This window comes from Mesorhizobium sp. WSM4822 (assembly GCF_055811155.1).
Window position 1 is genome coordinate 434,588 of the sequence record NZ_JBVVQM010000003.1, and the last position, 54,336, is coordinate 488,923.

The 54,336-nt window shown below is 63.7% G+C and carries 62 protein-coding genes (2 of these 62 only partly in view); 20 read left to right on the forward strand and 42 right to left on the reverse strand.

What is annotated here, in order from left to right; genetic code table 11:
- From AC0L3E_RS10115 to hemC, 6 genes are all read right to left on the reverse strand, one after another.
- A protein-coding gene (locus tag AC0L3E_RS10115) for a glutamine amidotransferase (protein WP_128289993.1) crosses the window boundary here: on the reverse strand, window positions 1–624 show its 5' portion. 90 nt of this gene lie to the left of the window's left edge; the window shows 624 of its 714 coding nt (coding positions 1–624); its start codon is at window positions 622–624; the stop codon falls past the left edge of the window.
- A 15-nt stretch (window positions 625–639) separates the two neighbouring features.
- Window positions 640–1,119 carry a tellurite resistance TerB family protein gene (locus AC0L3E_RS10120; protein ID WP_127268697.1) on the reverse strand — a complete coding sequence of 160 codons (480 nt, stop codon included), beginning with the start codon at window positions 1,117–1,119 and terminating at the stop codon, window positions 640–642.
- A 36-nt stretch (window positions 1,120–1,155) separates the two neighbouring features.
- A complete protein-coding gene (locus AC0L3E_RS10125; RefSeq protein ID WP_473604707.1) occupies window positions 1,156–2,760 on the reverse strand; it encodes a heme biosynthesis HemY N-terminal domain-containing protein in 1,605 nt (534 codons plus the stop codon).
- Window positions 2,761–2,770: 10 nt separating this feature from the next.
- The gene (locus AC0L3E_RS10130) at window positions 2,771–4,285 is read right to left on the reverse strand and encodes a COG4223 family protein (protein WP_473604708.1); all 1,515 of its coding nucleotides are present in this window, start codon (window positions 4,283–4,285) and stop codon (window positions 2,771–2,773) included.
- Window positions 4,286–4,395: 110 nt separating this feature from the next.
- Complete coding sequence (locus tag AC0L3E_RS10135; RefSeq protein ID WP_473604709.1) at window positions 4,396–5,112, reverse strand: uroporphyrinogen-III synthase; 717 nt, start codon at window positions 5,110–5,112, stop codon at window positions 4,396–4,398.
- A 1-nt stretch (window position 5,113) separates the two neighbouring features.
- Entirely contained in the window at window positions 5,114–6,040 is a 927-nt protein-coding gene (hemC, locus tag AC0L3E_RS10140) for a hydroxymethylbilane synthase (RefSeq protein WP_473604710.1), read from the reverse strand.
- A 100-nt stretch (window positions 6,041–6,140) separates the two neighbouring features.
- On the opposite strand from hemC, the gene tsaD reads away from it, so the two are divergent.
- The 6 genes from tsaD to AC0L3E_RS10170 are packed head-to-tail and all read left to right on the forward strand — an operon-like array spanning window position 6,141 to window position 10,157.
- Entirely contained in the window at window positions 6,141–7,226 is a 1,086-nt protein-coding gene (tsaD, locus tag AC0L3E_RS10145; RefSeq protein WP_473604760.1) for a tRNA (adenosine(37)-N6)-threonylcarbamoyltransferase complex transferase subunit TsaD, read from the forward strand.
- Complete coding sequence (locus AC0L3E_RS10150) at window positions 7,223–8,245, forward strand: NAD(P)H-dependent glycerol-3-phosphate dehydrogenase (protein WP_473604711.1); 1,023 nt, start codon at window positions 7,223–7,225, stop codon at window positions 8,243–8,245. Before tsaD ends, AC0L3E_RS10150 begins: the two co-directional genes overlap by 4 nt.
- Before the next feature lie 32 nt (window positions 8,246–8,277).
- On the forward strand, window positions 8,278–8,574 hold the full coding sequence (locus AC0L3E_RS10155) for a YciI-like protein (RefSeq protein WP_127269714.1): 297 nt from the start codon (window positions 8,278–8,280) through the stop codon (window positions 8,572–8,574).
- A 37-nt stretch (window positions 8,575–8,611) separates the two neighbouring features.
- Entirely contained in the window at window positions 8,612–9,037 is a 426-nt protein-coding gene (locus AC0L3E_RS10160) for an EVE domain-containing protein (RefSeq protein ID WP_023811233.1), read from the forward strand.
- Entirely contained in the window at window positions 9,034–9,690 is a 657-nt protein-coding gene (locus tag AC0L3E_RS10165) for a class I SAM-dependent methyltransferase (protein ID WP_292566046.1), read from the forward strand. The genes AC0L3E_RS10160 and AC0L3E_RS10165 overlap by 4 nt, the downstream gene beginning before the upstream one ends.
- A 50-nt stretch (window positions 9,691–9,740) precedes the next feature.
- Window positions 9,741–10,157 (forward strand): DUF1761 domain-containing protein, encoded by a 417-nt coding sequence (locus AC0L3E_RS10170; RefSeq protein ID WP_473604712.1) that lies wholly within the window; start codon window positions 9,741–9,743, stop codon window positions 10,155–10,157.
- A 143-nt stretch (window positions 10,158–10,300) separates the two neighbouring features.
- On the opposite strand, the gene gcvA is transcribed toward AC0L3E_RS10170, so the two are convergent.
- A complete protein-coding gene (gcvA, locus tag AC0L3E_RS10175; RefSeq protein WP_473604713.1) occupies window positions 10,301–11,236 on the reverse strand; it encodes a transcriptional regulator GcvA in 936 nt (311 codons plus the stop codon).
- Between the two features lie 130 nt (window positions 11,237–11,366).
- Between gcvA and AC0L3E_RS10180 the strand changes: the two genes are divergently transcribed.
- Window positions 11,367–11,633, forward strand: coding sequence for a hypothetical protein (locus AC0L3E_RS10180; protein ID WP_128288542.1), 267 nt, complete (start codon window positions 11,367–11,369; stop codon window positions 11,631–11,633).
- 78 nt (window positions 11,634–11,711) lie between these two features.
- On the opposite strand, the gene AC0L3E_RS10185 is transcribed toward AC0L3E_RS10180, so the two are convergent.
- Window positions 11,712–12,248 (reverse strand): L,D-transpeptidase family protein, encoded by a 537-nt coding sequence (locus AC0L3E_RS10185; RefSeq protein ID WP_174800339.1) that lies wholly within the window; start codon window positions 12,246–12,248, stop codon window positions 11,712–11,714.
- A gap of 144 nt (window positions 12,249–12,392) precedes the next feature.
- Here AC0L3E_RS10185 and AC0L3E_RS10190 point away from each other — a divergent pair, with 144 nt between their 5' ends.
- From AC0L3E_RS10190 to AC0L3E_RS10205, 4 genes are all read left to right on the forward strand, one after another.
- Window positions 12,393–13,076 (forward strand): response regulator transcription factor, encoded by a 684-nt coding sequence (locus tag AC0L3E_RS10190; RefSeq protein WP_013528898.1) that lies wholly within the window; start codon window positions 12,393–12,395, stop codon window positions 13,074–13,076.
- A gap of 120 nt (window positions 13,077–13,196) precedes the next feature.
- The gene (locus AC0L3E_RS10195) at window positions 13,197–13,652 is read left to right on the forward strand and encodes a cyclic nucleotide-binding domain-containing protein (RefSeq protein ID WP_023811239.1); all 456 of its coding nucleotides are present in this window, start codon (window positions 13,197–13,199) and stop codon (window positions 13,650–13,652) included.
- Window positions 13,653–13,832: 180 nt separating this feature from the next.
- Entirely contained in the window at window positions 13,833–14,870 is a 1,038-nt protein-coding gene (locus AC0L3E_RS10200; protein WP_164898625.1) for a glycosyltransferase family 9 protein, read from the forward strand.
- A 243-nt stretch (window positions 14,871–15,113) separates the two neighbouring features.
- Window positions 15,114–15,788, forward strand: a complete 675-nt coding sequence (locus AC0L3E_RS10205; RefSeq protein WP_473604714.1) for a hypothetical protein — start codon at window positions 15,114–15,116, stop codon at window positions 15,786–15,788.
- 28 nt (window positions 15,789–15,816) lie between these two features.
- Here AC0L3E_RS10205 and AC0L3E_RS10210 read toward each other — a convergent pair whose 3' ends face one another.
- The 3 genes from AC0L3E_RS10210 to AC0L3E_RS10220 all read right to left on the reverse strand — a co-directional run bounded on the left by AC0L3E_RS10210 (window position 15,817) and on the right by AC0L3E_RS10220 (window position 20,297).
- Window positions 15,817–16,623, reverse strand: coding sequence for an exodeoxyribonuclease III (locus AC0L3E_RS10210; protein WP_127267331.1), 807 nt, complete (start codon window positions 16,621–16,623; stop codon window positions 15,817–15,819).
- Between the two features lie 169 nt (window positions 16,624–16,792).
- Window positions 16,793–17,476: an outer-membrane lipoprotein carrier protein LolA gene (locus AC0L3E_RS10215; RefSeq protein ID WP_127382884.1), complete on the reverse strand. Its 684-nt coding sequence runs from the start codon at window positions 17,474–17,476 to the stop codon at window positions 16,793–16,795.
- A 151-nt stretch (window positions 17,477–17,627) separates the two neighbouring features.
- A complete protein-coding gene (locus AC0L3E_RS10220; RefSeq protein WP_473604715.1) occupies window positions 17,628–20,297 on the reverse strand; it encodes a DNA translocase FtsK in 2,670 nt (889 codons plus the stop codon).
- 204 nt (window positions 20,298–20,501) lie between these two features.
- Here AC0L3E_RS10220 and AC0L3E_RS10225 point away from each other — a divergent pair, with 204 nt between their 5' ends.
- A complete protein-coding gene (locus AC0L3E_RS10225; protein ID WP_127319580.1) occupies window positions 20,502–20,873 on the forward strand; it encodes a hypothetical protein in 372 nt (123 codons plus the stop codon).
- Between the two features lie 89 nt (window positions 20,874–20,962).
- On the opposite strand, the gene AC0L3E_RS10230 is transcribed toward AC0L3E_RS10225, so the two are convergent.
- The 4 genes from AC0L3E_RS10230 to tesB all read right to left on the reverse strand — a co-directional run bounded on the left by AC0L3E_RS10230 (window position 20,963) and on the right by tesB (window position 24,379).
- Window positions 20,963–21,238 carry a hypothetical protein gene (locus AC0L3E_RS10230; protein ID WP_127267328.1) on the reverse strand — a complete coding sequence of 92 codons (276 nt, stop codon included), beginning with the start codon at window positions 21,236–21,238 and terminating at the stop codon, window positions 20,963–20,965.
- A gap of 256 nt (window positions 21,239–21,494) precedes the next feature.
- Complete coding sequence (locus AC0L3E_RS10235; protein WP_473604761.1) at window positions 21,495–22,934, reverse strand: ammonium transporter; 1,440 nt, start codon at window positions 22,932–22,934, stop codon at window positions 21,495–21,497.
- Window positions 22,935–22,947: 13 nt separating this feature from the next.
- Window positions 22,948–23,286: a P-II family nitrogen regulator gene (locus AC0L3E_RS10240; protein WP_013892292.1), complete on the reverse strand. Its 339-nt coding sequence runs from the start codon at window positions 23,284–23,286 to the stop codon at window positions 22,948–22,950.
- A gap of 217 nt (window positions 23,287–23,503) precedes the next feature.
- Window positions 23,504–24,379, reverse strand: a complete 876-nt coding sequence (tesB, locus tag AC0L3E_RS10245; RefSeq protein ID WP_127319574.1) for an acyl-CoA thioesterase II — start codon at window positions 24,377–24,379, stop codon at window positions 23,504–23,506.
- A 97-nt stretch (window positions 24,380–24,476) separates the two neighbouring features.
- Between tesB and AC0L3E_RS10250 the strand changes: the two genes are divergently transcribed.
- Window positions 24,477–25,754, forward strand: a complete 1,278-nt coding sequence (locus AC0L3E_RS10250) for a ubiquinone biosynthesis hydroxylase (RefSeq protein WP_473604762.1) — start codon at window positions 24,477–24,479, stop codon at window positions 25,752–25,754.
- Window positions 25,755–25,911: 157 nt separating this feature from the next.
- On the opposite strand, the gene AC0L3E_RS10255 is transcribed toward AC0L3E_RS10250, so the two are convergent.
- From AC0L3E_RS10255 to AC0L3E_RS10265, 3 genes are all read right to left on the reverse strand, one after another.
- Complete coding sequence (locus AC0L3E_RS10255; protein WP_127382880.1) at window positions 25,912–26,439, reverse strand: hypothetical protein; 528 nt, start codon at window positions 26,437–26,439, stop codon at window positions 25,912–25,914.
- A gap of 139 nt (window positions 26,440–26,578) precedes the next feature.
- Window positions 26,579–26,935: a YciI family protein gene (locus AC0L3E_RS10260; RefSeq protein WP_127322673.1), complete on the reverse strand. Its 357-nt coding sequence runs from the start codon at window positions 26,933–26,935 to the stop codon at window positions 26,579–26,581.
- The gene (locus tag AC0L3E_RS10265) at window positions 26,932–27,162 is read right to left on the reverse strand and encodes a hypothetical protein (RefSeq protein WP_473604716.1); all 231 of its coding nucleotides are present in this window, start codon (window positions 27,160–27,162) and stop codon (window positions 26,932–26,934) included. The genes AC0L3E_RS10260 and AC0L3E_RS10265 overlap by 4 nt, the downstream gene beginning before the upstream one ends.
- Window positions 27,163–27,389: 227 nt before the next feature.
- Between AC0L3E_RS10265 and AC0L3E_RS10270 the strand changes: the two genes are divergently transcribed.
- On the forward strand, window positions 27,390–27,815 hold the full coding sequence (locus AC0L3E_RS10270; protein WP_127322672.1) for an OsmC family protein: 426 nt from the start codon (window positions 27,390–27,392) through the stop codon (window positions 27,813–27,815).
- Window positions 27,816–27,866: 51 nt separating this feature from the next.
- Here AC0L3E_RS10270 and AC0L3E_RS10275 read toward each other — a convergent pair whose 3' ends face one another.
- The 6 genes from AC0L3E_RS10275 to AC0L3E_RS10300 all read right to left on the reverse strand — a co-directional run bounded on the left by AC0L3E_RS10275 (window position 27,867) and on the right by AC0L3E_RS10300 (window position 32,862).
- Window positions 27,867–28,496 (reverse strand): YceH family protein, encoded by a 630-nt coding sequence (locus tag AC0L3E_RS10275; protein WP_127270053.1) that lies wholly within the window; start codon window positions 28,494–28,496, stop codon window positions 27,867–27,869.
- A gap of 233 nt (window positions 28,497–28,729) precedes the next feature.
- Entirely contained in the window at window positions 28,730–29,509 is a 780-nt protein-coding gene (locus AC0L3E_RS10280) for a succinate dehydrogenase iron-sulfur subunit (protein ID WP_013528877.1), read from the reverse strand.
- A gap of 9 nt (window positions 29,510–29,518) precedes the next feature.
- Window positions 29,519–31,354: a succinate dehydrogenase flavoprotein subunit gene (gene sdhA / locus AC0L3E_RS10285; protein WP_473604717.1), complete on the reverse strand. Its 1,836-nt coding sequence runs from the start codon at window positions 31,352–31,354 to the stop codon at window positions 29,519–29,521.
- A 1-nt stretch (window position 31,355) separates the two neighbouring features.
- A complete protein-coding gene (gene sdhD / locus AC0L3E_RS10290; RefSeq protein ID WP_473604718.1) occupies window positions 31,356–31,751 on the reverse strand; it encodes a succinate dehydrogenase, hydrophobic membrane anchor protein in 396 nt (131 codons plus the stop codon).
- Between the two features lie 2 nt (window positions 31,752–31,753).
- The gene (gene sdhC / locus AC0L3E_RS10295; RefSeq protein WP_032900823.1) at window positions 31,754–32,173 is read right to left on the reverse strand and encodes a succinate dehydrogenase, cytochrome b556 subunit; all 420 of its coding nucleotides are present in this window, start codon (window positions 32,171–32,173) and stop codon (window positions 31,754–31,756) included.
- A 260-nt stretch (window positions 32,174–32,433) separates the two neighbouring features.
- On the reverse strand, window positions 32,434–32,862 hold the full coding sequence (locus AC0L3E_RS10300; protein ID WP_473604719.1) for a hypothetical protein: 429 nt from the start codon (window positions 32,860–32,862) through the stop codon (window positions 32,434–32,436).
- Between the two features lie 263 nt (window positions 32,863–33,125).
- Here AC0L3E_RS10300 and AC0L3E_RS10305 point away from each other — a divergent pair, with 263 nt between their 5' ends.
- Window positions 33,126–33,488, forward strand: a complete 363-nt coding sequence (locus AC0L3E_RS10305; protein WP_128307057.1) for a hypothetical protein — start codon at window positions 33,126–33,128, stop codon at window positions 33,486–33,488.
- Here the strand turns inward: AC0L3E_RS10305 and AC0L3E_RS10310 are convergent.
- Window positions 33,472–34,680, reverse strand: a complete 1,209-nt coding sequence (locus AC0L3E_RS10310; RefSeq protein WP_128307058.1) for a GGDEF domain-containing protein — start codon at window positions 34,678–34,680, stop codon at window positions 33,472–33,474. The genes AC0L3E_RS10305 and AC0L3E_RS10310 overlap by 17 nt on opposite strands.
- A 75-nt stretch (window positions 34,681–34,755) precedes the next feature.
- Window positions 34,756–35,952 (reverse strand): GGDEF domain-containing protein, encoded by a 1,197-nt coding sequence (locus tag AC0L3E_RS10315; protein ID WP_127267370.1) that lies wholly within the window; start codon window positions 35,950–35,952, stop codon window positions 34,756–34,758.
- Between the two features lie 159 nt (window positions 35,953–36,111).
- Between AC0L3E_RS10315 and AC0L3E_RS10320 the strand changes: the two genes are divergently transcribed.
- Window positions 36,112–36,429, forward strand: coding sequence for a hypothetical protein (locus AC0L3E_RS10320; RefSeq protein WP_127267369.1), 318 nt, complete (start codon window positions 36,112–36,114; stop codon window positions 36,427–36,429).
- 39 nt (window positions 36,430–36,468) lie between these two features.
- Here the strand turns inward: AC0L3E_RS10320 and leuC are convergent, their stop codons facing one another.
- From leuC to rplS, 7 genes are all read right to left on the reverse strand, one after another.
- Window positions 36,469–37,878 carry a 3-isopropylmalate dehydratase large subunit gene (leuC, locus tag AC0L3E_RS10325; protein WP_127267368.1) on the reverse strand — a complete coding sequence of 470 codons (1,410 nt, stop codon included), beginning with the start codon at window positions 37,876–37,878 and terminating at the stop codon, window positions 36,469–36,471.
- A 271-nt stretch (window positions 37,879–38,149) separates the two neighbouring features.
- Complete coding sequence (locus AC0L3E_RS10330; protein ID WP_128307059.1) at window positions 38,150–38,785, reverse strand: class I SAM-dependent DNA methyltransferase; 636 nt, start codon at window positions 38,783–38,785, stop codon at window positions 38,150–38,152.
- Window positions 38,786–38,840: 55 nt separating this feature from the next.
- On the reverse strand, window positions 38,841–39,653 hold the full coding sequence (locus AC0L3E_RS10335) for an amino acid ABC transporter permease (RefSeq protein ID WP_352581916.1): 813 nt from the start codon (window positions 39,651–39,653) through the stop codon (window positions 38,841–38,843).
- Between the two features lie 66 nt (window positions 39,654–39,719).
- Window positions 39,720–40,517, reverse strand: a complete 798-nt coding sequence (locus AC0L3E_RS10340; protein WP_128288553.1) for a transporter substrate-binding domain-containing protein — start codon at window positions 40,515–40,517, stop codon at window positions 39,720–39,722.
- 177 nt (window positions 40,518–40,694) lie between these two features.
- Window positions 40,695–41,204, reverse strand: a complete 510-nt coding sequence (locus tag AC0L3E_RS10345) for a MarR family winged helix-turn-helix transcriptional regulator (protein ID WP_473604720.1) — start codon at window positions 41,202–41,204, stop codon at window positions 40,695–40,697.
- Entirely contained in the window at window positions 41,201–41,614 is a 414-nt protein-coding gene (locus AC0L3E_RS10350; RefSeq protein WP_127267363.1) for an organic hydroperoxide resistance protein, read from the reverse strand. Before AC0L3E_RS10350 ends, AC0L3E_RS10345 begins: the two co-directional genes overlap by 4 nt.
- Window positions 41,615–41,770: 156 nt before the next feature.
- Complete coding sequence (gene rplS, locus AC0L3E_RS10355; RefSeq protein WP_013528861.1) at window positions 41,771–42,322, reverse strand: 50S ribosomal protein L19; 552 nt, start codon at window positions 42,320–42,322, stop codon at window positions 41,771–41,773.
- Window positions 42,323–42,650: 328 nt separating this feature from the next.
- Between rplS and AC0L3E_RS10360 the strand changes: the two genes are divergently transcribed.
- Window positions 42,651–43,403, forward strand: a complete 753-nt coding sequence (locus AC0L3E_RS10360) for a sulfite exporter TauE/SafE family protein (RefSeq protein ID WP_473604721.1) — start codon at window positions 42,651–42,653, stop codon at window positions 43,401–43,403.
- Here AC0L3E_RS10360 and trmD read toward each other — a convergent pair.
- A complete protein-coding gene (trmD, locus tag AC0L3E_RS10365) occupies window positions 43,385–44,086 on the reverse strand; it encodes a tRNA (guanosine(37)-N1)-methyltransferase TrmD (RefSeq protein ID WP_473604722.1) in 702 nt (233 codons plus the stop codon). The genes AC0L3E_RS10360 and trmD overlap by 19 nt on opposite strands.
- Window positions 44,083–44,682 (reverse strand): ribosome maturation factor RimM, encoded by a 600-nt coding sequence (rimM, locus tag AC0L3E_RS10370; RefSeq protein WP_473604723.1) that lies wholly within the window; start codon window positions 44,680–44,682, stop codon window positions 44,083–44,085. Before rimM ends, trmD begins: the two co-directional genes overlap by 4 nt.
- Before the next feature lie 400 nt (window positions 44,683–45,082).
- On the opposite strand from rimM, the gene AC0L3E_RS10375 reads away from it, so the two are divergent.
- Together AC0L3E_RS10375 and AC0L3E_RS10380 are read left to right on the forward strand one after the other, a co-directional pair.
- Entirely contained in the window at window positions 45,083–46,021 is a 939-nt protein-coding gene (locus AC0L3E_RS10375) for a tyrosine recombinase XerC (RefSeq protein WP_473604763.1), read from the forward strand.
- A 379-nt stretch (window positions 46,022–46,400) separates the two neighbouring features.
- The gene (locus AC0L3E_RS10380; RefSeq protein WP_473604724.1) at window positions 46,401–47,471 is read left to right on the forward strand and encodes a TraB/GumN family protein; all 1,071 of its coding nucleotides are present in this window, start codon (window positions 46,401–46,403) and stop codon (window positions 47,469–47,471) included.
- Between the two features lie 10 nt (window positions 47,472–47,481).
- Here the strand turns inward: AC0L3E_RS10380 and AC0L3E_RS10385 are convergent, their stop codons facing one another.
- A complete protein-coding gene (locus AC0L3E_RS10385) occupies window positions 47,482–48,141 on the reverse strand; it encodes a DUF2867 domain-containing protein (RefSeq protein WP_473604725.1) in 660 nt (219 codons plus the stop codon).
- Window positions 48,142–48,154: 13 nt separating this feature from the next.
- On the opposite strand from AC0L3E_RS10385, the gene AC0L3E_RS10390 reads away from it, so the two are divergent.
- Window positions 48,155–48,490, forward strand: coding sequence for a hypothetical protein (locus tag AC0L3E_RS10390; RefSeq protein ID WP_473604726.1), 336 nt, complete (start codon window positions 48,155–48,157; stop codon window positions 48,488–48,490).
- A 98-nt stretch (window positions 48,491–48,588) separates the two neighbouring features.
- On the opposite strand, the gene lpdA is transcribed toward AC0L3E_RS10390, so the two are convergent.
- The 6 genes from lpdA to AC0L3E_RS10420 all read right to left on the reverse strand — a co-directional run.
- The gene (lpdA, locus tag AC0L3E_RS10395; RefSeq protein WP_473604727.1) at window positions 48,589–50,019 is read right to left on the reverse strand and encodes a dihydrolipoyl dehydrogenase; all 1,431 of its coding nucleotides are present in this window, start codon (window positions 50,017–50,019) and stop codon (window positions 48,589–48,591) included.
- A 55-nt stretch (window positions 50,020–50,074) separates the two neighbouring features.
- A complete protein-coding gene (locus AC0L3E_RS10400; protein WP_473604728.1) occupies window positions 50,075–50,830 on the reverse strand; it encodes an SDR family oxidoreductase in 756 nt (251 codons plus the stop codon).
- Window positions 50,827–51,279 carry a hypothetical protein gene (locus tag AC0L3E_RS10405; protein WP_473604764.1) on the reverse strand — a complete coding sequence of 151 codons (453 nt, stop codon included), beginning with the start codon at window positions 51,277–51,279 and terminating at the stop codon, window positions 50,827–50,829. The genes AC0L3E_RS10400 and AC0L3E_RS10405 overlap by 4 nt, the downstream gene beginning before the upstream one ends.
- Before the next feature lie 65 nt (window positions 51,280–51,344).
- A complete protein-coding gene (locus AC0L3E_RS10410; RefSeq protein ID WP_127382344.1) occupies window positions 51,345–51,926 on the reverse strand; it encodes a hypothetical protein in 582 nt (193 codons plus the stop codon).
- A gap of 10 nt (window positions 51,927–51,936) precedes the next feature.
- The gene (gene odhB, locus AC0L3E_RS10415) at window positions 51,937–53,217 is read right to left on the reverse strand and encodes a 2-oxoglutarate dehydrogenase complex dihydrolipoyllysine-residue succinyltransferase (RefSeq protein ID WP_473604729.1); all 1,281 of its coding nucleotides are present in this window, start codon (window positions 53,215–53,217) and stop codon (window positions 51,937–51,939) included.
- A gap of 47 nt (window positions 53,218–53,264) precedes the next feature.
- Window positions 53,265–54,336, reverse strand: partial view of a 2-oxoglutarate dehydrogenase E1 component gene (locus tag AC0L3E_RS10420; protein WP_127267775.1) — the 3' end only. 1,916 nt of this gene lie beyond the right edge of the window; 1,072 of the gene's 2,988 nt are visible here — the last part of the coding sequence; its start codon lies beyond the right edge, outside the window; its stop codon occupies window positions 53,265–53,267.

Sequence of the window (54,336 nt, forward strand, 5' to 3'; positions counted from 1 at the left end):
ATCGCGGCCGGGCTGGGCACCGGGCAATTCGAAGCGATGCGCGCCGCGCACCACCCAGCGCTGCATCATCACCCTGGTCAGTTCGCCATGGAACTGGATGCCCCAGGCATTGTCGCCGTAGCGGAAGGCCTGGTTGGGATAGGTCTCGGCTGTCGCCAGCAGCGTCGCGTCCCTGGGCAGCGAAAAACCCTCGCGGTGGAACTGGTAGACCATCTCCGGCCAGTGCATCAGTTGCTTGCCGGCTTCGGTCGCCTTCAGCGGATACCAGCCGACCTCGACCAGCCCTTCGCCGTGTCCTTCGACCTTGCCGCCGAGACAGTTGACCAGCATCTGTGCGCCGAGACAGATGCCGAGACATGGCCGGTTCTCCCTCAGCGGTATTTCCAGCCAGTTGGTCTCGCGGCGAACGAACTCGTCCTCGTCATTGGCGCTCATCGGGCCGCCGAACACCACCGTGCCGGCGTGGCCGTCCAGTGTTTCGGGCAAGGCGTCGCCAAGCGGCGGCCGGCGGATATCGAGGTCGAACCCTTCTTCCAGCAACATGTGGCCGACACGCCCTGGGCTCGAACTCTCCTGATGCAGCACGATCAGTATCTTTGGCTTCGAACTCGTTTGGCGCGGCATGGGAAGGCGAAGATCCTATTCGTCGCTCGATGTTCCGGTGGCGCCGGGCGCGTGCGCCGCTGCCTTGCGGCGCGCCTCGACGCGATCATGGCGTTCGACGCCGATCAGCTCGGCGACGCGCCAGACGGTGTTGTCCTCGAGCTCGTGCAACTCGCCGTCGGCATAGACGATTTCCCACATCAGGCCGATGAAGGCCTTGCGCGCATCGGCATCGAGATGGCGCTTCAGGACACTGGTGAAGGCATAGAGATCGATCGCCTCATTGTCGGCCCGCTCGCCGGCGGCGGCAAGCGCCTCAAGTTCCGTGCCGCTGATCGAATAGCTCTCCGCCAGCACCGCCTTGAACCGTTCCCACTCGACATCCTGGCGCACGCCATCGGCATTCATCACATGGTAGAGCAGCGCCGAGGCGGCGATGCGCGGATCGTCCGTGCTGGCACGAGTGCCAGCGCCGGCCGGCAAATCCCTGAGAAACGACAGAACGCGTTCAAACATAGATCCATACCCCAACGGCCTGACGGCCTGCCCAACTCAAAACAGCCGAAACCGGCGCGGCGATTTCTCCGCTTCCTCGTCCGGATCGACGCCGGGATCGTCCGGCAACCGCGCAAGCTCCTCGGCCGGATCGACGCCCTCGGCATCGCTCGGCACCGCGGCGAAGGCCGCTGCCGTGATCGGCCTGACATGATCTTCTTCGCGACTTTCAGCTTGCTTGCCCGCCGACGTCTCGCCACCGGCGTCATCGATCACCTCGATCGGCCCTTTTTCGCTCGTCGGCTTCGCCAATGCTTCGATGACCGGCGCCGCACCGGCTGGCATGTCGTCATGGCTGTCGATCAACTGGCCGAGACGCTCCATCGGCGCACGCCACTCGAAGGCGTCGAGCCGGCCGGTGATCGGCGACACCGGCGCCCAGCGTTCCGATACCACGCCGTCTGCGACCCAGGCCGGATCGCGCGGCGCCCGCACCGCCCTGGACAGCAGCTGCCGCACCTTGCCCTGATCGCCGGTCTCGGCCTCCTCGATGTCGGCGAGCAGCAGATAGGCGCCCTCGCGGCGGTCCATCCGGATCGCCGCCTCGGCCTCGCGGCGGGCGGTCGAGAAGTCCTGTGCGTCGAGCGCGGCGCGCGCCACCGTCATCGACGATTCGGCGTGGTTTTTCTTCATTTCCTGCAGCTTCTTCGCCCGGTTGAGGCGGTCGAGCACGGCGTCGCCCGGCCTTGCATGGGTATAGAGCTCGGCGATTTCCGGATGCGGCTCGGCCTTCCAGGCCGCCTCGAGTATCTTCGAGCCCTTGCGCACATCGTTCTGCTTGAACAATGCGGCCGCGGCGGCAACGGCGGCGGGCGCGAAGTCCGGCCGCAGCTTGTTGGCCTCGATCGCCGCAGTCCTGGCGGCGGCGGGATCGCTGTCGGCAAGCGCCTGCGCCTTGGCGGTCAACAGCACGGCGCGGCGGCGGTTGGCGGCATCGCGTTCGATCTGCCGTGTCGATTTCTGCGCGTCGACCAGTTTCAGGGCGCCGTCCCAGTCGCCGCGCGCGGTCAGCTCTTCCAGCGTCGATTCCGCTGCCCAGGCCAGCTGCGGCGCCATCACCACGGCACGGCCGGCATAATGCCTGGCGGCGTTGCGGTCGCCGAGCCGTTCGGCTTCCAGATAAAGCCCGCGCAAGCCCAGCAGCCGCATTTCGGGATCGTCGAGCATGCTCTCGAATTTCTGTCGCGCGCCTTCATGATCGCCTTCGAGCAGCGACGCCTGCGCTTCCAGCAGGTGGATCAGCGGCTCCTGGTCGGAACGGATCAGCTTGGCGGCTTCCTTGGTCTTCTTGCGGGCCAGCGCGCCATCACCGGCGCCGGCGGCAATCATGCCGGTCGACAACGCCTGATAGCCACGATCGCGGCGGCGGACACGGAAATAGCGCGAGATGGTGTAGGGGCTGTTCCACAGCGACTTGAGCAGCCACCACAGGATCATCACCGCGGCGACCACGGCAACGACGGCCACCGCCGCCACCATCAGGCTGACCTGGTATTGATAGCCGTTGAAAGTGACGACCATGTCGCCCGGCCGGTCGGCCAGCCAGGCAAAGCCCAGCCCGAGCGCGAAAACGACGATGAGGAAGGCGAGCAGGCGGATCATTGTGTTGCCCTCATGCCTTCATCGCGCCCGAGATCAGCGCATCGACCTGGGTTTCGACCTCGATGCGTGCCTTCAGCTTGCCGGCAAAGTCCGCGCCAGCGGCCTTGGCGGCCTCGGGCAGCGTTTCATACTCGCTGAGTGCCTTCGCGTAGTCGCCCTGGTTGACCGCCACCTCCATGCGCGCGACGGTTTCCGGTGCGCCGGCGCCTTCGACGGCGCCGATCGGCCTGACCTTGACCAGCGATTCGGCGCTCGACATCAGATTCTGCAGGAAGCCGGCATTCTCATCGACGGGCGTCGCGGCAGTGACCATGGCATTGGCGGCGGCATCAGCCTGCGATGCGATCTCGGCGCGGGTCGGGACGCCCTTTTCAGCATAGGGGCGCAGTGCCGCAAGCTGCGGCGCATCGGGCGAAATTGCCGCGAGGGTTTCGAGTTCGGCCGAAAACGGCCCGCCACGCTCGAGCGCCGCCTTCAAGGCCGACGCCGCGATGGCAAGCGCGACCTTCGGCTGCCCCGCCGCCGCCTCGACCTTGCCGGACAGCTGCGACACAGACTGCTCCAGCGCTGTCAGCCGGCCCTCCTGCGCCGTCGTAGCCTCGCCGGCCGACTTCACCAGCGCGTCGAGGCCAGCCAGTTTCTCGTTGAGCGGACCGAGATCGACCGGCGCCGAGCTGCCGGCCTTGCCGAGGGCGGCGACCGCCGTCTCGATCTGCCCGACCTTGTCGCCCAGTGCGGCGACCCCGGCTGCGTCGCCTGCTCCACCTTTCTCGACAGCCGATTTCAGCGCCGCCACATCGGCCTTGACCTGTTCAAGGCCCGAGGACAGGCCGACCATCTTGGCCGCTCCATCACCGTTGACGCCGGCGTCCTTCAAACCGGCGATTTCGGTCTTCAGCGAGGCGATGTCGCCGTTGACGCTATCGAGCGAGACGCCGGCACCGGAACCCGGCGCGCCAAGCAGGCCGGCAAATTGCAGCCCGCCGGCGCCGACCAGCGCGATGACGCCGCCGATGATGCCGGCGGCGATGCCGTTGAGGCCGCCGCGCTTTTCAGGGGCTGGCGCCATTTTCTCGTCCCGTGTCTCGGTTTTTGCCTTGCTGCCGTCGGTCTGCGTGCGCTTCGCCGATGCGTCCTCGAAACTATAATCGTAAGCTTTGGTCTTGCCGGCCGGCGCATCGGACGATCCGGGCTCGTCGGATGATCCGGGACCGTGGGACGATCCGGGATAGGGGATCTCGGCCTCGCTAGCGGGCTTTGTCGCCGCTGCCGGCGGCTGCTCCGGCTCGGCCTTGGCCTCGGTATGCTCCCAGGGCTCGAGATCGGTCTGGTCGGCGTGAACCGGCTCTTCGGGAACCTCGGGCTGCGAAGCGTTCGCTGCTTCCTCGGCCTTCGCCTCGTCTGTCCGGGCCTCCTGCGTGGCGGCGTCCTCGTCGGCGATGCGTGAGACGGCGCCCGGCTCGAGATCGATGGTCACCGGCTCGCGGCGGCTTTTCGAGTGTCGCATCTTCGGCGTCTTGACCATGCCTGGGCTCCGCACAATTCGCTTCGTCTCAACGCCTGGCGGCGCATGATGGTTCAGAAAGGGTCTAGCACATCACCAAGCGGTGAAAAGGGGCGGTGTGATGACGCGGCTCAGCGCGGCGCCTGCAAAAGCGCCAGCAGCACATCCTCGTCGGGCTGCGCGGCAATGCGGATCCTTTCGCTGGCGACACCGTCGAAGGCTGCCGCGATGCGAGTGGAAAGCGCAAAAACCCATGTTTTTTCGAAGAGACCGCGCAGAGCGGGCCGTCTTGCCAAGGTCTGCATCGCCGCCGCCGCCTTGGCTGAATAGAGCAACACCGCGTCGGCAGGTTGCCCCGACAGGCGTTCGAGGATGACTTCGTCCGAATACCCCATTGTCAGCGTGTCATAAGTCTCGACGGCGTGGACCCGAACGCCCGCCGTCCCGAGCCTCTGTTCGAACGCCGGAAAACGCACGCGTCCGCAGAGGTAGACAATCGTCTTTCCAGAAAAATCGACGGCGAGACTGTCGGCCAGCGCCTCCGCATCGCCCGGGCCTTCACTGACCGACAAAAACCCCGCTCGACGCGCCGCTTGCGCCGTCCTTTTGCCGACCGCATGACAAGGCAAGGCGGCGAGCGTCGCGATGATTTCTTCCGGCGCATGACGCATGGCATTGGCGCTGGTGACGGCCACCGCGACGGCATTGTCCGGGATCAGTCCGGCGGCGACGGGCAACGCCTTTGTTTCGGTCAGGGGCAAAAGAATCGGCTGAAAACCTGCCTCCTCAAGCCGATGCGCTGTGCGCGAAGCACCCGGTTCCGGCCTCGTCACCAGGACGCGAAGCATTTCAGAGCCAGCCGTCGAAGAACTTTTCGCCGGCCTTGGCGCGCACGCTCCGGGCCGCTTCACCGCCGATGCGGGCGGCGTCTTGCGCCGGCCCCTGCAGCTCGACCGTGTGCGACTGCATGCCGTCGGGCGAGATGATCAGCCCGGCAAAAGACAGTTTTCCGGCCTCGATCGCCGCATAGCCGGCGATCGGTGTGCGGCAGGAGCCATCGAGCGCCGCCAGGAAGGCACGCTCGCAGGCCAGCGCCTGGCCGGTCGGCACATCATGGACGGCTGCCAGCATTTTTTCGACATCGCGGTCGCCGATACGAGTTTCGATGCCGATCGCACCTTGCCCCGGCGCCGGCGGGAAGACATCGAGCGGTATCAGATCGGTGACGACATGCTCGAGCCCAAGCCGCTTCAGCCCGGCATAGGCCAGGATCGTGCCGGCGGCGACGCCTTCTTCGAGCTTGCGCAGCCGCGTCTGCACATTGCCGCGGAACATCACCACGTCGAGATCCGGCCGCATCCGGCGGATCAGCGCTTGCCGCCGCAGCGACGACGACCCCACTTTCGCCCCGCGCGGCAGTTCGGCGATCGTCTTCGCCGCCTTGCCGACAAAGGCGTCGCGTGCATCCTCGCGCGGCAGGAAGGCCGAGAGTTCGAGACCGTCGGGCAGTTGCGTCGGCATGTCCTTCGACGAATGCACGGCGATGTCGATCCGGCCCGCCAGCAGCGCCTCCTCGATCTCCTTGGTGAACAGGCCCTTGCCGCCGGCTTCCGACAGCGGCCGGTCCTGGATGCGGTCGCCGCTGGTCGAGATGACGACCACCTCGAACGCCTCCGCCGGCATGCCATGCGCGGCCATCAGCCGCGCCTGCGCTTGATGCGCCTGTGCCAGCGCCAGCGGGCTGCCGCGTGTTCCGATTCTCAAGATTGTTTGCATGGCGCGCAGTCCGTGATAACCCCCGGCAAGCGAGGCTTTTCCGGGGTTCTCCTAACGGGGAAAGGCCCATGATACAATCTTTAGGGACAGCGACGAATTGATCCGCGTGCTGGGCATAGAGACGAGTTGTGACGAGACCGCCGCCAGCGTGGTGGCCATCGACAGCGACGCCGCGCCAAAAATCCTGTCCAACATCGTGCTCAGCCAGATCGAGGAGCATGCCGCTTTCGGCGGCGTCGTGCCGGAAATCGCCGCGCGCGCCCATGTCGAGGCGCTGGACGGCATCATCGAAGCGGCGCTTGCCGATTCGGGCACAGCACTCGCCGATATCGACGCGATTGCCGCCACCGCCGGTCCCGGCCTGGTCGGCGGGCTGATCGTCGGGCTGATGACGGCCAAGGCGATTGCCGCTGCGGCGAACAAGCCGCTGATCGCCATCAACCACCTCGAAGGCCATGCCCTGACCGCAAGGCTGACCGACGGGCTCGACTTTCCCTATCTCTTGCTGCTGGTCTCCGGCGGCCATACGCAAATCGTCGCCGTGCGCGGCGTCGGCGATTACCAGCGCTGGGCAACGACCATCGACGACGCGCTCGGCGAAGCCTTCGACAAGACGGCCAAGATGCTCGGCCTGCCCTATCCCGGCGGACCGAATGTCGAGAAAGCGGCACAGGCCGGCAATGCCTCGCGCTTTGCCTTTCCGCGCCCGATGAAGGGCTCGGCGCAGCCCGACTTCTCCTTCTCCGGCCTCAAGACCGCCGTGCGCCAGGCGGCGAGCGCCATTGCGCCGCTGAGCGATCAGGACGTCGCCGACATCTGCGCTTCGTTCCAGGCGGCGGTGGCCGATGCGCTGGCCGACCGCGTCTCCCGCGCGCTGACGCGCTTTCGCGAGACATTTCCCGGCACGAAAAACCCGGCCCTCGTCGTTGCCGGTGGTGTCGCCGCCAACCGCACGATCAAGATCATGCTGGAGCGGCTCTGTGCCGAGACCGGCTTCACCTTCATTGCACCACCGCTGAAGCTTTGCACCGACAATGCGGCGATGATCGCCTGGGCCGGCATCGAGCGGCTGCGCGCCGGCATGGCGCAGGAGAACGGCTTCGATTTCGTGCCGCGCTCGCGCTGGCCGCTGGATAGCATCTCGGCGCCGATGGTCGGCTCCGGCCGGCGCGGAGCCAAGGCATGAACGAGCGGGCAATGAGCGGCAATGACACCGCGCCAACCGGCTGGCGCGTTGCCGTGCTCGGCGGCGGGGCCTGGGGCACTGCCTTGGCCTTGGCCATGCTGCGCGCCGGGCATTTTGTTCGCCTTTACGCGCGCGACCCGGAGACCGTCGCCGCGATCGACCGTGGCGAAAATCCACGCTATCTGCCGGGCATTACGCTCCAGCCGGGCATCGTGGCGACGAGCAACATCCAGGCCGCGCTCGACGGTGCCGACTGCGTGCTGGCGGTGACGCCGGCCCAGTCGCTGCGGACTACTCTGGCGGCAGCGAAGGACCATATGCCGGCCGGTGTCCCGCTGGTTCTGTGTGCCAAGGGCATCGAAAGCGAGACCGGCGCCTTGCTGTCGGCGATCGTCGAAGAAATCCTGCCGCTAAATCCCGTTGCCGCTCTGTCGGGTCCGAGCTTCGCCACCGACGTCGCCCGCGGCCTGCCGACGGCCGTTGTGGTCGCTGCCCGCGACGAGGCATTGGCCGCCGATCTCGCCGCCCGCTTTTCCGCCGAAAACCTGCGCTGCTATTCGAACGACGACCTGATCGGCGTCGAGATCGGCGGCGCCTTGAAGAACGTCTTTGCCATTGCCGCAGGTGCCGTCACTGGGGCGGGTCTCGGTGCCAGCGCCCAGGCCGCCATGGTAACGCGCGGCTTTGTCGAACTGCGCCGCATCGGCGCTGCCTTCGGCGCCAGGCCCGAAACGCTGATGGGGCTTTCCGGCCTTGGCGACCTGCTGCTGACCTGCTCGTCCACCCAGTCGCGCAATTTCGCCTATGGCCTGACGCTCGGCCAAGGCAAGCCGCTTGCCGGATTGCCGCTCGCCGAAGGCGTGCCGACGGCGGCGATCGCTGCCCGCATCGCCACCGAGCGCAACATCGACGCGCCGATCATTGCCGCCGTCGCCGCCATACTGGACGGTGCCATCACCGTCCGGCAGGCTGTGACGGCGTTGATGACCCGGCCGCTGAAGACCGAAACCAACGATTGATCCCCACGACTTTGAACGATCAGGAGAAAAAGATGCTGTTTGCTGTGATTTGCAAGGACAAGCCCGGAAGCCTGCAGGTGCGCCTCGACACGCGGCCCGAGCATATCGCCTTTCTCGAAGGGTTGAACGGCGACAAGAAGCTGGCCTTCGCCGGTCCGTTTCTTGATGCCGAGGGCAAGCCCAATGGCAGCCTCGTGGTCGTCGAAGCGTCCGACCTGGCTGGCGCCCAGGCTCTTTCGGCGGCCGACCCCTACGCCAAGGCCGGGCTGTTCGAAAGCGTCGAAATCCGCCCGTGGAACTGGACGTTCAACAAGCCGGCGGCTAGTTAATCCCGGTCGCCCGCGCGACGCCTAGGAGGAGAAAGACATGAACTACTGGCTGTTCAAATCCGAGCCATTCAAGTTCTCCTTCGAGATGCTGAAGGCCAAGGGCAAGGCCGGCACGCAATGGGACGGCGTGCGCAACTACGCCGCGCGCAACAACATGAAGGCGATGCAGATCGGCGATCTCGGCTTCTTCTACCATTCCAACGAGGGGCTGAACGTCGTCGGCATCGCTGAAGTCTGCGCGCTTGCCCATCCCGACACCACCTCGGACGATCCGCGCTGGGAATGCGTCGACATCCGCGCCGTAAGGGATGTGCCGAACCCGCCGACGTTGGAACAGGTCAAGGCCAATCCGAAGCTTGCCGACATGGCGCTGGTGCGGCTGGGCCGGCTTTCCGTGCAGCCGGTGACGCCGGCCGAGTGGAAGGAAGTCTGCCGCATGGGCGGCTTGACGCCGGCTCCGTGACGGCGCTGACGCCCAACAGCGCGAGGCAATTCATTCTCGACAACACGGCGCTGATGGCGCCGCCGCACGTGCCGGAAATCCTGCTTCATCTCGCCGACGAAGCGCATGATCTATGGCAGCGGACCGAGGATGAGCTGGTCGAGATCGGCCTGCCGCCGCCTTTCTGGGCCTTTGCCTGGGCCGGCGGCCAGGGCCTTGCCCGTTATGTCCTGGACAATCCCGGCACGGTGCGGGGCAAGCGTGTGCTCGACTTCGCTTCCGGCTCCGGTCTTGTCGCCATCGCCGCCGCCAAGGCAGGTGCCGCCAAGGTGATCGCAGCCGACATCGATCCGTTCTGTGCCACCGCGATCCGGCTCAACAGCGACATCAACGGTGTCGGGACCGAATTCCTCGGCACGGATTGCATCGGCACCGATGCAGGTTGGGACGTGGTCCTGGCCGGTGATGTTTTCTACGACAAATCTTTCGCGGACCGGCTGATGCCATGGTTCGCAACGCTGAAGGCGCGCGGCGCTGAGATCCTCATCGGCGATCCCGGACGGTCGTATCTGCCGAAGACAGGGCTGGAGCCGCTTTCTGTGTATGAAGTGGCCGTCACGCGGGCGCTGGAGGATGCGCTGGTCAAGTGCACGACGGTCTGGCGGTTCGCTTGACGCGATCGCCGAACAGGCGTTCCATCACATACAGATCAGAGGGGGAGCTCATGGATCTTTCAGCAGTGAACTGGCTGGCGGTGGTCGCCGCCGCGATCGTCGCATGGCTGTTCGGCGCCGCCTGGTACATGGGCCTGAGCAAGGCGTGGCTGAAGGCCGCCAAGCTCGATCCGGCGATGATGAAGAAGTCGCCGCTGCCCTTCGTCATCAGCTTCATCGCCGAACTGGTCATGGCCACCATATTGGCCCTGGTCGTCGGCGCGATGACCGGCGGCGAGCCGACATGGATCGCCGGACTTGTCTTCGGCTTCGTGCTCTGGCTGGGTTTCGTCGCCACGACGCTCTCGGTCAACCATCGCTACGAGAATTTCGGCTGGGACCTGACCCTCATCGACGGCGGCCACTGGCTCGGCGTGCTGCTGATCATCGGCGCCGTGATCGGCTGGTTCGGCGCGGCGGCAAGCTGAATCAAAGGCAGTAGGGCAGTAAGGCAGTAGGGGAATAGGGGGCAGACGGCACCGACGCCTATCCCTACTGCCCTACTGCCCTACTGCCCTACTGCCCTACTGCCCTACTGCCCTACTGCCCTACTGCCCTACTGCCCTACTGCCTACTGCCCTTTGTCCGAGGTCCGCGTCTTGGCGACTTCCTCGAGCATCCATTCGCGAAAGGCGACGATGCGTGGATCGTCGGCGGTATTTTCGGGATAGACCAGGAAGTAGGCGAACTCGGGCGCCACCCGCAGGCCGAGTTCGAAAGGCTGCACCAGCCTGCCCTGGGAAAGGTCGTTCGCCACCATGGCGAAATCGGCGAGCGCAACGGCATTGCCGTCGAGCGCTGCCTGGACGGCATCCGTGGAGTTGCCGAACACGACGGTCCGGCTGTCGTCGAAATCAGTGATGCCGGCCGCCGCCATCCACATCCGCCAGTTCGGCCACGTCACGCCTTGCCGCGACCATTCGATATGCGCAAGCGTGTGGTTGAAGAGGTCGCGCGGCTCACGCAGCGGCGGACCGGACGTCAAGAGGCTCGGGCTGCACACCGGAATGAGGATGTTGTCGAACAGCCGGTGGGTGCGAAGACCCGGATATTTGCCGGCGCCGAAACGGATGCCGACATCGATGTCATCGAGTTCGAAATCCCGCACTTCATAGGCAATGTCGAATCGCAATTCGATATCGGGGTGATGCTTGCGAAAATCGTCGACGCGTCGCATCAGCCATTTTGACGCGAACTGCGCGTCGAGCGTCACCTTCAAAAGGGCGGTGCCGCGCGCCAGCTTTTGCGCCCGCGAAACGGCCCGGCCAAGCAGGTCGAGCGCGTCGGCCGAGGCGTCGAACAGCATCGTCCCCGCCTCGGTGAGCCGGATCGTGCGGCTGGTGCGTGTGAACAGCACCAGCCCGAGTTGATCCTCGATTTCCTTGATCTGATGGCTGACGGCGGCCGGCGTCAGGCCGAGCTCGTCGGCGGCGCGGGTGAAATTGAGGTGCCGGGCCGCTGCTTCCAGTGTCCTCAAGGCACGAGTCCCGGGCAGAAGACGAGCCATCCTATCCTCAAATAAAACTTGATGATCCATAGAAAACTACTCGTTTCTCGCAGAGATTTCAATCTGGCATCATCCATCCATCGAAACATCATCAAGCCGGATTTGATATCCGGGGAGAACGGAGCACACCATGTCCATCATCGTTTTGAATTCATCGACACCCCGCCCGGCCTGGCTGGCCGAAACTCTCGACTGGCTGCGTCACGCCCGGGTCGCGATACGCCTCGCCCGCCGCGACATTACCTACCAGAACGTCGAGGATCTCTCCGATCGCCAACTGCGCGATATCGGCGGCGAGCGCCGTGACGTCGCTCGCGCAATGGACAGGGAGCTTGGCCGGCTGGGCCTGCTCGACATCGGCTGGCAGAGACCGCGAAGGTCAGGGAATAGGCAGTAGAGGAAAATTTAAGCCAGCGCCGACAGGTAGCCTACTGCCTACTGCCTACTGCCTACTGCCTACTCCCCTACTCCCCTACTATCTCACCACCCTCACCACCGTCCGGTCCGACAGCAGTGGCAGCAGCCGCGCCATGGTTTGCGCCGTGACAGCCACACAGCCTTGCGTCGGCGTGAAGCCGGGGCGCGCCAGATGGAAGAAGATGGCGCTGCCGCGCCCGCGCCGGCGCGGCGACAGGTTCCAGTCGAGCACAAGGCAGGCGTCGTAGAGCCGGTCGTCGCGCCGCATGCGTTCGTGGCTGGCGCCATAGGGTATCTTGACCGGCCTGTTGTAGTTGCGGTCGTCGGGCACTTCGCACCAGCCCAGATCGGGCCCGATCGGCGTCATCGCCAGACGGGTCCTGCGGCCGCTGGAGAACTGATCTCCCCGGAAATACCCCGACAGTATCCGCATCGCGGCCAGCGGCGTGGCGCCATCGCCTTCGCGCTTGCCGGCCGAGATGCCACCGCGCCCCAACGCACAGGCAAACACCGTTTTCCCGGCCTGCAGCAGGCCCTGGCTTGGATGCCCAGGCCTCGCCCGCACGGTCAGCACACGCAGCCCTTTTCGCAAAATTGCGCCGGCTGCATTGCGATCGTGTTTTTTCTTGTATGATCGTGCCACGGAACAAATCACTGTGAACGGCTGTTGCGCCGGTCAGCTTCCGCATAAACAGGCAGCGGTCAACTGAATTTTCTTTTCAAAACAACGGATTGATCCATGACTTCACGCACTATACTGATCGTCGACGATGATGATGACCTGCGCGGCACACTGGTCGAGCAATTATCCCTTTACGAGGAATTCGACGTGCTGCAGGAATCGACTGCGGCAAAAGGTGTCGCCGCAGCGCGCGGCGGCCTCATTGATCTGCTCATCATGGACGTCGGACTACCCGACATGGATGGCCGCGAAGCGGTGAAGATCCTGCGCAAGGGCGGCTACAAGGCGCCCATCATCATGCTGACCGGCCACGACACCGATTCGGATACGATTCTTGGTCTCGAGGCCGGCGCCAACGACTATGTGACGAAGCCGTTCCGCTTTGCCGTGCTGCTGGCGCGCATTCGGGCGCAGCTGCGCCAGCATGAGCAGAGCGAGGACGCCACCTTCTCGGTCGGGCCTTATACTTTCAAGCCCAGCCAGAAACTGCTGCTCGACCCGCGCGGCGGCAAGGTGCGGCTGACGGAGAAGGAAGCCTCGATCATCAAATATCTTTATCGCGCCGACCAGAAGGTGGTGACGCGCGACGTGCTGCTCGAGGAAGTATGGGGCTACAATTCCGGTGTCACCACGCACACGCTGGAAACCCATGTCTACCGGCTGCGCCAGAAGATCGAGCGCGATCCTTCCAATGCGGAAATTCTTGTGACAGAAAGCGGCGGCTACAAGCTGGTTCCTTAAACATTTCATTATCCAATGAGCGGTCGGGCGGGGCCGCTTTCGGGTACGATCCAGTTGGAGGGTGGTTTGGATCGAACTCGCAGAGGAGGAGTCGGACTGTCGGTTCGGGGACATAGCTAGATGGCGCTGGATGACGACATCCGCGTCCTGTCCGCCGTGAGGCTCTTCGAGGGCTTCACGCAGGAACAATTGCGCCTGCTCGCCTTTGGCGCCGAGAACACTAGGCTGATTGCCAACCACAAGCTTTATCGCGAGGACGACGAGGCCGATTCCGCCTATATCGTCGTCAGTGGGCGCATCGTGCTCTACCGGGAGCAGGGTGGTGAACGCATCCCGATTGGCACGGCAGGCCCCGGCACGATCCTGAGCGAACTGGCGTTGATCGCCGACACCAACCGGTTGACCAGCGCCTCGGCCGAGATCGATTCGGAAGTGATGCGGCTCAGCCGCAAGATGTTCCGCCGCATCCTGGAGGAATATCCCGAGATCGCGGTCAAGCTCCACCAGCGCATCTCGGAGGAATTTCAGGCGATGATCCGCCGCATCGAGGAACTGGCCCCGCGCTTCTCCGGCTGAAGGCTGCCCGCCTTCGAAGCTGTTGTTTCGCGGCCAAAGGCGGAAGCGCGGCAGCGTCCGTTGACAGGCATGAGGTGAAATCCTAAAGCACCCCGAAGGCGGCCGGCACAGCAGGCGCCATCACCACCAGGCTCCTGGGGGGAGCGAGCCATGCCGTCAGGGCGGTACGAGACGATTATCTTGTATTCCCGCAATGACGCGTTCGGCGACGGATTGATCCGGATTCCGGCTTTGCGCGCCGCCAGAACGGCATTCCCCGATAGTTTCATCGTCTACGGAACCACCCGGTCGTCGTCCCTTGAACATAGCCTCAATCGCCATGCCGGCCATTTGGTCGATGCGATCAATGTGCGGACGCCCCTGGCGCGCCTGGTCGCCGATCACCGCAAGGGCAAGGGGCGATTGGCCGTTGTCGATTTCCGCATCTCGGCGCGTTGGCTGCTTCAAACCTCGGCATCACTGCTCGGCCGCGGCATCGCCTATGAGGCAAACTTTCCGGCTTTCGCCCTTTCCTGGCGCCTGGGCCAAAGGCCTGAAGCACGACCCGGGCACAATGCCTGGCGCTACCACCGCCTCATTGAACGCCTTGCCGGCAAGCGGCTGCCTTTCGATCATCGGCTGGAGCCTGGCCCGATCGCGCGAGCGGCGGCCAGGGGCCTTGCGGACGGCAAGCATGCTCCGTTGATCCTTATCGCTGCGCACGGCAGCGCCAGCAAGCGCATGTCGGCGGATCAGGTTGCCGCGATCGCCGACAGCCTGATCGCCGACGGGGCGGACCTTCTCTATGTGAAAACCCCCGGCGATGGTCCCGATATGGCTGAACTGGCTCAGCGCGTGCCGAAGCTGCGGCTTGTCGATTCCGCCGCGATCGAAGGTGTCGATATCGGTGACATCTTGCTGGCGCTCGGCGAGTTTGCCGATCTTTACATCGGCGCCGAAGGCGGTACCGCACATCTCATGGCAACCGTGATGACGCCGATGGTTATCCTCAGTGGCGGCGCCAACATGGCCCGTTGGAGGCCGCTTTCGAACTGCGTGGACGTGATCGAATCCCGTCTTGCAAGTCCAACCGGTCTGGTTGCCAATGTGCCTGCGCCGACAATCATCGAAGCGGCGCAACGCATGCTGGCGACGCGCCGCCGCGACCATCCCCATCTGCCGGATCTCGCTGGCCTGTCAGCCCAGCAATTCGCGACAACGACATGCATGAAGACTTGAAGCGCGCCGTTTGAACTTGAATTCATTTGGTCGCGCTTCGAAGCGCGTTGAGATTCAGGTCGGCCATTTGCAGGCCAGCCTCACCTGAACATCGACGCCATGGTACAATGGGTTCGGTGGGGCGAAGCGCTGCAACCATGGTGACCACCGGCACAATGCAGGCGGAGTTCTCGGCGGCAGATCTGGCGGCTGTCGTACTTTGGTTCCGATGGAGTTCCTCTCAGTCCTCAATGAGAATAGCAAATGCCAGAGAACAACGCGCTGAACACAAAGCACGGCGGCGAATGGACGATAGCCTGGCGCTTGGTCATACTGGCGGCGACGGCGATTAACGTCGCGATGCTCTTAGCCGCTCTGTTCGTTGCGCAGATTCGTGGTCTGGACGCTTGGATCTTTTATCGAGATCCATCTGCGGTCGCCGAAGTCGGCTTCTATACAGGGTGGATTTCGTCCCTGGGTGCTTCACTGTGGATCGGCTCCGGCGCGGTGACCCTGTTTGCTGGCCTGCTCACGCACCGATGGGATTGCACGTTTCTCGGCGGCCTTACCCTGTTCCTGGGGCTCGATGACCTGTTGTTGATCCATGAGGACGTGCTCCCCATGGTTGCGATACCAGAGATCGTTGCGATGATTGTCTACGCCGCCACCGGGTTGTTCTGGTTTTTTCGGCTGCGACGGAAGACATTCGACGGCACGATCGTCTTTGTGGCCGCAGGCTTCCTGCTCGCGCTGTCGGCATCCATCGACCAGATCGGAGATCTGTTTCCCACCCCTGGTTCTGCGGCAGCCATCGCCGAAGACGTCGTCAAAGAGCTTGGCATCTTCCTTTGGGCGGCAGGTGCCGTTGGGTACGCGGCGATGGTGACACGATTGGGCCGTCCGTGGGTGGATCCAGCCGACTCCACCTCTCCCGACTGACTGCCGCAGGCGGGCATTTTCGACCAGGCTAGTCCAGATCGAACCGCGCGATCACAGGCACATGGTCCGACGGGCGCTCCCAGCCGCGCGCCGGACGCAGGATTTCGTAGCCGGAAAAGCTGGGCACCAGGTTTGGCGACGACCAGACGTGGTCGAGACGACGGCCGCGATTGGACAGCTCCCAATCCTGCGCGCGATAGCTCCACCAGGTGTAGAGCTTCTGCTCATGCGGCACGTTGAGCCGCATCAGGTCGACCCAGTCGCCGGCGCGGCGCATCGCCTCGAAATTTTCCGTCTCGATCGGCGTGTGGCTGACCACGTTGAGCAATTGCTTGTGCGACCAGACGTCATGTTCGAGCGGGGCGATGTTGAGGTCGCCGACCAGCACCGAGCCGGACACCTCGTCATGTTCTGCCCGGATGGCATTCATCTCGGCGACGAAGTCGAGCTTGTGCTTGAACTTCCTGTTGATGACGGGATCCGGTTCGTCGCCGCCCGCCGGAACGTAGAAATTGTGGAGCAGGATCGCCTTGCCGCCGGCCCGCACCGTCACCGAGAGGTGCCGGCTGTCCTCTATCTCGCAAAAGCGTCGCTTTTCGACCACCTCGATCGGTCGCCGCGCCACCGTCGCGACGCCGTGGTAGCCCTTCTGCCCATGGAAAGCGATGTGCTCGTAGCCAAGCTTGCGAAAAGCCTTTTCGGGAAACAGTTCGTCGGGAACCTTGGTTTCCTGCAGGCACAGCACGTCGGGCGCATGCTCGACAAGCAGGCGCTCGACGATCGGCATGCGCAAGCGAACGGAGTTGATGTTCCAGGTGGCGATAGAGAAGGGCATTGGCAATCCAGGACAGCGTGCGACCGACCAGAACCGATGGCCCCGGCGGGGAAGACGCCTTTCGACGGAGTCAGTCCGGGAAACTGCCAGCCGCAAGCCGCAAAAACAAGCCGGGCCACGCCCGCTGAGGCGTGACCCGGCGCTTTCCACAGCTATTGGTGCGATTGGCCTAGCGCGCCTTGTTGGTGTTGAGCTCGCGGTTCGCCGTGTAGTCGATGGCGAAAGTATCCGGCGCGAAGCTGACGCCTTCCTTGGTGTTGAAGATCATCACCGTCGTGTCCTTGCCCTGCGCGTCGGTGATCGTCCACTGCCGCAAGTCGAAGGTTTTCGGATCGAACATCATGGTGATCTTCGAATTGCCGAACACCGATTTGTCGGCGAGCTGGATGGTGGTGAGGTCATCCTCCTGCTTGACGCTTTTGACGCGGTCGCCGGAGAGATCGATCCTGGTGTCGAGCAGCAGCTTCAAGGGTGTCTTCGACAACGGATAGAGATCGGACGTGTTGAGCTTCTTGTTCAGGATGACCACCGACTTGCCGTCTGAAATCACCCGGAAGTTTGAAGAGCCGTCGTAGTTGAAGCGGATCTTGCCTGGCCGTTCGAGGAAGAACTTGCCACCGGTCTGCTCGCCCTTGGGGCCGAACTGCACGAATTCGCCGCTCATCGATTTGACCGAGGAAAAGTGGTCGGCGATCTTCTGCGCAGCGGTCGGCACAGCCGCCTGCGCCGAAGCCAGCACCTGGAAGCCGGGCACCGCGTTGAAGGCTGCCGCCCCCGCAAACGCCAGGCCGAGGCCCAGCAACTGACGCCGGGATGGAGCAAATGTGCTGAGCGCTGAAAGATCGTTTTTCATGTCGGTCACTCTCATCTGATTCCTGAGTTGTTCTGTGCTTGGACCCCCAGTTAGGCTGAAATTTGGCGGGTCAGACGTCCCTTGGTCGCTTCAACGCCTTGAAAGGTTCAAGGTTGCCGGACCGGGATGTCACAAGGGTCGGCCCTTCTGGTCAGAACTTGTCCTCTTCGGTCGGCACCAGGATCTCGCGCTTGCCGGCATGGTTGGCCGGGCCGACGATACCTTCCTTTTCCATCTTCTCGATGATCGAGGCGGCGCGGTTATAGCCGATGCCCAGCCGGCGCTGGATATAGCTGGTCGAGGCCTTGCCGTCGCGCAGCACCACGGAGACCGCCTGATCGTAAGGATCGTCGGAATCCTCGAAATTGCTGTTGCCGCCACCGGACCCACCCTTGCCCGACGGCTCGTCGTCGTCCTCGCCATCATCCTCGGTGATGGCGTCGAGATATTCCGGCACGCCCTGCAGCTTCAGATGCGCAACGATCTTCTCGACCTCTTCATCGGCGACGAACGGGCCGTGCACGCGCTGGATACGGCCGCCGCCGGCCATGTAGAGCATATCGCCCATGCCGAGCAGCTGCTCGGCGCCCTGCTCGCCCAGAATGGTGCGGCTGTCGATCTTCGACGTCACCTGGAAGGAGATGCGGGTCGGGAAATTGGCCTTGATGGTGCCGGTGATGACGTCGACCGACGGCCGCTGCGTTGCCATGATGACATGGATGCCGGCGGCGCGCGCCATCTGCGCCAGGCGCTGCACGGCACCTTCGATGTCCTTGCCGGCGACCATCATCAGGTCGGCCATCTCGTCGATGATGACGACGATATAGGGCATCGGCACGAGATCGAGGTTCTCGGTCTCGTAGATCGCCTCGCCGGTCTGGCGGTCGAAGCCGGTCTGCACGGTGCGCGAGATCTTCTCGCCCTTCTTGTCCGCCTGGCTGACGCGGGCGTTGAAGCCGTCGATGTTGCGCACGCCGACCTTGGACATCTTGCGGTAGCGGTCCTCCATCTCGCGCACGGTCCATTTCAGCGCCACCACGGCCTTCTTCGGATCGGTGACGACGGGCGTGAGCAGATGCGGGATGCCGTCATAGACCGAGAGTTCCAACATTTTCGGATCGATCATGATCAGCCGACATTCTTCCGGCTTCAGCCGGTAGAGCAGCGACAGGATCATGGTGTTGATGGCGACCGACTTGCCCGAGCCGGTGGTGCCGGCGACCAGCACGTGCGGCATCTTGGCGATGTCGACGATGACCGCCTCGCCATTGATGGTCTTGCCCAGCGCCAGCGCCAGCTTGGCCTTCGTCGTCTCGAAGTCACGGCTGGCCAGAATCTCGCGCAGATATACGGTCTCGCGCTTGGCGTTCGGCAGTTCGATGCCGATGGCGTTGCGGCCAGGGACCACGGCGACGCGGCAGGCGATGGCGCTCATCGAGCGCGCAATGTCGTCGGACAGGCCGATGACGCGTGACGATTTGATGCCGGGCGCCGGTTCGAGCTCATAGAGTGTGACCACCGGACCGGGACGGACGGCGATGATCTCGCCCTTGACGCCGAAGTCCTCCAGCACGCCCTCGAGCAGGCGGGCGTTCTGTTCCAGCGCGTCCTTGGACAGGCTGGCGTCGCGCACCACGTTCTTCGGTTCGGAGAGGAAGTGCAGCGACGGCATTTCGAACTTTTCCGAGCCGATCAGCGATGTCTGCGCCTCGCGCTGGACGCGGGCGCCGGGCACGGGGCGCGCCGCCGGCGCCTCGACGCGGGTGGCTGCGTCGGAGCGGAACGGCTGCACCTTGGCGGTCGGCGCGCCGCGGCGTTGCACGACAGGCTCATCGTCGAAATCGGCATCCTCGCCCGCATTGTCGAAGCGGTCGTCGAAGATGTCGGCATCGTCGGGGTCGAGCGAGGCGCTGCGGTCATTGACCATGGCGGCGAAGAATTCGGGCTCGACGCGGGCGCGGCCATCCTGGCTCATCCGCTGCTCGGCGAACTCCGCCGATTCGACCCGTTCGGCGGCGCGGCGCCAGGCGGTGGAGCGCTGCTCCATCTCCGGCTCGTACTCGTCCCGCTCCTGCCTGCGGCGCACGGCACGGCGGTGCATCCACGCGCGCAGCGACAGCCACCAATGGGTGATGGCGCCGAGCGCCAGGATGCCCTCGTCGCCTTCATCCTCGTCATTGTCGAACAAAAGGTCGTCGTCGCGCGGATCGGCAGCGGGCTCGTCCTCCATCACGGCGAAGCCGTTCTTGCGTCCGATCAGCGCCGAGCCATGGGCGAAGAGCCACAGTGCGGGTGCGGCCAGCAGGATGGCGATGATGCTGGCGATCAGCCCGGTCGGATAGCCGCCGATGACGACGCCGGGGATCTTCAGCACCATGTCGCCAAACACACCGCCGAGGCCCGTCGGCAGCGGCCAGGTCTTGGGCGGCACAACGCAGCCGACCATCGCCGCGGCCAGCAGCGCGAAGCCGAACCAGGACAGCCCGCGCTTGGGCAGCTTGTCGACACCGCGCGCGGAAAACAGCAGGAATCCCCAGATGACCGTCGGAACCAGGGCCGCGACGGCGGCGAGGCCGAAGAACTGCATGGCCAGGTCGGAGAACACGGCACCCGCATAGCCCATGGCATTGGTGACGGTGTTGTTCGTCGCGTGGGAAAAACTCGGATCGGCGACATTCCAGGTGGCAAGGCTGGCAACGCCAAAGGCGGCCAGCGCGAACAGGCCGACGCCGACCAGCCGCCCGACCTGACGCCGCGCGAACGCCTGGATGCCGTGCCCCGTATCGGCCAGCGCAAGCGGTGCTGAAGCCCCTGAACGCATGCTCTTCCCCGTCTGTCATGGTCTCGCCGGGTGCGTGGCGCATTCCGGCAGATTCGGGTCTCAGACTATCGGTGGGAAGGTTAAGGGCGCATTAACTATAAGAGGTCGAGATGATCAAACCTCGTTACCACTGGTTGAGCCGTTTGCTGCTCGAAGAATGGCGCCGAGTGTGGGCGAAGGAGGGTCGCCAATTTGGGTAAAGGCATGCAACCCGTCTTCCTTCGCGTGGCGGCACTGGCCTGGGCAGGGCTCAGTTTGCTGCTCGCTTTGCACTGGTTCGTCGAACTCGGCATGGTGGGCTTCCCGGACGGCTATGTGACGCCCTTCGCCAGAGCGACCGGTCCGCTGCTGCACATCCTCGCCACAGCCTGCCTCGGACAAGGCCTGTATTTTCTGTTCAGAGGTCTTTTCGGCAAGGGATTTGCAGTGCGAGGCCTCGGCCTGCGGGTTTTGATCGCCGCGGTCCTGACAGTGGCGCCTGTGCTGATCGTCAGGAATTGCCCGCATTCCCGGACATGCAGCAGCGCGTATGAAGCGCTGACGAACACCATGATGGACGACGGCGCCGGCGGATAGAGTTGCCGCCTGCCGAAACAATGGCGGACTGCCGGGCCCGCCATTGGTCGTTTGGAACAAAGATCGGGCCTCGGGCCCGACCGGACAAATCAGTTGGCGCCGCCGAGCGCCTGCACATTGGCGCAGAATTCCGCATACGGCTTGCTCATCGCCGCATCCTGGCATTCCTTCTTCATCGCTTCCTGCTTTTCCATCGGCATGGCCATGAAAGCGGTCTTGAAATCCGCCATCGGCTTCATGGTCTTCATGCCGGAATCCGTGAAGAACGGCGCCATGTTGTCGGGCTCATCCAGAGCGCCGGCAAATGCAAAGCCGCTGACCATGGAAAGAGCGAGCGCTCCAAGGCAGATATTCTTGAGGTTCATGAAATGGTTTCCTTCCCTGTTGTTTGGCACGAGCGCCAGAACGACGATCGTCCCCCCAGTTCGAAACCAGAGCGGTCGTTGTTTCCTCAAAAAACCTGATCACATGAACGTGATTGCGCCAAGACGGGCATTGCCGGAATGACTTGCCAAAAAAAGAGGCCCGGATGCGATCCGGGCCTCAATGCGTGAACTCCTTTCGGGAGCATCACGACGGGATGGGAGAATACGAGGCGGCCGAGGCCGCCTCGCACAGGGCTTACGAGTGGTAGGCCGCTTCGCCATGCGAGGTGAGGTCGAGGCCTTCGCGCTCTGCGTCGGCTGTCGGACGCAGGCCGATGATCAGGTCGACGATCTTGTAGAGGATGGCGCTGCCGATACCCGACCACAGCAGGGTCACCAGGACACCCTTGGCTTGCGCCAGGAGCTGGGTGGCCGTGCCGGCATAGCCGGCAGCAAAGTCGGCCGTCGAATAGTCGACAATGCCGGCGCCACCGAGGGCAGGATTGACCAGGATGCCTGTGCCGAGCGCGCCGATGATGCCGCCGATGCAGTGGACGCCGAAGACATCAAGGCTGTCGTCGTAGTCGAACGTGTTCTTCACCACCGAGACGAAGAAGTAGCAGACGAAGGTGGCGACGATGCCGAGCACGATGGCGCCCATCGGGCCGGCAAAGCCGGCAGCGGGCGTGACGGCGACGAGGCCGGTCACCGCACCCGAAACAGCACCAAGCATGGAGGCTTTGCCGCGCAGCAGCGATTCAAGCACGATCCAGGTGACCGCCGCCGCCGCCGTGGCGACGAAGGTATTGATCATGGCCAGCACCGCATAGGCGTTCGCTTCAAGATTCGAACCGGCGTTGAAGCCAAACCAGCCGACCCACAGCAGCGAAGCACCGACCATGGTCAGCGTCATCGAGTGCGGCGCCATGAGATCCTTCTTGTAGCCGCTGCGCTTGCCGATCATGAGCGCGCCGACGAGGCCGGCAATGCCCGCATTGATGTGAACGACCGTGCCGCCGGCGAAGTCGATGGCGCCGAAGCTGAAGATGAGGCCCGTCGGATCGCTATAAGCGCTCGGGCCGCCCCAGAACCAGACCATATGAGCGATCGGGAAGTAGATGAAAGTGACCCACAGGATGACGAAAAGGATCAAAGCGGAGAATTTGACGCGTTCGGCGAAGGCGCCGACGATCAGAGCCGGCGTGATGCAGGCGAAGGTCATCTGGAAGACGACGAACACCAGTTCAGGAATGGCGACACCCTTGGTAAAGGTTTCCGACAGGGTCGTCACATCGACGCCGGAGAGAAACATCTTGGAAAGGCCGCCGACGAAGGCGTTGCCCGGGGTGAAGGCGAGGCTGTAGCCGTAGAAAACCCAGATGATCATGACCACGCTGGTGATGGTGAAGACCTGCATCAGCACTGACAGCATGTTCTTGCTGCGAACCAGGCCGCCGTAGAAAAGCGCAAGACCGGGAACCGTCATCAACAGCACCAGAACGGTGGAAACCATCATCCACGTGGTGTCGCCCTTGTCGACGGTGAAAGCTGGCGCTGCTGCGGCCGCGGCGGGAGCCGCTTCCTGCGCGAATGCGGCGACCGTGCCCAATGCTCCGAGCGCGAACGAGCCGAGCAGCGCGGAGCGCGCCGCTGACTTCAAGGTGGAAGGAATATTCATTGAACTCTCCATTGGAATACGTGATCGCCGCTCAGAGCGCGTCGGTGTCTGTTTCGCCGGTGCGGATGCGCACCGCCTGATCGATGCCGAAAACGAAGATCTTGCCGTCGCCGATCTGCCCGGTCTTGGCGGCGGCGGTGATGGCTTCGACAGCCTTGTCCACCATGTCGGAACTGACGGCGACTTCGATCTTGATCTTCGGCAGGAAGCTGACCGCGTATTCCGCCCCGCGATAGATCTCCGTATGCCCTTTCTGACGCCCGTAGCCTTTGACTTCGGTGACGGTCAGGCCCTGGATGCCGACGGCGGTAAGCGCTTCGCGTACCTCGTCGAGCTTGAACGGCTTGATGATTGCCATCACGATTTTCATAAGGTTTCACCCTTCGCTGTTGCGGTCCCCCGCGTTTGCACACCTTCACCGATCCTAAAAAGCCGGAGAGTGCCCACGAGGATTCAAGCTCCGTGCCAAGTGCCGAAGCAGTGTGTTAACCCATTGTAAACAAAGAGATTGAGGAGCGTTCCGACGCAACCTGTTGATAGCTGCGGCGATGCATCTGCTTAAAAATTGGGCAATTTTTGAAAAATGCCTACTCTGCAGGCGATCGCTTCAGCCGGATCAGCCCTTCCTGCGCGACCGAGGCGATCAGCGTGCCGTCGCGGGCAAACAGCGACCCGCGTGTAAAGCCGCGTGACCCCTGTGTCGACGGGCTGTCCTGCGTGTAGAGCATCCAGTCGTCGAGCGCATGACTGCGATGGAACCACATGGCGTGGTCGAGGCTCGCCGCCTGGATATCGCGGTCGAAAATGGCGCGGCCATGCGCGAAGGTCGATGTGTCGAGCAGCGTCATGTCGGAAAGATAGGCGAGCACCGCCGCCTGGATGGCGCGGTCCGCCGGCACCGGACCTGTGGTGCGGATCCAGATATTCTGCTTCGGCTCCAGCTTTTCGCGGCTGGTGTAATGCTTCAGCATCACCGGCTTCATCTCGATCGGCCGGTCGCGCTCCCAGTAGCGTTTGATGCCATCGGGCACCGCGTCGGCGAATTTGCCCAGCAATTCGCGTTGCGACAGCAATGTGTCCGGCCCCGGAACGTCCTGCGGCATCGGCACCTGGTGCTCGAGACCGACCTCGTCCTGCTGGAACGAGGCTTCGAGCGAAAAGATCGCCTGGCCGTGCTGGACTGCCACCACGCGCCGCGTGGTGAAGGAGCCGCCGTCGCGAATACGGTCGACCTCGTAGACGATCGGCACCTTGGTGTCGCCGGGCCGCATGAAATAGCCGTGCAGCGAATGCACGTGCCGATCGGGATCCACTGTCCGCTGCGCCGCCACCAGCGCCTGGGCGATGGTCTGGCCGCCGAACACGCGCTGCCAGTCGAGCAAGGGGCTGCGACCACGATACAGATTGTGTTCCAGCTTCTCGAGGTCGAGAATGCCGAGAAGCTCGTCCATGGCTGCTGTCATATTTCGCGCCCTCGCCGCAGAAGTGTTATGGCGGTTTCCGACAGGACGGACAGGCAGTCAAGGGTGCAGGACCCGGCGGCGCGCAGGAGCGAAGATGATGGAACGCAAGGCGGACACGAAAACAGGGGCAAACGCGAAAACAGGATCTGGGCTCGATGTCCTGGTCGCCGGCGCCGGCTACGTCGGCCTGGCCGCCGCCGTGTCGCTGAAGCAGGCGCGACCGGGTCTCGCCATCGCTCTCGTCGATGCCGCACCTGCTGGCGCCTGGCAAAGGGATGGCCGCGCCTCGGCCATTGCCGCCGCCGCCTGCCGCATGCTCGACCAGCTCGGCGTGTGGGCCGAGATCGTGCCCCAGGCGCAGGCGATCACCGAGATGATCATCACCGATTCGCGCACCGCCGATCCGGTGCGTCCGGTCTTTCTGACCTTCGACGGCGAAGTGGCGCCGGGCGAGCCCTTTGCGCATATGGTCGCCAACAGGGTGCTGAACGGCGCCTTGCGGGCCAGCGCCGAAAAGCTCGGCATCGACATCATCGAAGGCGTCGCCGTGCAGGGGTTCGAGACCAACGGCGCCGGCATCACCGTTCACCTTGCCGACGGCGCGACCCTGAAGGCCCGCCTGCTGGTCGCCGCCGACGGCGTCAACTCGAAGCTGCGCGACATGGCCGGCATCAAGACGGTGAAGTGGGAATATGGCCAGTCGGGCATCGTCTGCACCGTGGCCCATGAACGCCCGCATAACGGTCGCGCCGAAGAGCATTTCCTGCCGGCCGGCCCCTTCGCCACATTGCCGCTCAAGCCCGGCGAGGACGGCACCAACCGCTCGTCGATCGTCTGGGTCGAGCGTACGCCCGATGCCGAAAAGCTGGTGGCCGGTGACGATCTCCTCTTCGAACACGAACTCGAACAGCGCTTTGGCCTGAAGCTTGGCGAAATCCGCGTTGCCGACAAGCCGCGCGCCTGGCCGCTCGGCCTGACCATTGCGCGCGCCTTCGTCGCACCCCGCATCGCGCTCGCCGGCGATGCCGCCCACGGCATCCACCCGATCGCCGGCCAGGGACTCAATCTCGGCTTCAAGGATGTCGCGGCCCTTGCCGAGGTGATCGTCGAGGCCGACCGGCTCGGCCGGGACATCGGCGCGCTCGACGTGCTCGAGCGCTACCAGCAGTGGCGCCGCTTCGACACGGTGCAGATGGGTGTCACCACGGACGCGCTGAACCGGCTGTTTTCCAACGATATCGGCCCGCTGCGCACCGTCCGCGACATCGGCCTCGGTCTCGTCGAACGCATGCCGCGCCTGAAGGACTTTTTTATCCGGCAGGCGTCGGGACTGTCCGCCGGCACGCCGCGATTGTTGAAGGGCGAGGCGATCTGACCCGCCGCCATGGCAGGGGTGTGTTGAGATTCAGGTCAGGCCGAGCCGAAAATGGCGGATTCCGAGAACCGGAGCGGAGCGTACATTTGGGTACGTGAGCACCGGAAGCGCAGGAAGCTGCCATTTGCAGGCCGGCTCACCTGAATATCAGCACACCCTAGTTGACCTCAAAACCCAGCTTTTGCCGCAGCCGCAATATCCTCTGGTCGGATATCTCCAGGCGTTTCTCGCCGCCCTGGGCGGCGCGGTTGACCATCTGCAGCAGATCGTTTCGCTCGGCGACATCGAGACGTTCGCGTAGAAACGGCGCCAGCTTGTCGATGACAACGGTGGCGTCGTCGACTTGCGCCGCCGCCCATTTGGCATAGATCACCGCCTCGTCGGTCTTCTTCTTGTCGGCGATCTCTGAAATCACCGCGCGGATGACGGCCTCGCGCTGCGGCAGGATGGGCCCATCCTCGGAGACGATTGATGTGATCAGCGTAGCCGCCGCTACGACTGGATCATCGATCGCCGTCAGCGGCGACAGCGCCGCCTGCTTGCGCAGCTTCTTGCGGCGTACCGAGCCCTGAACCCGGCCAATGACATCGGCAACGTCACGCGCGGCCTCGTTCATGGCCTTCATCCGGTACCACCAGAACGCCGCCGCGCCCATCACGCCAAGGATAGCAATCAGGAAAGGCATGTCGAAATCCCCAAGAACCCCGGCGACGATAGGAGAACTCTCGCCTTGCTTCAACACGCAAAAGTTGCGCACGGAACCGAAGCCCGAACGCTCAGCCCGACGCTCTGGTTTTCGAAGCAGCCACAACGCTGGCAGGGCTCTATGACCCCGGTATGTCGTAGATGGCCCGGACCTCGATCGTGCCGAGTTCGGCCAGTGGAATACCAGCGGCAATGTCCAGCGCCGCTTCGAGATCTCCGGCCTCGATCATAACGAAACCAAGCAATTGCTCCTTGGTCTCGGCGAACGGCCCGTCGATGACCAGCCGCTTGCCCTGACGCCGTCGCACGGTTTTGGCTGTTTTCACCGATTGCAGCGCCTGCGCGACGATCAGCAGGCCACTCTCCTCCAGCGCCCGGTCGTAGGCCAGCGAATCGGCGTCGAGCTTGGCTGACCTTGCCGGGGTCAACGCGTGAAGATCCTTTTCCTCACCATAAACCAGGCAGACATATTTCATTTCCAGCCCCCTTGCCGCTGTGAACCATAGGATGCGCCGACGAGCGCATCGGTGTTGCCACTGACCGCCGCCGCATGATCGAGAAGGCATGCCGCGATGCCGATGATGGCAACCGCCGCCAGAAGCCGGCCAAAGCCGGATGCCGGCGGATGCAGCCAGAAGTCTTCTTCTCGTCGCCCGGCCCCGCAGCCAGCACCTTTCCACGATGCCAAAAACATATTGTCCATGTGAACCTCCATCCGGCCACAAATCCGTGGCCATCCGCAGGACGGGCGAAGCGGATCAAAATCGACATTTCTGCACCGGCATTTTTCGGAAAAATCTGGCCACGGTGCCGGCACCGTGCGGTGGTTCAAAGAGCGCAGTGGCCTTCGCGTCCGCGCGCGCTATAGTTGACCGGACGCCGGCTCGACCTCGACAACGAACCCCAACCACGACAACCAAGGAGGAATTCATGGACCGCACCGCAAACGCCGTCTGGAAAGGCAATCTGAAAGAGGGCACGGGCACGCTCGACACCCAGAGCGGAACCTTGAAGGGCACGCCCTATTCGTTCAAGGCGCGCTTCGAGGACGAGAGCGGCAAATCCGGCACCAATCCGGAAGAACTGATCGCGGCGGCGCACGCAGGCTGCTTTGCCATGCAGTTCTCGCATTTCCTGGCCGAGAACGGCACGCCAGCCACCGAACTCGATGCCAAGGCCGTGGTGACGCTGGTTCCCGGCACGGGGATCACCGGCAGCGCACTCACCGTGGTCGGCAAGGTGCCCGGCATCGATGCGGCGAAATTCACGGAGCTGGCCGAGAAGGCCAAGGCCGGATGCCCGGTCTCGAAGGCGCTCGGCGCCATAAACGTATCGCTTGATGCCCGGCTCGGCTGAAAGCGCTGCATCCGTGTAAGACCCGGCGCGAGCGCCCAGGCGCGCGCCGGCCTATGCTCCCAGCGCGTCTAGGCGAGCGCGCAGTGCGGCGACTTCCTGCTCCAATGCCTCCAACCGCGCCTCCAGGTCGGAAGCAGGCAGGGCCGATGCACTGCGCTGCACCGAAAGGGCGGCAACGTCCACCGGGCCGCTGAGGAGATGAACGTAGCGGTCCTCGCGCTGGCCTGGTCCGCGCGGGATTTCCTGGATGAGTGGCGGTCGACGGCCGATCAGCATGTCGAGTTCGGCGCGCAGATCTTCGATCGACGGGAACCGCGCCATGCGCTCGCCCCGCGCCAGCAGTTCATGGGCCGTCTGCGGCCCGCGCAGCAACAGCAGGCCGATCAAAGCGGTCTGCGGCGTGGTCAGCGAGAAGCGCTGCGCCATCTGGTGCTCGTAGCGCTCGACGCGCGAGCCGAACATCTGCCGCACCAGTCCCTTTTGTTCGAGCAGCTTCAGCCCCCGGTGCACCTCGGTCTGCTCCAGTGCCATCACCGGCTCGCGCGCCGTCTTCTGGTTGGCGGCGGCCAGTGCTGCGTTGAGCGTCAGCGGATAGACATCCGGCGTCAGCTCTTTCTTCTCGATCAGGCAGCCGAGGATGCGGGCTTCGCTGGGAGAGAGGATGGGAAGATCGTCGCTCATTGGACTAAAATCCTTTCTGAGGCCGGCGGGACAGCGCCCCCCTCTGTCCTGCGGGACATCTCCCCCACGTGGGGGAGCTCGCCAGCTTCGCCGACAGCGCGTCGTCCTTCAACCCTAAGAGATTGGCTAAGCCGCGATGACAGCCAATCTCCCTCCACGTGGGGAGATGTCCGGCAGGACAGAGGGGGGCGCTACGGATCGCGACATCCGAGGTTGCAGCAAATCCGCTACGCCTAAACCCTTCTCTCCACCATCATCTTCTTGATCTCGGCGATCGCCTTAGCCGGGTTGAGGCCTTTCGGGCAGGTCTGCGCGCAGTTCATGATGGTGTGGCAGCGATAGAGCCGGAACGGGTCTTCGAGGTTGTCGAGCCGCTCGCCGGTGGCCTCGTCGCGGCTATCGATCAGCCAGCGATAGGCCTGCAGAAGCGTTGCCGGGCCGAGATAGCGGTCGCCGTTCCACCAGTAGCTCGGGCACGAGGTCGAGCAGCAGGCGCACAATATGCATTCGTAGAGCCCGTCGAGTTTCTCGCGGTCCTCGTGGCTCTGCAGCCACTCCTTGGCCGGCTCCGGCGACACCGTCTTCAGCCAAGGCTGGATCGAGGCATGCTGGGCATAGAAATTGGTGAGGTCGGGCACAAGATCCTTGACCACCTGCATATGCGGCAGCGGGTAGACTTTTACCGCGCCGGAAATGTCGTCGCAGCCCTTGGTGCAGGCGAGCGTGTTGGAACCGTCGATGTTCATGGCGCAGGAGCCGCAAATGCCTTCGCGGCAGGAACGCCGCAAGGTCAGCGTCGGGTCGATCTTGTTCTTGATCCACAGCAGCGCGTCGAGCACCATCGGCCCGCAATCGTCCATGTCGACGAAATAGGTGTCGATGCGCGGGTTCTCGTCATCGTCCGGCGACCAGCGATAGATGCGGTATTCCCGCAGATTGGTGGCGCCCTCCGGCTTTGGCCAGGTCTTCCCCGGCTTGATCTGCGAATTCTTGGGGAGCGTGAGTTCAACCATGTTCGATCCTCAATACACCCGGGCCTTGGGCGCGATCTTGGCGAGGCTGATGCCGCCGTCCTTTTCAGCCAGCTGCGGCTCGGTGTGCACCGGCCGGTAGGAGAGCGTCACCTTGCCGTCTTCGCTCAGCCTGGCCAGCGTGTGCTTGCGCCAGACAGCGTCGTCGCGCGCCGAAAAGTCCTCGCGTGCGTGTGCGCCACGGCTCTCCTTGCGCGCCTCGGCGCTGTAGACCGTGGTGATGGCATTGGCCATCAGGTTTTCCAGCTCCAGCGTCTCGACCAGATCGGAGTTCCAGATCATCGAGCGGTCGGACACTTTGACGTCCTTCAACTCGCCCCAGATCTGCGAAACGCGCTTGCAGCCGCTTTCGAGGGACTCCTGCGTGCGGAATACGGCCGCGTCTTCCTGCATCGCCTTCTGCATCTTTTCACGCAAGCTGGCCGTCGGCGTCGAGCCATTGGCGTGGCGCAGCCGGTCGAAGCGGTCCATGATCTTTTCGACCGAGGCTTCGTTGGGCGAAGGGATCGCCGACTTGCGGTCGATGACCTGGCCGGCGCGGATCGCGGCCGCGCGGCCGAACACCACAAGATCGATCAGCGAATTCGAACCGAGCCGGTTGGCACCATGCACTGAGGCGCAGCCGGCTTCGCCGACAGCCATCAATCCGGGCGACACCTGGTCTGGATTGAGCGCCGTCGGATTGAGCACCTCGCCCCAGTAATTGGTCGGCACGCCGCCCATATTGTAGTGGACCGTGGGCAGCACCGGAATCGGCTCCTTGGTGAGGTCGACACCGGCAAAGATCTTGGCCGATTCCGAAATGCCCGGCAGCCGCTCATGCAGGACGGCGGGATCGAGATGGTCGAGATGCAGGAAGATGTGGTCCTTGTTCTTGCCGACGCCGCGACCCTCGCGGATTTCCAGCGTCATGCAGCGCGAGACAACGTCGCGCGAGGCAAGGTCCTTGGCTGACGGGGCATAGCGCTCCATGAAGCGCTCGCCCTCGGAATTGACGAGATAACCGCCCTCGCCGCGCGCACCCTCGGTGATCAGGCAGCCGGCGCCATAGATGCCGGTCGGGTGGAATTGCACGAACTCCATGTCCTGCAGCGGAAAGCCGGCACGCGCGGCCATGCCGCCGCCGTCGCCGGTGCAGGTGTGCGCCGAGGTGGCCGAGAAATAGGTGCGGCCATAGCCGCCGGTCGCCAGCACCACCATCTTGGCCGAGAAGCGGTGGATGGTGCCGTCATCCAGGTTCCAGGCGAGAACGCCGGTGCAGGTGCCGTCCGGCTCCATGATCAGGTCGAGCGCGAAATACTCGATGAAGAACTGCGCGTTGTTCTTCAGCGACTGGCCGTAAAGCGTGTGCAGGATGGCATGGCCGGTGCGGTCGGCGGCGGCACAGGTGCGCTGCACCGGCGGGCCTTCGCCATAGTTCATCATGTGGCCGCCGAACGGCCGCTGGTAGATCTTGCCCTCTTCGGTGCGCGAAAACGGCACGCCGTAATGTTCGAGCTCGTAGACCGCGGCCGGCGCTTCGCGCACCAGATATTCCATGGCGTCGACATCGCCCAGCCAGTCCGAGCCCTTGACGGTGTCGTACATGTGCCACTGCCAGGAATCGGGACCCATGTTGGACAGCGAGGCGGCAATGCCGCCTTGCGCCGCCACCGTGTGCGAGCGGGTCGGGAACACCTTGCTGATGCAGGCGGTGCGCAGGCCCTGTTCGGCCATGCCGAGCGTGGCGCGCAGGCCGGCGCCGCCGGCGCCAACAACCACCACGTCGAACTTGTGGTCGACAAAGGTATAGCCTGCCGTGTTGGCTTGTTTCGCGTCCTTGGCCAACTCAGCCTCCGAATGCCAGCTTGAGCAGGGCGAAGATCGAGGCGACGCCGACCGCTATGGTGAAAAATGTATTGAGCGCGATCAGCGCCAGCTTCATGCCTTCGTCATGCACGTAATCCTCGATGATCACCTGCATGCCGAGCCGCATATGGATAAGCCCGGAAATAAGCACCAGGGCCATCACCAGCGCGACGAACGGGTTGGCAAGAGCTGCCCGCACATGTGCGTAGTCGGCGCCGTTGAGCGCGATCAGGAAGCCGACGAAGAACAGGATCAGCGGGATATTGGCGATCGCGGTCAGGCGCTGGCGCCAGAAATGCCCGGTGCCCTCGCGAGCGGAGCCGAGGCCGCGGACCTTCGCCAGCGGCGTGCGCATGTCGGTGTTTTTGCCGCTCATGGTCAGGCTCCCCGCGCCATATAGCCGGCGATCCAGATCAGCAGCGTGAGCAGGATCGAACCGGCCAGCGTCGCCCAGGCGATCTTCGAGGCGGTATGCTTCTCGAGGCCCGCGCCGGTGTCCCAGACCAGATGGCGCACGCCACCCAGCATATGGTGCATCAGCGCCCAGGTGTAGCCGAACAGGATGAGCCGGCCGAGCCAGGTGCCGAAGGCCCAATTGGCCCAATCGAAAGTCGCCTGCGAGCTGGCCGCCGCCATCAGCCACAGGGCGACCAGCAGCGTGCCGAAATACAGCGCCCCACCGGTGATGCGGTGAATGATCGACATCGTCATGGTGATCGGCGGCCGGTACACGGTGAGGTGCGGCGAAATCGGCCGTTCACGTCTGGCAAATTCGCGGGTGGCTGGTGATTTGCTCATGGCTCCCCCAGTTCGGCGTCTCTCTGGAGCCTCAGGTGGAAATGCGGCATTGCCGCTTCCGGTTGCGACTTCGGACAGCCGGTTTCTAATGCTCTTTTTGCACCGCGTCAAAGCCAGAAAACCGTTTCGAAAACGTAATTTAGTCTGACTAAAAGGCCGGCTTAGGCTTCAATCGATTAGGCCGGGAGGCCCGAAGCCGGCTCGATTTCGCTGCAGTGCAACATGTCTGGCCCAAGGGCCCAGCGGTGTTGAGATTAGCGCTAGCGTTTGCAGGTCTGCGGCGTCGACCCCTTCTTCATCACCAGCGCCTCGCGTCCGTCGATCACGATTGCGTCATGCGTGGCCGCCTGGTAGCGGCTGCTCTGGTTGGCGGGCGACGCCGCAAACTCCTCGGTCGCGCCATCGGACCCGACCACACGCAACGACGTACCGAGATTTTGGATGGAGATCATACCGTTGTTGCCGCATCTGTAGGTGGCCGTGCCTATGCCGGATCGCGGCGCGGTAAGGTTGGTGATGATCTTGGCTGCAGCTGCCGGAGGCGCCGCGGCTGCGACGGACTGCTGAGCCGGCGCAGGTGAGACGACGATGGTATTGGCCGCCTTCGGCCCACCGTCCTGTGGCACACAGCCAGCGACGACCCCGAGCAACGGGAAAACGGACGCCCAAATCGGCCGGCGTAGCGCCATATGCTGTCCTCCCGCGCGGCAAACCAGCCGCGATGCTTTGCCAAGATCAAGGTCATCCCGACGCCGAGACGGACACCAGCCGCGATGGTGCGGCCAAGCATGGCCGAATGATGACCACCAGGTTTTCCATCCAGTCGGATATTAACGGATATTAACCATGTTTACCGAGACATCGCCGCCAAACGCGCCGGCCTCTTAACAAAGGTTAAGAAAACGTTAATTTCTGATTCGAGGAGGCTTTCCCTCAGGACACGGAGGACGCCATGCGTTCGAATTCAGGCAGATCGCGCCTTGCGGCGCTCATCGTAGCGGCCTCGGTCGTTGGCCTTGCAGTGCCCGCGCTCGCCGGCGCCCGGCATCAGGATCGCGTCTACGCGGATTCCTTCGGCAATCTCGTTATCGACAGCGCCGCCGGCTACAAGCGCATCATCGTCGGCGAAGGCAAGCTGGCCAAGCAGCTATCCGACTACACCAGCGCCGGCCAGCCCAAGGTGATCTACGAGAACGAAGCCGACGAAATCAGCGGATACAGCGATTGCTACCGGCCGCCTGTGCTGGTGAAGGGCCGCTCCTATATGTACGGTCTCTCCGACGGCGAGATGCCCGAACTCAGCCCCTGCCGCTAGCCTCGATACCGGCTGACAACCAGTTGCCAGCCGGTCCGGCGGAGACGCGCACGCAATCGCGCCCGGCATTCTTCGCCTGATAGAGCGCCTGGTCGGCGCGCCGCATCAGATCGGCAAAGTCTTCGCTCGGATGAAGTTCGGCGACGCCGAAGCTCGCGGTGCAGCGGTTGTCAGCCGGCAGCCCGTCGATGGGCAGCCCGCCAAAGGCGCTGCGCGTCCCCTCGGCGAACAGCCGCGCCGCGGCAAGGTTGGTTCCCGGCAGGATGATGGCGAACTCCTCGCCGCCAATCCGGCCGGCAACGTGATGCGCGGCTGCAGCTTCGCGCAGGAAGCCTGCAAAAGTCTCGATCACCCGGTCGCCTGACGCATGGCCGAAACTGTCGTTGACGCTCTTGAAATGATCGAGATCGGCGATGACCAGCGCGACCGGCACGCCTTGCCGCATCGCGCCAAGCACCGCCAGCTCGGCATGCCGGGTGAAGCCGCCGCGGTTGAGCAGGCGCGACAGCGTGTCCGTTTCCGATTTCGACGTCACTTCGGCGAGCACGTCGCGAACCAGGATGGCCAGCATCAGCAGCGCCAGCGCCAGCGCAAAGACAGTGCCGAGCGATTGCGACACCAGCGCGTAGTTGCTTTGCAGATAGGCCTGCGGATTGGCGCCCCAGCCGCCAAGCGCATGCGCGATGAACGGTTTGGAGGCAAACTGCAGACCGCTCGCCGCCAGCACGGCCATCAACATGCGATCGAGACGGGCAAGCTTTTGCCTCGATGACCAGACAATGGCCAGCCCGACAAACTGCATGACCGCATAGGGAAGCTGGTAAGCCATGATGCGGATCAGCGACTGGCGGGGCAGATCCTGCACGAAATACACAGCTATGGTGGTGGTCAACAGGAACAACAGCATCGGCTTCCAGGGCAGTGCCACGCCGTATTTGCGGGCAAGCCCGCCATTGAACGCAATGGTGGCGGCAAGGAAAACCGCGAAGGCGGCCACGACCGGGAGCCGCGCGTCGGAGAAAGCGGGAATGGAGAATTCGATGGCCGAATAGGCCATGCCCAGCAGATAGCCAAATGCCAGCCAGCGCGCCGGCGCGCGGCCGACATCGTGGAAGGCGACCGCCATGAAGGATGCCGCCAGCAGGCCGGCAACCGACAGATTGATCAACAGGATGAAGTTGGCGCCGCTCATGTTCTCCCGCACCCGCGCCGACAGCTAATCATCGACGGGCGAAGAAGACGTTAACGCCGTCCCGTCCGGGCAGATTCAGCCGGTCTTGAGCGGCTCCGGCAGGAACGCCGTTTCCGGCCGCTCATAGGACAGGCGTACACTGTCGCGGCCGTTCTTCTTGGCTTTGTAGAGCGCATCGTCGGCACGGCGCATCAGCGGCTCCAGCGCCTCGCCACCGCTGCGGGCCGCCACGCCGAAGCTTGCCGTCACCCTCGTTCCCTGGGGAAGTCCGTCGACATGGCCGGCCGAATAGACGGTGCGCACCGCCTCGGCGAACAGCCGGGCCGCGGCAAGATCGCTGAGTGGCAGCAGCACCGCGAATTCCTCGCCGCCGATACGCCCGGCAACACCGCGCGCGCCGGCCGCCGACCGAAGCTTGGCGGCGAAGTCGGCGATCACCCGATCGCCCGCGCCATGTCCATGCACATCGTTGAGCGCCTTGAAGTGATCGAGGTCAGCCAGCACCAGCGCGACCGGGAACCGGGCCGAGGCGCAGTGCTGCAAGAGCCGCATGCCTCGCTCCTCGAAGCCGCGCCGGTTGAGCAGGCCCGACAGGGGGTCGGTATAGGTCTCGGTCTTCAATGCCTTCAACACGTCGAGTGCCGCGGCGGAAAACAGGCACAGCGCGATGAGCAGCGAGAGCAGCGCGTGCGACAGCAGCGCCGTCGTCCAGTAGGACGAGCCATAGAACCCGTCATAGCTGGCGAAGGGCCCATGCGCGATGACGACGGCAAGGGTGCGCACGAAGAAATTGACGCCCGACAGCAGCGACAGCACGAACAGGATTTTTTCGGTCGGGCCGTTGTTGCGCACCGGGCGCAGTTCGGCAGCAACCAGAAGGCTGATGCCGCCGAATGCGAAATTCATCGCCAGGATGCGCCAGGTGAGATCCGGCGCGACGAACAGGAACCAGCACAACGACGCCAGGCCGCCGCCGGCCAGCACGGCGATCCCCACATAGGGCACCTTGCGGCCATAGCGGTGGATAACAGCGCTGGCCAGGCAGCACGCGGCGATGGTGAAGCAGATGTTCGACGTAAGCTTGGTCAGCGGCATCCCGATGGGCAAGGTGAAATACTGCAGCAGGAAGCCAGCCGCCGAGAGACTGTAGCTGATCGCCAAAACGGCCAGATAGGGGCGGTGGCGCTGATAGGACCATAGCACAAGGAACGCCGCGCCGAGCGCCAGCGCGATCGTCGGGTTGAGCAGCGCAATGAGCAGACCCGTGTCCAACCGACTGTGACTTCCCCTGGCTTACGTCAGGGAAGAGCTTAGAGGGCAAGCCCAAACAAGCGGTTAAGCGAAAGCGGTAAGCAGGACCGCCGCTCAAAATAATGTCAGGGAACCGCAGTCCCCAGTCAGCGTTCCTCCGTTCACAATCTGGAGCGACCCATGGCCGACACAATCACACTGACCGACCACGATGCGATCCGCTCATGGGCTGCCGGGCGCGCCGGCTTTCCCGCAATCGTCGACATATCGCCCGAAGCGGGGACGCAGCCCATGTTGAGGCTGGTCTTCGGCCAGCACGCCTATCAGGATCAGGACCAGCCTGAACGGCCGCTCAATGCGGGAGGCTATGAACTCGTCGAATGGGACGAATGGTTCAAGCTCTTCGAGGAACAACAGCTTGCGCTTGTGGTCGCGGCCGAACAGCCGGGACGCCGCGAGGAGTTCCACGAGCTCGTCCGCCGCGACGGAAAGAGCTGACCCGAGCCGGGCGCGGCTCGGGTTCTGTTCAAATCCGGGTTACTTCCACTCGCGGATGTCGACGAAGTGGCCGGCGATCGCCGCCGCGGCCGCCATCGCCGGCGACACGAGATGGGTGCGGCCCTTGAAGCCTTGCCGGCCCTCGAAATTGCGGTTCGAGGTCGAGGCGCAGCGTTCATGCGGCTTCAGCCGGTCGTCGTTCATGGCCAGGCACATCGAACAGCCCGGCTCGCGCCAGTCGAAACCTGCGGCGACGAAGATCTTGTCGAGGCCTTCGGCTTCCGCCTGTTCCTTGACCAGGCCGGAGCCGGGCACGATCATCGCATCGACATGCGGGCTGACCGTCTTGCCTTCGACCACCTTGGCGACGGCGCGCAGATCCTCGATGCGGCCGTTGGTGCACGAACCGATGAAGACGCGGTCGAGCGTGATGTCGGTGATCTTGGTGCCCGGCGTCAGACCCATATAGTCGAGCGCGCGCTGCTTGGAGGTGCGCTTGTTTTCATCGGCGATGTCGTCCGGGTTCGGCACGATGCCCTGCACCGACACGACATCCTCGGGCGAGGAGCCCCAAGAGACGATCGGCGGCAGCTTGGCCGCGTCGAGCACGATCACCTTGTCGAAATGCGCGCCTTCGTCGGACTGCAGCGTCTTCCAGTATTCGAGTGCCGCATCCCAGGACGCGCCCTTCGGCGCGCGCGGCTTGTCCTTGACATAGGCGAAGGTCGTCTCGTCGGCGGCGATCAGGCCGGCGCGCGCGCCGCCTTCGATCGACATGTTGCAGATCGTCATGCGGCCTTCCATCGACAGCGCACGGATCGCTTCGCCGGCATATTCGATGACATAGCCGGTGCCGCCGGCGGTGCCGATCTCGCCGATGATGGCCAGGATGATGTCCTTGGCGGTGACGCCCTCCGGCAACTGGCCGTCGACACGTACCAGCATGTTCTTGGCCTTGCGCTGGATCAACGTCTGCGTCGCCAGCACATGCTCGACCTCGGACGTGCCGATGCCATGCGCCAGCGCGCCGAAAGCGCCATGCGTCGAGGTGTGGCTGTCGCCGCAGACGATGGTCATGCCGGGCAGAGTAAAGCCCTGCTCGGGTCCGATGATGTGGACGATACCCTGGCGGATATCGTTCTCGGAATAATATTCAACGCCGAAATCCCTGGCGTTCTTGGCCAGCGCCTCGACCTGGATGCGGCTTTCCTCGTTCTTGATGCCGAACTTGCGCTCGGGCGAGGTCGAGACATTGTGATCGACCACGGCCAGCGTCTTTTCCGGATGCCGGACTTTACGGCCGGTCATCCGCAGGCCTTCGAAGGCCTGCGGGCTGGTCACTTCATGGACCAGGTGGCGGTCGATGTAGAGCAGGCAGGTGCCGTCGTCCTGCCGGTCGACGACATGGTCGTCGAAAATCTTGTCGTAGAGGGTGCGCGGTGCGCTCATGTGCGTAAATCCGTCGATATGAGAATGGGAAAGAGCAGGTACCGGACCTACGGCCCGGCGAAAGGGACCCGAACAGGTCCGCCTAGGGTAGTCGGCTGGTCAGCGCCCCGGACACGCGCGCGGAGAAGCGCGACGGCAGGCGTTTTCTGTCCTGCAGCACGAACCCCTTGTAGGCCGGATCGCCAAAAAGCTCTTCCATGGCGTGGCTCATATCAATGTTTTGGGTTTTCGGCAATTGCGGCGTGCTTTGGCAGAACCCAAGCCTCTCCGCTCAGATCACTTCAAACACAAACGTCTTCACCAGCGCGTCAGGCTCGGCGATCGCATAGCAGCGGAACCACGGGCTCTCCTCGACCGCCCGCCATTTCCCAGCTTGCTCCAGCTCATCGAACACCGCCTGGAAGCCGCCGCTCTCAAACACCTGGTCGCGCACGGTGAAGATCGCATGGCCGCCCTTACGGGTGATGCGCACCAGCTCGTGCAGGCCGGATGCCGGCGCATGGCTGATGGTGAACACGCCGGTCGAGAAGAAGGCGCGGAAGTGGCCGTCAGGCCATGGCAGCGTTTCGCCCAGCATTGCCTGCTTCAGGTCGCTGTAGGCATTGCGGCTGCCGGCGATCTTCAGCATATCGTGCGAGAGGTCGAGCCCCGCAATGTCGCGGTAACCGAGCGCCTTCAGCGAGGGTCCCGACAGGCCAGTGCCGCAGCCGGCATCGAGCAAGGGGCCATCGCCCGCCGGCACATGACGCGCCACCCAGGCGGTGATCAGGAAAGGCAGGAGGTAGCCGAGCGAGGCGGTCTCGCTGTCATAGGTCGCGGCCCACGCCGCATAGGCCTCCTCAAGCGCTTCCGGCGTGTCGGCCGTATAGACGGAATCCAGCGCCGCATTGGCTTTGTCGACGATCATGGGGACCTCCTCAAGGGGAATGCTCGGGGATCGTAGCGCTGCCTTGGCCGAAAAACTATTCCTCGTGCTGGCGGCGCAGCCGCCGCTCCAGCGCCCTGAGCGCCAGCGACAGGCCGACGGTCAGGATGAGATAGATGTAGGCCGTTATCGAATAGGTCTCGAAGAAGCGAAAGGAGCCGGCGGCGTAGACCTTGCCCATCTGCGTGATGTCGGCAACGCCGAGCACCGAGACCAGCGAGGAATCCTTGACCAAAGCGACGAAATCATTGCCGAGCGGCGGCAGGATGGTGCGGATTGCCTGTGGGAACACGATCAGCCGGAAACGCTGCGCGCGTGTCAGCCCAAGCGCCTTCGCCGCTTCGATCTGACCCTTCTCCACCGCCTGGATGCCGGCCCGGAAAACCTCCGAGATGAAAGCCGAATAGCCGATGGTCAGCGCCATGATGGCGCGCCAGAGCAGCGACACGTCGCGCACCAAAAGCTCGCCGAACAGGCCGGCGTTTTGCAGCGGCGCGGTCAGCGCGTTCCAGGCCGCGACGAAGGCCGGCGCGCCGGCGAAGGCGATCCAGAACAACAGCACCAGGATCGGCACGCCGCGGACGATCTCGACATAGAAGCGCGCGATCTGGCGCAGCCAGCGCGAACCGGACATTCCCATCAGCGCGATGCCGAGCCCAATGGCCGACGCCAGCACGAAGGCGATCACGGTGACGAAGATGGTGACGCCGATGCCCTTGGCGACCGTGGCGAACACCTGGGCATAGAGGTTGCTGGTGGCGACGAAGACGGCCACCGCGATGGCGAGGGCTGCGGCAACGACGAGCCACCAGGGGAAGTCGGCTTTGGACGAAGAGGAAGGCGTTGCCATCAGGCGATGCCGGCCAAGCAGACGTGGGGGCAGAGGGGGGCGTTCAAGCGCGAAGTCAGCGCGAAATCACTGCCCCATCTTGTAATCGAGAAACCATTTCTTGTTCAGCGCATCGAACGTCCCGTCCGCCTTCAACGCAGCGATTGCCGCGTTGATCGGCTTCACCAGGTCGGAACCCTTGGGGAAAATGAAACCGAAATCCTCGGTGCCGAGCGGCCCGCCGATCAGTTTCAGTTTGCCCTCGGAGGCGTCGACATAGCCTTTGCCAGCGGTGCCATCGGTCAAAACGACATCGACGTCACCGGACTTCAGTGCCTGCACGGTCGCGCCGAAGGTTTCGAACAGTTTGATGCGCGGGTTCTGCTCATTGCCGTCGAGCACGCTGTAGACGGCGGTGTAGAAGGGCGTGGTGCCGGCCTGCGCGCCGATCAGCCCGTCCTTGAAGTCGCCGAAGGTCTTGGCGTCAGTGAAGCGGCTCTCATCGCCGCGCACCAGCATGAACTGTTCCGAGCGCATATAGGGGTCGGAGAAATCGACCTTCTCCTTGCGGTCGTCCTTGATGGTGATGCCGGTCATGCCAATGTTGTACTGGTTGTCGGAAACCGCCTGGATCATCGCGTCCCAGGAAGTGTTCTGGTACTCGACGGCAAAATTCAGCCGCTTGGCGATCTCGTTCATCGCGTCATACTCCCAGCCGATCTGCTTGCCGGTCTTGGCATCGATGAACTGCAGCGGCGGATAGGCGTTTTCGGTCACAACCACCACCTTTTTGCCGCCGAGGTCGGGCAGCGCCTGCGCAAAGGCGGCAACGGGCGTCAGGACGAGGGCAAGCAGGCCTGCCAGCAGCAGTTTCGATTTGGTCATGACACACTCCCCGGAAATTGACGGACCCGGACATGGCCGGGCTTGCAGGAAAATACGGCGCCGACTTTAGCTTTCCGCAAGCGTCATGCAAGACGATCCGCTGCGTCAGCGCGCGCGAAAGCGGATTCCGATGCCTTCATTTCCGGGATTCAGGAATGAACGGTGTCGCGGCAGCGATCAGCTCCGCTTCGCGATGCCGGCATCTGCCTTGCGCAAGCCGGAGACGAACCGCGTCAGCGTGCGGTGCAGGGATTTCAACTCGTCGGCATCCAGCGGCAGGTTGCAAAGCATCGCCGCCGGCACGCTTTTAGCCTGCTCACGCAACGCTTGGCCCTTCGCTGTCGGCTCGACCATAACCCGGCGCTCGTCGGCGGGGTCGCGCCGGCGTGTGACCAGTCCGCCAGCCTCCATCCGCTTGAGCAGCGGCGTCAGCGTCGCCGAATCCAGCCCAAGCGCTTCGCCAAGCTCGCCAACCGTGCTTGGAGCTCGTTCCCACAGCGCCAACATGGCCAGATATTGCGGATAGGTCAGGCCGAACGGATCGAGCAGCGGGCGGTAGAGCTTCGTCATCAGCCCGCTTGCCGAATAGAGCGCGAAGCACAGCTGCTGGTCAAGCCGCGGAACGTGAAACGTCCCGATGGCCTCCGCCGGGACGTCGCTGGTGCTCTTTGTCGTCTTTTCCGTCATGCCGCCTTTACCGAAAGCGCTACGTCGACATTGCCCCTGATGGCGTTGGAATAGGGGCAGATCTTGTGCGCCTCCGATACAAGCGCTTCCGCCGCCGCCTGATCAAGGCCTTTCGTTTCCGCCGCGAGCGCGACGCCGAGCTTAAAGCCTTCCCCATTGGGAAGCAGGCTGACGGTGGAGGTTACCCCGGCATCCGTCAGCGACAGCTTCTGTTTGCGCGCGACGAAGCGGATGGCGCTTTCGAAGCAGGCGGCATAGCCGATTGCGAACAGTTGCTCGGGATTGGTGGCGCCCCCCGGCCCGCCGAGCTCCTTGGGCATTGCCAGATCGACCTTGAGCAGACCGTCGCTGGTCTCGCCATGACCGGCGCGGCCGCCGGTGACGTGAGCCTGTGTGGTGTAGAGTGCCATATCAAATCTCCAATTACCTTGTGTACGATTATTTAGTGCACAAGGTAATGCGCCGTCAACAGCCGGCTCCTGTGTCTGGCGCTGAAAGCGTTCACAGTCTGGTGAAACGAAAAAAGGCGGCCGAAGCCGCCTTTTTGAATGGGATGTCCGAAAACCTTATTCGGCGGGGGTCGCTTCCGCGGCGGCCTTGGCTGCTGCTTCGGCCTCGGCGGCGGCCTTCTTCTCGGCGGCGTCCTGGGCGGCCTTCTCGACGGCCAGGGCCTCGGCTGCTGCCACCTTCTCGGCCTCGATGCGGGCCTTCTCGGCGTTCAGCGCATCGCGCTCCTCATCATTCAGCTTGCGGGCGCGCACGCCGGTGTTTTCCGAAATACGGGCCGATTTGCCGCGACGATCGCGCAGGTAATAGAGCTTGGCGCGACGCACCTTGCCGCGGCGAACGATTTCGACGCCTTCAACCATCGGCGAGTAGACCGGGAACACGCGCTCGACGCCTTCGCCGTAGGAAATCTTGCGAACCGTGAAGTTCTCCTGGAAGCCGGCGCCTGCGCGGGCGATGACGACGCCCTCATAGGCCTGGACGCGGGTGCGGGTGCCTTCGGTCACGCGGACCTGGACGCGCACGGTGTCGCCGGGCTGGAATTCGGGAAGCTTGCGCTTGGCTTCGATCTTGGCAGCCTGTTCGGCCTCGAGCTGACGGAGGATATCCATCTCAAAAGTCCACTTCTTGTTCTTCCGACAGTCAGAGCGTCCGACACTCGCCTTGCAGTTCCATTGACCGCTTGGCTATGCCTTTTGTCTCCAAGACATTTGTCTTTGAAACATCAGGCAGGGGCGACTACACCGTCATTGTTGACGGGTCCGGCAGATTCTTTCTGGCCGGTACGGGCGGGCACATACAGCTATTTCGCCGCTTTGTCACGCCTTGGCAGCGCATTTTCTGCTCGCATGGCACCATCGTAATCCTGCCGTGCCGGGTTGCGCCGGTCGTTCAGGCTTTCTAAGCCTGAAATAACACAGTTTTGAGCGGCCGCAATTCATGTCTGTCTTCGATGCCATCCTGCTGTTTCTGGCGGGCTTTCTGTCAGGCGCCGCCAATGCGGTCGCCGGTGGCGGCACCTTCATCACCTTCGGCGCCATGACGTTGGTCGGCCTGCCGCCGATCGTCGCCAACGCCACCTCCTCGGTGACGCAATTTCCAGGCTACATCACCTCGACCCTCGCCTACTCGGCCGATATCAGGCACTTCTGGCGCGGCGCGCTGCTGCTGTGCCTGATTTCGGCCGTGGGTGCACTGGCCGGCGCGCTGATCCTTTTGGCGCTCGACAATCCGTCGTTTCGCGCTCTGGTGCCGTGGCTGCTCTTGGCCGCGACGGGCCTGTTCGCCGCAGGCCCCTGGCTGAAGCCGGTGCCGAAACCCGGCCATGAAGCGGCCGTTGGTTCGGTGGCCGGCTCCCTGGCGCAGTTTCTCACCGCCATCTATGGCGGCTTCTTCGGCGCCGGCATGGGCGTGATGATGCTGGCGACGCTCGGCCTGACGCAAGCCGGCGACTATCACCGGCTGAACGCGTTGAAGAACATGCTGGCCATGGTCATCGCCGCTGTTGCGATCGTCGTCTTCGTCTCGGGCGGCGTCGTCGCCTGGCCGCAGGCGATCATCATGATCCCGGGCGGCGCGCTGGGCGGCTATGCCGGCGTCTGGATCGCCAAGCGCGTGCCGCAAAACGCGGTGCGTGGCTTCGTCGTCGCTGTCGGCCTGTTTTTGGCTTTCTACTATTTTGCCAAGGGCTGAGCAGCGGCAAGCAGGTCCGGACGCCTCTCGGCTGTCAGTCTTTCAGACTCCGCTCGCCGCCATGCGGCGATCTTCTTGTGATTGCCCGAGATCAGCACCTCGGGAATGTCACGGCCTTCGAACTCCTGCGGCCGCGTATAGTGCGGATGTTCGAGCAGGCCGTTCTCAAAGCTCTCCTCCTCGCCCGACACCGCGTTGCCCATCACGCCGGGCAACAGCCGCACCACCGCGTCGAGCAGCACAAGGGCGGCCGGCTCACCACCCGAAAGGATGAAATCACCGATGGAGACTTCCTCCAATCCCCGCGCGTCGATCACCCGCTGGTCGACGCCTTCGAAGCGGCCGCACAGGATGACGGCGCCCGGCCCGGCGGCCAGTTCGCGCACGCGCGCCTGGGTCAGCGGCTTGCCGCGCGGGCTCATCAGCAGCCGAGGCCGCGCATCGCCTTCCGGCGAAGCATGGTCGATGGCTTTCGCCAGCACGTCGGCGCGCATCACCATGCCGGCGCCGCCGCCGGCGGGCGTGTCGTCGACGGTGCGGTGGCGGTCGGTGGCGAAGTCACGGATCTGGATCGCCTCCAGCGACCACGTCCCGGCCTCGAGCGCCCGGCCGGCCAACGACAGGCCGAGCGCGCCGGGAAACATTTCGGGGTAAAGCGTCAGCACGCAAGCCGAAAAACTCACCGGTTGCCCCCGGCATCGCTCGGTCCGCGCGGCCTGCCCTTCGGATCGAAGTCTTCCTCGCGCGGGCCATCGCCATCCTCGTCGTCGATCAGCCCGGCTGCCGCCGGATCGACTCGGACAAAACCCTCGGCGATCGACACTTGCGGTACGGCGGCCTGTGTGAACGGGATCAGCAGGCCCTTGCGCCCGCCCAGCGTCACGTCGAGAATGTCGCCGCCACCGAAATTGTGCACCGCGACCACCTTGCCAAGCACGGCACCCGTATCGTCGCGGACTTCGAGGCCGACAAGGTCGGCATGATAGAATTCGTCTTCCTCGCCATCGTCCGGCAGCATCGAACGGTCGACGAACAACTCCGTGCCGGCCAGCGCCTCGGCCGCGTTGCGGTCGGCGACACCTTTGAAGCGCACCACGACCACGGTGTTGGCGGGCCTGATGTCGATGATCTGGAAGGCGCGCCCGTCCCTGGCGTAGAGCGGCCCGTAATCGGCCAGCGCCAGCGGTTCACCGGTGAAGGTCTTCACCCGCAATTCGCCCTTGATGCCATGGGCGGCGCCGATCACGGCCATCTGGACGGGGTTCTGGGGCTTGCTCATGGCGCTTTTACCTTCGTCATCCACGGGCGGAGCAGGCGCGAAGCGACTGCGCAGACCCGAGGATCCATTCCGTTACGGCGACCAAAAAGCACGGCAGTTCAGAAAGGGTCACGAGTCTCGTTCCTGCCAACTCTTTATTTGCAAACACTTCGCGTGGTCTCCACCGCAAAGCTATCAGACTTGTAACGCAGCAACGCTCGCAGGTCACGGCATGGATCCTGGGGTCTCCGCGACGTCGCTTCGCTCCTGCTCCGCCCCAGGATGACGAAGGGGGCGGGCATTTCAGCCAATCACCAAGGTAGTCACCTGCCACCAATCGATGGTCTCCTAACCTCAGCCGGCTGTCATTTCAATGACGGCTCTTCACCGCTTCCTAACCCGAATACCCGAAAATGCCGCCATGCAGGAATTCCTGATCCCGGCCAAACCCGATCTCCAGGCGGCACGCGAAAGCTGGCTGAAGATGCTGGCGCGAGAGCGCCGGCTGTCGCCGCAAACGGTCGAGGCTTATGAGCGCGACACGCGCCAGTTCCTGCATTTCCTCACCGGCCATTGCGGCGGCTCACCCGGCATTTCGGACATCGCCGATCTGCGCCCGGCCGACCTGCGCGGCTTTCTCGCGGCGCGGCGCAACGCCGGTGCCGGTGCCCGCACGCTGGGCCGGGGTCTCGCCGGCATCCGTTCGCTGCTGCGTTTCCTCGAGCGGCGCGGCCTCGCCAATGCGGCCGGGGCGGCAGCACTGCGCGCGCCGCGCCAGCCCAAATCACTGCCCAAGCCGCTGACAGCGAGCGATGCCAAGCATGTTGTTTCCATCGAAGGCCAACTGGCGGAGGAACCGTGGATCGCAGCGCGCAACGCCGCCGTGCTGACACTGCTCTACGGCTCCGGCCTGCGCATTTCCGAGGCGCTCGGCCTGGCCGGCGCCGATCTGGCGTCGGCGGCCGACACGGTGCTGCGCGTCACCGGCAAGGGCGGCAAGACGCGCCTGGTGCCGGTGCTGCCGGTGGCGCTCAGGGCGATCGCCGAATATCGCCGGCTCTGCCCCTACCATCTCGACCCCAAGGGCCTGTTGTTTCGCGGCGCCCGCGGCGGCCCGCTCAACCCGGCCATCGTCCAGCGCGACATGGCCAAGCTGCGCTCGGCGCTCAACCTGCCCGATACCGCGACGCCGCATGCGCTGCGCCATTCCTTCGCCACGCATCTGCTCGGCCGCGGCGGCGATTTGCGCACCATCCAGGAACTGCTCGGCCACGCCAGCCTGTCGACGACGCAAATCTACACCGGCGTCGACACCGCTAGGCTGCTCGAGATTTACGAATCAGCCCATCCACGGGCATGAACGCCAGTAGCGTCGCATAGTATCGGTGGCCAAACGTTCACCATTGGCCGAAAGCCTCCCCAACGTCGTCATCCCTGGGCGAAGCAGGAGCGAAGCTCCGTCGCGGAGACCCTGGGATCCATGCCGCGACCTTTGCCATGGAGTGCTGCGGAGCGGAATTCTGCACTGTTGCAGGTTCCAGAGTCCCGGCATGGATCCTCGGGTCTGCGCCGCGTCGCTACGCTCCCTGCTCCGCCCGTGGATGACGAAGAAATGGGCGTTTCCGCTAATCATTGAGTCATGAGCACCATCGACGTCCGCTGAGGGCGATAGCCGGTCGAAGACAATTTCGCAGTACCAATTAACCGTTTTGCCGCTTTTCGGTTCTAGGAATGGGATCATGAAACGCGTCATCGCCATCGCCGACCGTGCAGCTTCCGTGTCGCTGAAGCTGCTCGTCGCGCTCAACGTTCTGTTCTTCCTGTCGTTTCTCGCCGCGCTGCTGTTCGCGGCCGGCAAGGCGCATGCCGAAATCCCGACCTGCACCGGCGCCGACATGCTGTCGGCCTTGCAGAAGAACGATCCGGCGACCTACCGCAAGATCGAAGCGGAAGCCGCCGCGACACCGAACGGCAAGGGCCTGTTGTGGAAGCTGGAAAAGCCCGGCGAGAAGCCGTCCTTCCTGTTCGGCACCATGCATATGACCGACCCGCGCGTCACCACGCTGCCTCCCGACGCGCAGAAAGCCTATGACGCCGCCGGCACCATCGTCATCGAAACCACGGACGTGCTCGACAAGCAGAAGATGATGGTCGCGATGCTCAAGGACCCGGACCTGATGATGTTCACTGATTCGACGACGCTGGCGTCGCTGCTGTCGCCCGACGATGCGGCGGCCATGAACGCCGCACTCGACGCACGCGGCATTCCTCCGGCAACGGTTGCCAAGATGAAGCCGTGGATGCTCTCGGCCATGATGGCACTGCCGGCCTGCGAGCTGGCCCGCCAGTCAGGCGGCGCCCCGGTGCTCGATGTCAGGCTGGCGGAAGGTGCAAAGGCTTCCGGCAAGCCGGTGGAAGGATTGGAGACTGCTGAAAGCCAGTTGCGCGCCATGGCCTCGCTGCCGCTGGCGTTTCACATGAAGGGCCTCGTCGACACGCTGAAGCTCGGCGATAAGATCAACGACATCAACGAAACCATGATCGTGCTCTACCAGCGCGGCGACACCGGAATGTTCTGGCCGCTGTTTCGCGCGGCCATGCCGGAAGGCACGGACGACCCCGCGGGCTATGCGGCATTCGAGGAAACCATGATCACCAGCCGCAACAAGGTGATGGTCGAGCATGCCGAACCGATCCTTGCCAGGGGCAACGTCTTCATGGCGGTCGGCGCCCTCCACCTTCCCGGCCCCGAAGGCTTGGTCGAGGACTTCCGCAAGGCCGGTTACACCGTCACGCCTATAGGACTTTAGCTACTTAAGTTTACTTCGCCTCGATCTGGGCCAGCATCGCCGGAACGATGATCCGGTGGAACGGCATGATGATCGCAAGATAGGCGCGGCCGAGCCAATTGTGCGTCTTGACGATCGTCGTCGCGGCCACCTCTTGCCGGCCCATGCCGAGATCCCTGACTTCGACCAGGACACGGAAATCGAGATGCCGGTCGTCGAGGCCAAGCACAACCTTGCCGGGAAACTGGCTGATGAGCGGAAATATCCCGATCCGGCCTGACGGCAACACCGCAGCTTCCGAGCCCGTCTTCAGCCGGAACGGCTTGACGGCAAGGTTGCGCAGCGCCATGAGCCTGCCGACCCAGGGCGGCGTTCGCCCCAGGGCGTGTTCCGCCGCGCCGAGTGCCGTTAAAGAAAGACCCTGGGTGATCAGCACAAAGCGGTCGGCGAACTGGGCTCCGGCGAGAACATCGCAGTGATTCGGGACAAACTCTGCTATGGGATTCGTCACGACAAAAATCCTCCGGAAAAACCCATAGTAGGCACCAACTTGGCGCGTTGCGTGGCGAAACAACGCCATTCCGGCGCCGGAACGGCGGGATTGTCCTTGTTTTTGGCGTTTTCCAACCCTAGCGTGAAACCAGTTCAATGATTGCGCGTTATATGGTGTTGATTGATATTTTTCATCCACGGAGGACACTTTTATGGCGAACGCACCGAATCCAAACGACCCGTTCAATCCCAACACCACCAACACCACCATCAAGCAGAGCGGTGGCGGCGGTAGTGGCTGGCTGATTGCGCTGGTCGTCGTTATTCTGGCGGTTGTCGCGTATTATATTTTCGGAAGAAGCGGTGAGCACCCGGCACCCGCCGAGCCGCCGGCGGCCAGCACACCGGCACCCGCACCGGCACCGGCGGAACCGATGAAGCCGGCCGAACCTGCGCCAGCACCCGCGCCTGCTCCGGCGCCTGCAGAACCGGCGCCTGCCCCGGCGCCTGCACCGGCACCGGCCCCAGCGCCTGCACCGGCCAACTGATCGGCTCGATATCAAATACGAACGGCCCGCCGAAAGGCGGGCCGTTTTGTAGGGATCGCTACGTTCGTCACCCTTGGGCTTGACCGAGGATGGTGCCTTTAGATGTGGATCGGCTTGAAGAACGTTGCCAGCGCCGCCTCCTTGATCGCCTCCGACATCGTCGGATGCGCGTGGCAGGTGCGGGCGAGATCCTCCGACGAGCCGCCGAATTCCATCAGCACCGCCGCCTCGTGGATCATCTCGCCTGCGCCGAAGCCGACAATATGCACGCCGAGTACGCGGTCGCTCGCCTTGTCGGCGAGGATCTTCACAAAACCGTCGGTGTGCAGCATGGCGCGCGCCCGGCCATTGGCGCTGAACGGGAATTTTCCGACCTTGTAGTCGATGCCGGCCTTCTTCAACTCTTCCTCGGTCTTGCCGACGGAGGCGATTTCCGGGCTGGTGTAGACGACGCTCGGAATGACGTCATAGTTCACGTGGCCGGCCTGGCCGGCAATGGTTTCGGCCACCGCCACGCCCTCGTCCTCGGCCTTGTGTGCCAGCATCGGCCCGGCGATGACATCGCCGATGGCATAGATGCCCGCGACATTGGTCTTGAGATGGCCATCGGTCTTGACCCGGCCGCGCTCGTCGACCTCGACGCCGGCTTCCCCGAGGCCGAGACTGTCGGCATAGGCGCGGCGGCCGGTGGCGATCAGCACGGCATCGGCCTCGATCGTCTCGGCGGCGCCGCCCTTGACCGGCTCGAAGGTGACGGTCGCACCCTTCTTGGCCTTGGCGACACCGGTGACCTTGGCGCCGAGCTTGAACTCGAAACCCTGCTTTGAAAGCAAGCGCTGGAACTGCTTGGAAACCTCGCCGTCCATGCCGCCCAGGATGGTGTCGAGGAATTCGACCACGGTGACCTTGGCGCCGAGCCGTGCCCACACCGAGCCGAGCTCGAGCCCGATGACACCGCCGCCGACCACCACCAGATGGCCGGGAACCTTGTCCAGCGACAAAGCGCCGGTCGACGACACGATCACCTTCTCGTCGATGTCGACCTTGACGCCGGGAATGCCGGCGACATCCGAGCCGGTGGCGATGACGATGTTCCTGGTCTCGATCTCCTCGACCTTGCCGTCCTCAGCCGTCACCGACACCTTGCCGGCCGCGACCACCTTGCCAGTGCCGCGAAAGCTGTCGATCTTGTTCTTCTTGAACAGGAAGGCGACGCCGTTGACGTTCGACGACACCGTCGCATCCTTGTGCGCCATCATCTTCTTCAGGTTCAATTTCGGCGCCGATATCTCGACCCCGAGCGTGTCGAAGGAGTGGCCGGCCTCGGCGAACATCTCGGAGGCATGGAGCAGCGCCTTCGACGGGATGCAGCCTATGTTGAGGCAGGTGCCGCCGAAGGTGGCGTTCTTCTCGACCACCGCGACCCTGAGCCCGAGCTGCGCCGCCTTGATGGCGCAGACATAGCCGCCCGGTCCCGATCCGATGATAACGACGTCATAAGCCATGATACTGTCCTTCTGTTTGAGCATGATGCCGTGTGACGCGGTTTTCGGATAACATCCTGCTCGATCTGCTTGAGAGCGCTCAGCGGCCGCCGCTTACATTCAGGATCGCGCCCGTCGTGTAGGACGCGGCGTCGGAGAGAAGATAGAGAACCGCGCCCGCGACTTCATCCACTGTACCGGCTCTTTTCATCGGCAGCAGGTCGCGGAACCGCTCCACCCTGTCCGGCTGCCCGCCTGAAGCGTGGATGTCCGTGTCGATGATGCCAGGGCGCACCGCATTGACGCGAATGGCTTCCAGCGCCACCTCACGGGCGAGCCCGATGGTGAAGGTGTCGATGGCGCCCTTGGAGGCGGCATAATCGACGTACTCGCCCGGCGAGCCCAATGTCGCCGCGGCCGACGAGATGTTGACTATGGATCCGCCCGACCCGCCATGGCGGGTCGACATGCGCTTCACCGCCTCACGGGCGCAGAGGAACGAGCCTACGACATTGATGCGCATCATGCGCTCCAGCCGCGAAACATCCATCTCGTCGACGCGCGCCTTGACGTCGACGACGCCGGCATTGTTGACGAAAGCATCGAGCCGTCCATAGGCGCGGTCGACGGCCTCGAACATGGCCACGATATCGGCCTCGCTGCCGACATCGCCCTTGACCGCAAAAGCCTCGCCGCCGGCAGCCTCGATCTCCGCGACCAGTGCATCGGCGGCGTCCTGATTCGCAGCGTAGTTGACCGCGACCCTGTAGCCGGCCTTCGATCCAAACCGGCAGATCGCCGCGCCGATGCCGCGGCTGCCGCCGGTGACCAGCAGCACCTTTTGCGTCCCGCTCATTCCTGGCATCCCTTCAAGGCAAACACATCCCCCGGCACTTTCGAAAACCCGCTGCCGCCATAGGCACTGGATTGGCGCAACGCTGGCCCGAGATCCGGCAGTATCAGCGTCTTCGGCGCTTCGACACCTTCGGCCGGCAGCAGCCCGATGTTGCCCTTGTCATCCGCCGTGTAGATGACGCCATGCCAGGGCGTGCAGGCGGCAAGCTCCTCGCCGGTGACGTCGCCCTCGGGGCATTTGTACATCAGCGCGCCGTTCGGCCGTGACACGCCCTCGTTCCACATGACGATACCGTTCAGCACCACATCGTTGTCGAGGATCATGCGGAAGCTGTTGGTGACGGTCGCCGAGGTGCCGGTCGGCGTGAAATCGATCTCGCTGCCGCCCTGGGCGTCTCCATAGACGGCGAGTTCTATCGGGCAGGCGGCATAGGCTGCCGCCGGGATCATCGCCGCACCGACCGCTATCGATGCGGTAGACAGGCTTTCGGACAAGAAAGAACGGATCGTCACTGCTATCCGCCTTGAACAGCTTGATCGAGGATGAAGACCGTCGAAAGAAAATAATCTACCTCGAACGCAACGTTTTCATTCCTGTCGACCGGAACCGCATTAACCTCGTATTTGAGGGTCAAGATGCGAGAACTCTCCGCCAGCTCAATATAAACGTCGCGCTCACGACCGCCGCTGATTGCCCACTTGAATTCGCTCTTGTTCAGGAACTGCAATGCCTTGGGCAAGGTATGTATGGCTATGGGCTTTGTGCCTGCAAAAATCACAGGATGCCGGCCCAAATCGACGTCCAGATGGCCGTACCAAGTCGCCATCGTTCCACCCGATTGCAATCTTCCGAAGACAGGCTCGACGCTAATCGACCTCAGATGAAAATCGGGACTGAAGAAGAACTCGCAATTTCTACCATAGATGCACCACGCTGACTCCGCGTCCTCGTGGCGATAATGATTGTCCGCCCGCACATCCTCCGGATCGATCAAGCCTCGCACCGTTTCACGGCTGCTTTTTCCGAGTTCAATCGGACCCGCCCGGCCTGTCGTAACAAGCTCGAACAGATCGATTGGCTCGACAGATTCAGCCACCGCGTCAGCCTTAGAGATCAAGCACCAGCCGTTCCGGATCCTCCAGGCTTTCCTTGACGCGGACCAGGAAGGTCACCGCTTCCTTGCCGTCGACGATGCGGTGATCGTAGCTGAGCGCCAGGTACATCATCGGCCGGATCACGATCTCGCCGCCGACCACGACAGGCCGGTCCTGGATCTTGTGCATGCCCAGAATGCCCGACTGCGGCGCGTTGAGGATCGGCGTCGACATCAGCGACCCGTAAACGCCGCCGTTGGAAATCGTAAACGTGCCGCCCTGCATGTCGGCGACCGACAGCTTGCCGTCACGCGCGGCGATGCCCAGCCGGCCGATATCCTTTTCGATCTCGGCGATCGACATCTGGTCGGCATTGCGCACCACCGGCACGACAAGACCCTTCTCGGTGCCGACGGCGACGCCGATATGGGCATAATTCTTGAAGATGATGTCGGTGGCGTCGATCTCGGCGTTGACCGAGGGGATTTCCTTCAGCGCATGCGTAACGGCCTTGGTGAAGAAGCCCATGAAACCGAGCTTCACGCCGTGCTTCTTTTCGAACACGTCCTTGTACTTGGTGCGTAGCGCCATCACCGCTGACATGTCGACCTCGTTGAAGGTGGTCAGCATGGCTGCGGTCGACTGCGCCTCCTTGAGACGGCGGGCGATGGTCTGGCGCAGTTTGGTCATGCGCACGCGCTCCTCGCGCGACGCATCGTCGCCCGAGGACGGCGCGCGTACGGCAACCGGTGCAGGTGCCGCCTTCGGCGTCTCCGCCGGCTGCGACGGCGCACCCTTGGAGATGGCGTCGAGCACGTCGCCTTTCAGCACCTGGCCACGCTTTCCCGAACCGGAGATCTGGTCGACCGAGAGATTGCTTTCGGCGATCAGTTTCGCCGCGGCCGGTGCCGGTGGCATGGTGCGCGGCTCGACCGGGCCGGCATCGCCGGCGATCTTGGCGGTCTCGGCCGCGGCCTGCTTGCCGGTCGATGCTGCATCCGGCGACGAGGCCTGCGACACCGCCTGCGGCTTGGTCGCTGGTGCGGCGGCAGTGCCACCTGCCGAAATCGAACCGAGCAGCGCACCGACACCGACAGTCTCACCTTCCTTGGCGGTGATTTCGCTTAAGGTTCCGGCAGCGGCGGCAGGCACCTCCACCGTCACCTTGTCGGTCTCGAGCTCGACCAGCGGCTCGTCGGCGACGATCGCGTCGCCGACCTTCTTGAACCATTTGCCGATGGTCGCTTCGGTGACGGATTCGCCGAGAGTGGGAACGCGGATTTCGGTAGCCATTGTGCCTGTCCGTTTTCTTTCGGTTCTGTTATTCGCCCAGATCTTCTCTATTCGCCGAGCGCGTCTTCGAGCAAGGCGGCGAGCTGGGCGAGATGCTTCGACATCAGTCCGGTCGCCGGCGAGGCGGCGGCCGGACGGCCGGTGTAGCGCACCCGCTGATGCTTGGCATCGATATGCGCCAGCACCCATTCCAGATAGGGGTCGATGAACGACCAGGCGCCCATGTTCTTGGGCTCCTCCTGGCACCACACCATCTCGGCATTGCGGAAACGCGACAGTTCGGTGATCAGCGCCTTGGCCGGGAACGGATAAAGCTGCTCGACGCGCAGCAGATAGATGTCGTTGATGCCGCGCTTCTCGCGCTCCTCGTAGAGGTCGTAATAGACCTTGCCCGAACACAGCACGACGCGGCGGATCTTCGAATCCTTGGTCAGCTTGATCGCCTGGCCGGAAAGCAGCTGCGCATCGTCCCACAGCAATCGGTGGAACGAGCTTTCGCCCGAAATTTCCGGCAGCGTCGACACCGCCCGCTTATGGCGCAGCAGCGACTTCGGCGTCATCAGGATCAGCGGCTTACGGAAGTCGCGCTTCAGCTGCCGGCGCAATATGTGGAAGTAGTTGGCCGGCGTCGTACAGTTGGCCACTTGCATGTTATCTTCGGCGCAAAGCTGCAGGAAGCGTTCGAGCCGGGCCGAAGAATGTTCCGGACCCTGGCCTTCATAGCCATGCGGCAGCAGGCAGACGAGGCCCGACATTCTGAGCCACTTGCGTTCACCCGAAGAGATGAACTGGTCGAACACCACCTGGGCACCGTTGGCGAAATCGCCGAACTGCGCTTCCCACAAGGTCAGCGCCTTGGGCTCGGCCAGGCTGTAGCCATATTCGAAGCCCAGCACCGCCTCTTCCGACAGCATCGAGTTGATGACTTCGTAGCCGGCTTGAGCCGCCGACAGATTGTTGAGCGGGATGTAGCGGGTCTCGTCGCGCTGGTCGTAAAGGACCGAGTGACGCTGCGAGAAGGTGCCGCGTTCGGAATCCTGCCCCGACAGGCGGATCGGATTGCCGTCGAGCAGGATGGCGCCGAAGGCCAGCGCCTCGGCCGTCGACCAGTCGATGCCT

Bases quoted from the DNA above. Each gene is read 5' to 3' on its own strand.
- AC0L3E_RS10120 (WP_127268697.1), bottom strand. From the start codon at position 1,119: ATGTTTGAACGCGTTCTGTCGTTTCTCAGGGATTTGCCGGCCGGCGCT.
- AC0L3E_RS10125 (WP_473604707.1), bottom strand. From the start codon at position 2,760: ATGATCCGCCTGCTCGCCTTCCTCATCGTCGTTTTCGCGCTCGGGCTG.
- AC0L3E_RS10130 (WP_473604708.1), bottom strand. From the start codon at position 4,285: ATGGTCAAGACGCCGAAGATGCGACACTCGAAAAGCCGCCGCGAGCCG.
- AC0L3E_RS10135 (WP_473604709.1), bottom strand. From the start codon at position 5,112: ATGCTTCGCGTCCTGGTGACGAGGCCGGAACCGGGTGCTTCGCGCACA.
- hemC (WP_473604710.1), bottom strand. From the start codon at position 6,040: ATGCAAACAATCTTGAGAATCGGAACACGCGGCAGCCCGCTGGCGCTG.
- AC0L3E_RS10150 (WP_473604711.1), top strand. From the start codon at position 7,223: ATGAACGAGCGGGCAATGAGCGGCAATGACACCGCGCCAACCGGCTGG.
- AC0L3E_RS10155 (WP_127269714.1), top strand. From the start codon at position 8,278: ATGCTGTTTGCTGTGATTTGCAAGGACAAGCCCGGAAGCCTGCAGGTG.
- AC0L3E_RS10160 (WP_023811233.1), top strand. From the start codon at position 8,612: ATGAACTACTGGCTGTTCAAATCCGAGCCATTCAAGTTCTCCTTCGAG.
- AC0L3E_RS10170 (WP_473604712.1), top strand. From the start codon at position 9,741: ATGGATCTTTCAGCAGTGAACTGGCTGGCGGTGGTCGCCGCCGCGATC.
- gcvA (WP_473604713.1), bottom strand. From the start codon at position 11,236: ATGGCTCGTCTTCTGCCCGGGACTCGTGCCTTGAGGACACTGGAAGCA.
- AC0L3E_RS10180 (WP_128288542.1), top strand. From the start codon at position 11,367: ATGTCCATCATCGTTTTGAATTCATCGACACCCCGCCCGGCCTGGCTG.
- AC0L3E_RS10190 (WP_013528898.1), top strand. From the start codon at position 12,393: ATGACTTCACGCACTATACTGATCGTCGACGATGATGATGACCTGCGC.
- AC0L3E_RS10195 (WP_023811239.1), top strand. From the start codon at position 13,197: ATGGCGCTGGATGACGACATCCGCGTCCTGTCCGCCGTGAGGCTCTTC.
- AC0L3E_RS10205 (WP_473604714.1), top strand. From the start codon at position 15,114: ATGCCAGAGAACAACGCGCTGAACACAAAGCACGGCGGCGAATGGACG.
- AC0L3E_RS10210 (WP_127267331.1), bottom strand. From the start codon at position 16,623: ATGCCCTTCTCTATCGCCACCTGGAACATCAACTCCGTTCGCTTGCGC.
- AC0L3E_RS10215 (WP_127382884.1), bottom strand. From the start codon at position 17,476: ATGAAAAACGATCTTTCAGCGCTCAGCACATTTGCTCCATCCCGGCGT.
- AC0L3E_RS10220 (WP_473604715.1), bottom strand. From the start codon at position 20,297: ATGCGTTCAGGGGCTTCAGCACCGCTTGCGCTGGCCGATACGGGGCAC.
- AC0L3E_RS10225 (WP_127319580.1), top strand. From the start codon at position 20,502: ATGCAACCCGTCTTCCTTCGCGTGGCGGCACTGGCCTGGGCAGGGCTC.
- AC0L3E_RS10230 (WP_127267328.1), bottom strand. From the start codon at position 21,238: ATGAACCTCAAGAATATCTGCCTTGGAGCGCTCGCTCTTTCCATGGTC.
- AC0L3E_RS10240 (WP_013892292.1), bottom strand. From the start codon at position 23,286: ATGAAAATCGTGATGGCAATCATCAAGCCGTTCAAGCTCGACGAGGTA.
- tesB (WP_127319574.1), bottom strand. From the start codon at position 24,379: ATGACAGCAGCCATGGACGAGCTTCTCGGCATTCTCGACCTCGAGAAG.
- AC0L3E_RS10250 (WP_473604762.1), top strand. From the start codon at position 24,477: ATGGAACGCAAGGCGGACACGAAAACAGGGGCAAACGCGAAAACAGGA.
- AC0L3E_RS10255 (WP_127382880.1), bottom strand. From the start codon at position 26,439: ATGCCTTTCCTGATTGCTATCCTTGGCGTGATGGGCGCGGCGGCGTTC.
- AC0L3E_RS10260 (WP_127322673.1), bottom strand. From the start codon at position 26,935: ATGAAATATGTCTGCCTGGTTTATGGTGAGGAAAAGGATCTTCACGCG.
- AC0L3E_RS10265 (WP_473604716.1), bottom strand. From the start codon at position 27,162: ATGGACAATATGTTTTTGGCATCGTGGAAAGGTGCTGGCTGCGGGGCC.
- AC0L3E_RS10270 (WP_127322672.1), top strand. From the start codon at position 27,390: ATGGACCGCACCGCAAACGCCGTCTGGAAAGGCAATCTGAAAGAGGGC.
- AC0L3E_RS10275 (WP_127270053.1), bottom strand. From the start codon at position 28,496: ATGAGCGACGATCTTCCCATCCTCTCTCCCAGCGAAGCCCGCATCCTC.
- AC0L3E_RS10280 (WP_013528877.1), bottom strand. From the start codon at position 29,509: ATGGTTGAACTCACGCTCCCCAAGAATTCGCAGATCAAGCCGGGGAAG.
- sdhD (WP_473604718.1), bottom strand. From the start codon at position 31,751: ATGAGCGGCAAAAACACCGACATGCGCACGCCGCTGGCGAAGGTCCGC.
- sdhC (WP_032900823.1), bottom strand. From the start codon at position 32,173: ATGAGCAAATCACCAGCCACCCGCGAATTTGCCAGACGTGAACGGCCG.
- AC0L3E_RS10300 (WP_473604719.1), bottom strand. From the start codon at position 32,862: ATGGCGCTACGCCGGCCGATTTGGGCGTCCGTTTTCCCGTTGCTCGGG.
- AC0L3E_RS10305 (WP_128307057.1), top strand. From the start codon at position 33,126: ATGCGTTCGAATTCAGGCAGATCGCGCCTTGCGGCGCTCATCGTAGCG.
- AC0L3E_RS10310 (WP_128307058.1), bottom strand. From the start codon at position 34,680: ATGAGCGGCGCCAACTTCATCCTGTTGATCAATCTGTCGGTTGCCGGC.
- AC0L3E_RS10320 (WP_127267369.1), top strand. From the start codon at position 36,112: ATGGCCGACACAATCACACTGACCGACCACGATGCGATCCGCTCATGG.
- leuC (WP_127267368.1), bottom strand. From the start codon at position 37,878: ATGAGCGCACCGCGCACCCTCTACGACAAGATTTTCGACGACCATGTC.
- AC0L3E_RS10330 (WP_128307059.1), bottom strand. From the start codon at position 38,785: ATGATCGTCGACAAAGCCAATGCGGCGCTGGATTCCGTCTATACGGCC.
- AC0L3E_RS10335 (WP_352581916.1), bottom strand. From the start codon at position 39,653: ATGGCAACGCCTTCCTCTTCGTCCAAAGCCGACTTCCCCTGGTGGCTC.
- AC0L3E_RS10340 (WP_128288553.1), bottom strand. From the start codon at position 40,517: ATGACCAAATCGAAACTGCTGCTGGCAGGCCTGCTTGCCCTCGTCCTG.
- AC0L3E_RS10345 (WP_473604720.1), bottom strand. From the start codon at position 41,204: ATGACGGAAAAGACGACAAAGAGCACCAGCGACGTCCCGGCGGAGGCC.
- AC0L3E_RS10350 (WP_127267363.1), bottom strand. From the start codon at position 41,614: ATGGCACTCTACACCACACAGGCTCACGTCACCGGCGGCCGCGCCGGT.
- rplS (WP_013528861.1), bottom strand. From the start codon at position 42,322: ATGGATATCCTCCGTCAGCTCGAGGCCGAACAGGCTGCCAAGATCGAA.
- AC0L3E_RS10360 (WP_473604721.1), top strand. From the start codon at position 42,651: ATGTCTGTCTTCGATGCCATCCTGCTGTTTCTGGCGGGCTTTCTGTCA.
- rimM (WP_473604723.1), bottom strand. From the start codon at position 44,682: ATGAGCAAGCCCCAGAACCCCGTCCAGATGGCCGTGATCGGCGCCGCC.
- AC0L3E_RS10375 (WP_473604763.1), top strand. From the start codon at position 45,083: ATGCAGGAATTCCTGATCCCGGCCAAACCCGATCTCCAGGCGGCACGC.
- AC0L3E_RS10380 (WP_473604724.1), top strand. From the start codon at position 46,401: ATGAAACGCGTCATCGCCATCGCCGACCGTGCAGCTTCCGTGTCGCTG.
- AC0L3E_RS10390 (WP_473604726.1), top strand. From the start codon at position 48,155: ATGGCGAACGCACCGAATCCAAACGACCCGTTCAATCCCAACACCACC.
- lpdA (WP_473604727.1), bottom strand. From the start codon at position 50,019: ATGCTCAAACAGAAGGACAGTATCATGGCTTATGACGTCGTTATCATC.
- AC0L3E_RS10400 (WP_473604728.1), bottom strand. From the start codon at position 50,830: ATGAGCGGGACGCAAAAGGTGCTGCTGGTCACCGGCGGCAGCCGCGGC.
- AC0L3E_RS10405 (WP_473604764.1), bottom strand. From the start codon at position 51,279: ATGATCCCGGCGGCAGCCTATGCCGCCTGCCCGATAGAACTCGCCGTC.
- odhB (WP_473604729.1), bottom strand. From the start codon at position 53,217: ATGGCTACCGAAATCCGCGTTCCCACTCTCGGCGAATCCGTCACCGAA.